41 protein-coding genes and 1 tRNA gene (1 of these 42 only partly in view) are annotated in these 57,671 nt (G+C 66.3%); 20 read left to right on the top strand and 22 right to left on the bottom strand.

The window, feature by feature from the left end:
* The 4 genes from G4L39_RS03650 to G4L39_RS03635 form a co-directional block, all read left to right on the top strand.
* Window positions 1-376, top strand: partial view of a type II secretion system protein gene (locus tag G4L39_RS03650; protein WP_165105994.1) — the 3' end only. 404 nt of this gene lie to the left of the window's left edge; only the last 376 of its 780 coding nucleotides appear in the window; its start codon lies off the left edge, out of view; it ends in the stop codon at window positions 374-376.
* 63 nt (window positions 377-439) lie between these two features.
* Window positions 440-1,684, top strand: a complete 1,245-nt coding sequence (locus G4L39_RS03645; RefSeq protein ID WP_165105992.1) for a carbohydrate-binding module family 20 domain-containing protein — start codon at window positions 440-442, stop codon at window positions 1,682-1,684.
* The gene (locus G4L39_RS03640) at window positions 1,681-3,048 is read left to right on the top strand and encodes a glycosyl hydrolase 53 family protein (RefSeq protein WP_165105991.1); all 1,368 of its coding nucleotides are present in this window, start codon (window positions 1,681-1,683) and stop codon (window positions 3,046-3,048) included. The genes G4L39_RS03645 and G4L39_RS03640 overlap by 4 nt, the downstream gene beginning before the upstream one ends.
* 52 nt (window positions 3,049-3,100) lie before the next feature.
* Window positions 3,101-5,635, top strand: a complete 2,535-nt coding sequence (locus tag G4L39_RS03635; RefSeq protein ID WP_165105989.1) for a glycoside hydrolase family 2 TIM barrel-domain containing protein — start codon at window positions 3,101-3,103, stop codon at window positions 5,633-5,635.
* An 18-nt stretch (window positions 5,636-5,653) separates the two neighbouring features.
* Here the strand turns inward: G4L39_RS03635 and G4L39_RS03630 are convergent, their stop codons facing one another.
* Window positions 5,654-8,107, bottom strand: a complete 2,454-nt coding sequence (locus tag G4L39_RS03630) for a c-type cytochrome domain-containing protein (RefSeq protein ID WP_165105987.1) — start codon at window positions 8,105-8,107, stop codon at window positions 5,654-5,656.
* A 44-nt stretch (window positions 8,108-8,151) separates the two neighbouring features.
* The gene (locus G4L39_RS03625) at window positions 8,152-9,012 is read right to left on the bottom strand and encodes a cytochrome c3 family protein (protein ID WP_205880754.1); all 861 of its coding nucleotides are present in this window, start codon (window positions 9,010-9,012) and stop codon (window positions 8,152-8,154) included.
* Between the two features lie 525 nt (window positions 9,013-9,537).
* Here G4L39_RS03625 and G4L39_RS03620 point away from each other — a divergent pair.
* The 6 genes from G4L39_RS03620 to G4L39_RS03595 all read left to right on the top strand — a co-directional run bounded on the left by G4L39_RS03620 (window position 9,538) and on the right by G4L39_RS03595 (window position 20,088).
* Complete coding sequence (locus G4L39_RS03620) at window positions 9,538-11,676, top strand: hypothetical protein (RefSeq protein WP_205880753.1); 2,139 nt, start codon at window positions 9,538-9,540, stop codon at window positions 11,674-11,676.
* Window positions 11,677-11,812: 136 nt separating this feature from the next.
* Window positions 11,813-14,704: a DNA topoisomerase III gene (locus G4L39_RS03615; RefSeq protein ID WP_165105986.1), complete on the top strand. Its 2,892-nt coding sequence runs from the start codon at window positions 11,813-11,815 to the stop codon at window positions 14,702-14,704.
* A gap of 3 nt (window positions 14,705-14,707) precedes the next feature.
* Entirely contained in the window at window positions 14,708-15,793 is a 1,086-nt protein-coding gene (locus G4L39_RS15710; RefSeq protein WP_165105984.1) for a tyrosine-type recombinase/integrase, read from the top strand.
* A gap of 334 nt (window positions 15,794-16,127) precedes the next feature.
* Entirely contained in the window at window positions 16,128-16,970 is an 843-nt protein-coding gene (locus G4L39_RS03605; RefSeq protein ID WP_165105982.1) for a hypothetical protein, read from the top strand.
* Window positions 16,971-17,175: 205 nt separating this feature from the next.
* A complete protein-coding gene (gene moaA / locus G4L39_RS03600; RefSeq protein ID WP_165105981.1) occupies window positions 17,176-18,147 on the top strand; it encodes a GTP 3',8-cyclase MoaA in 972 nt (323 codons plus the stop codon).
* A gap of 1,320 nt (window positions 18,148-19,467) precedes the next feature.
* Window positions 19,468-20,088, top strand: a complete 621-nt coding sequence (locus G4L39_RS03595; RefSeq protein WP_165105979.1) for an HNH endonuclease — start codon at window positions 19,468-19,470, stop codon at window positions 20,086-20,088.
* A 107-nt stretch (window positions 20,089-20,195) separates the two neighbouring features.
* Here the strand turns inward: G4L39_RS03595 and G4L39_RS03590 are convergent, their stop codons facing one another.
* Entirely contained in the window at window positions 20,196-20,564 is a 369-nt protein-coding gene (locus G4L39_RS03590; RefSeq protein WP_165105977.1) for a type II toxin-antitoxin system RelE family toxin, read from the bottom strand.
* Between the two features lie 16 nt (window positions 20,565-20,580).
* Window positions 20,581-20,656: transfer RNA gene (locus G4L39_RS03585), tRNA-Glu, on the bottom strand.
* Between the two features lie 301 nt (window positions 20,657-20,957).
* Between G4L39_RS03585 and hemL the strand changes: the two genes are divergently transcribed.
* The 4 genes from hemL (at window position 20,958) to G4L39_RS03565 (ending at window position 25,578) form a co-directional block, all read left to right on the top strand.
* Window positions 20,958-22,265: a glutamate-1-semialdehyde 2,1-aminomutase gene (gene hemL / locus G4L39_RS03580; protein WP_165105976.1), complete on the top strand. Its 1,308-nt coding sequence runs from the start codon at window positions 20,958-20,960 to the stop codon at window positions 22,263-22,265.
* 40 nt (window positions 22,266-22,305) lie between these two features.
* Entirely contained in the window at window positions 22,306-23,319 is a 1,014-nt protein-coding gene (locus G4L39_RS03575) for a phosphatase PAP2 family protein (RefSeq protein ID WP_165105974.1), read from the top strand.
* Window positions 23,320-23,424: 105 nt separating this feature from the next.
* Complete coding sequence (locus tag G4L39_RS03570) at window positions 23,425-24,639, top strand: DUF1015 domain-containing protein (RefSeq protein ID WP_165105972.1); 1,215 nt, start codon at window positions 23,425-23,427, stop codon at window positions 24,637-24,639.
* 9 nt (window positions 24,640-24,648) lie between these two features.
* Complete coding sequence (locus G4L39_RS03565; protein ID WP_165105971.1) at window positions 24,649-25,578, top strand: cation diffusion facilitator family transporter; 930 nt, start codon at window positions 24,649-24,651, stop codon at window positions 25,576-25,578.
* A 43-nt stretch (window positions 25,579-25,621) separates the two neighbouring features.
* Here the strand turns inward: G4L39_RS03565 and metG are convergent, their stop codons facing one another.
* The 10 genes from metG to G4L39_RS03515 all read right to left on the bottom strand — a co-directional run bounded on the left by metG (window position 25,622) and on the right by G4L39_RS03515 (window position 39,207).
* Entirely contained in the window at window positions 25,622-27,187 is a 1,566-nt protein-coding gene (gene metG / locus G4L39_RS03560; RefSeq protein ID WP_165105969.1) for a methionine--tRNA ligase, read from the bottom strand.
* A 60-nt stretch (window positions 27,188-27,247) separates the two neighbouring features.
* Window positions 27,248-28,018: an ATP-binding cassette domain-containing protein gene (locus G4L39_RS03555; protein ID WP_165105968.1), complete on the bottom strand. Its 771-nt coding sequence runs from the start codon at window positions 28,016-28,018 to the stop codon at window positions 27,248-27,250.
* Window positions 28,015-28,869 carry an MlaE family ABC transporter permease gene (locus tag G4L39_RS03550; protein WP_165105967.1) on the bottom strand — a complete coding sequence of 285 codons (855 nt, stop codon included), beginning with the start codon at window positions 28,867-28,869 and terminating at the stop codon, window positions 28,015-28,017. Before G4L39_RS03550 ends, G4L39_RS03555 begins: the two co-directional genes overlap by 4 nt.
* A gap of 233 nt (window positions 28,870-29,102) precedes the next feature.
* Window positions 29,103-32,936 carry an autotransporter-associated beta strand repeat-containing protein gene (locus tag G4L39_RS03545; RefSeq protein ID WP_165105965.1) on the bottom strand — a complete coding sequence of 1,278 codons (3,834 nt, stop codon included), beginning with the start codon at window positions 32,934-32,936 and terminating at the stop codon, window positions 29,103-29,105.
* 259 nt (window positions 32,937-33,195) lie between these two features.
* Entirely contained in the window at window positions 33,196-34,155 is a 960-nt protein-coding gene (locus tag G4L39_RS03540) for a sugar phosphate isomerase/epimerase family protein (protein ID WP_165105964.1), read from the bottom strand.
* Window positions 34,156-34,355: 200 nt separating this feature from the next.
* Window positions 34,356-34,757 (bottom strand): PLD nuclease N-terminal domain-containing protein, encoded by a 402-nt coding sequence (locus G4L39_RS03535; RefSeq protein ID WP_165105962.1) that lies wholly within the window; start codon window positions 34,755-34,757, stop codon window positions 34,356-34,358.
* 3 nt (window positions 34,758-34,760) lie between these two features.
* Window positions 34,761-36,320 (bottom strand): flotillin family protein, encoded by a 1,560-nt coding sequence (locus tag G4L39_RS03530; protein WP_165105961.1) that lies wholly within the window; start codon window positions 36,318-36,320, stop codon window positions 34,761-34,763.
* Window positions 36,317-36,886, bottom strand: coding sequence for an NfeD family protein (locus G4L39_RS03525; protein WP_165105959.1), 570 nt, complete (start codon window positions 36,884-36,886; stop codon window positions 36,317-36,319). Before G4L39_RS03525 ends, G4L39_RS03530 begins: the two co-directional genes overlap by 4 nt.
* A 198-nt stretch (window positions 36,887-37,084) precedes the next feature.
* A complete protein-coding gene (locus G4L39_RS03520; RefSeq protein WP_165105958.1) occupies window positions 37,085-38,491 on the bottom strand; it encodes a PQQ-dependent sugar dehydrogenase in 1,407 nt (468 codons plus the stop codon).
* Window positions 38,492-38,925: 434 nt separating this feature from the next.
* A complete protein-coding gene (locus G4L39_RS03515) occupies window positions 38,926-39,207 on the bottom strand; it encodes a hypothetical protein (protein ID WP_165105956.1) in 282 nt (93 codons plus the stop codon).
* A 216-nt stretch (window positions 39,208-39,423) separates the two neighbouring features.
* Between G4L39_RS03515 and G4L39_RS03510 the strand changes: the two genes are divergently transcribed.
* On the top strand, window positions 39,424-40,518 hold the full coding sequence (locus G4L39_RS03510) for an enolase C-terminal domain-like protein (protein WP_165105955.1): 1,095 nt from the start codon (window positions 39,424-39,426) through the stop codon (window positions 40,516-40,518).
* Between the two features lie 850 nt (window positions 40,519-41,368).
* Here G4L39_RS03510 and purQ read toward each other — a convergent pair.
* Entirely contained in the window at window positions 41,369-42,091 is a 723-nt protein-coding gene (gene purQ / locus G4L39_RS03505; protein ID WP_165105954.1) for a phosphoribosylformylglycinamidine synthase subunit PurQ, read from the bottom strand.
* A 19-nt stretch (window positions 42,092-42,110) separates the two neighbouring features.
* Entirely contained in the window at window positions 42,111-42,362 is a 252-nt protein-coding gene (purS, locus tag G4L39_RS03500; RefSeq protein ID WP_165105952.1) for a phosphoribosylformylglycinamidine synthase subunit PurS, read from the bottom strand.
* A 442-nt stretch (window positions 42,363-42,804) separates the two neighbouring features.
* Here purS and trpA point away from each other — a divergent pair, with 442 nt between their 5' ends.
* Window positions 42,805-43,605 (top strand): tryptophan synthase subunit alpha, encoded by an 801-nt coding sequence (trpA, locus tag G4L39_RS03495; RefSeq protein WP_165105951.1) that lies wholly within the window; start codon window positions 42,805-42,807, stop codon window positions 43,603-43,605.
* A 55-nt stretch (window positions 43,606-43,660) separates the two neighbouring features.
* Here trpA and G4L39_RS03490 read toward each other — a convergent pair whose 3' ends face one another.
* Complete coding sequence (locus tag G4L39_RS03490; RefSeq protein ID WP_165105950.1) at window positions 43,661-44,959, bottom strand: bifunctional folylpolyglutamate synthase/dihydrofolate synthase; 1,299 nt, start codon at window positions 44,957-44,959, stop codon at window positions 43,661-43,663.
* Window positions 44,960-45,478: 519 nt separating this feature from the next.
* On the opposite strand from G4L39_RS03490, the gene G4L39_RS03485 reads away from it, so the two are divergent.
* Window positions 45,479-46,702, top strand: coding sequence for an efflux RND transporter periplasmic adaptor subunit (locus tag G4L39_RS03485; RefSeq protein WP_165105948.1), 1,224 nt, complete (start codon window positions 45,479-45,481; stop codon window positions 46,700-46,702).
* On the opposite strand, the gene G4L39_RS03480 is transcribed toward G4L39_RS03485, so the two are convergent.
* The 3 genes from G4L39_RS03480 to G4L39_RS03470 form a co-directional block, all read right to left on the bottom strand.
* Window positions 46,692-47,396, bottom strand: a complete 705-nt coding sequence (locus tag G4L39_RS03480) for a phosphorylase family protein (RefSeq protein WP_165105947.1) — start codon at window positions 47,394-47,396, stop codon at window positions 46,692-46,694. The two genes, G4L39_RS03485 and G4L39_RS03480, sit on opposite strands and share 11 nt — an antisense overlap.
* A 91-nt stretch (window positions 47,397-47,487) precedes the next feature.
* Window positions 47,488-48,204 (bottom strand): ribonuclease H-like domain-containing protein, encoded by a 717-nt coding sequence (locus tag G4L39_RS03475; RefSeq protein WP_165105945.1) that lies wholly within the window; start codon window positions 48,202-48,204, stop codon window positions 47,488-47,490.
* Between the two features lie 412 nt (window positions 48,205-48,616).
* Complete coding sequence (locus G4L39_RS03470; RefSeq protein WP_165105944.1) at window positions 48,617-49,840, bottom strand: 2,3-bisphosphoglycerate-independent phosphoglycerate mutase; 1,224 nt, start codon at window positions 49,838-49,840, stop codon at window positions 48,617-48,619.
* Window positions 49,841-50,097: 257 nt separating this feature from the next.
* Here G4L39_RS03470 and G4L39_RS03465 point away from each other — a divergent pair, with 257 nt between their 5' ends.
* The gene (locus G4L39_RS03465; RefSeq protein WP_165105942.1) at window positions 50,098-50,991 is read left to right on the top strand and encodes a sugar phosphate isomerase/epimerase family protein; all 894 of its coding nucleotides are present in this window, start codon (window positions 50,098-50,100) and stop codon (window positions 50,989-50,991) included.
* Window positions 50,992-51,123: 132 nt separating this feature from the next.
* Here G4L39_RS03465 and G4L39_RS15330 read toward each other — a convergent pair whose 3' ends face one another.
* Window positions 51,124-53,370 carry a GreA/GreB family elongation factor gene (locus G4L39_RS15330; protein WP_165105941.1) on the bottom strand — a complete coding sequence of 749 codons (2,247 nt, stop codon included), beginning with the start codon at window positions 53,368-53,370 and terminating at the stop codon, window positions 51,124-51,126.
* A 61-nt stretch (window positions 53,371-53,431) separates the two neighbouring features.
* Between G4L39_RS15330 and rsmB the strand changes: the two genes are divergently transcribed.
* Window positions 53,432-54,736 carry a 16S rRNA (cytosine(967)-C(5))-methyltransferase RsmB gene (rsmB, locus tag G4L39_RS03455; RefSeq protein ID WP_165105940.1) on the top strand — a complete coding sequence of 435 codons (1,305 nt, stop codon included), beginning with the start codon at window positions 53,432-53,434 and terminating at the stop codon, window positions 54,734-54,736.
* 41 nt (window positions 54,737-54,777) lie between these two features.
* On the opposite strand, the gene aspS is transcribed toward rsmB, so the two are convergent.
* Window positions 54,778-56,580, bottom strand: coding sequence for an aspartate--tRNA ligase (aspS, locus tag G4L39_RS03450; RefSeq protein ID WP_165105938.1), 1,803 nt, complete (start codon window positions 56,578-56,580; stop codon window positions 54,778-54,780).
* 152 nt (window positions 56,581-56,732) lie between these two features.
* On the opposite strand from aspS, the gene G4L39_RS03445 reads away from it, so the two are divergent.
* The coding region (locus G4L39_RS03445) for a hypothetical protein (protein WP_165105937.1) at window positions 56,733-57,671 on the top strand (939 nt) is incomplete at its 3' end.

The following is a 57,671-nucleotide window of genomic DNA, read 5'->3' as shown; positions in this document are numbered from 1 at the left end:
GCCGGAGGACCTGAACCTTTACGCCGGAATGCTGTACAACGGCACCTTTGCCGTCCTGCGGCATGCATGGTGGGTGCCACGCCCGCTGGCCAGTGCGCCCTCGGTGAAGTTTCCTTCACCGGACCCGGGTCGAAGCCGGGAACCCATCGGCTGGCCGGTCAAGCCCGATGATCCGGTGGCCCGAACCCAGCCGGTGATCAGTGATTACTGTTTCACGCCGGGCAGCCTGCGGGACGTCAACCGGGCCGGAGCAGGTCATTCGGCCAACGGGCGGCTGCGCTCGGTCAATCTCGGGTTTGCCGACGGACACGTGGAGACGCGGCCGCGGCAACAGATCCAGTGGCAGTACACCGGCGTGGACACGGCGTTTTACTGAAAAGTGAAGACCCCGAGGGGCCCGAAGGGGCCCCGGCATCCACAAGGACAAGGAGCCAAGACCATGAAACGACAAACCCTGATGCTCTGGACCCTGATGATCCTGGGGGGCACGGCCGGGTGGGCACCGGCCGTACAGGTCACCTTCCGGGTGAACATGAGCGTGCAAATGGCCATGGGCCGGTTCAACCCGGACACCGACCTGGTGTATCTGGCCGGCACGTTCAACAACTGGAGCACCACGCAGGATCTGATGGTACGCAATCCGTCGAACCCGGACGTGTGGGAGATCACACTGGATTTGCCGGCCGGCACCTGGCCGAATTACAAGTTTGTAATGTTGCGCGCCGGCACCGGCTTTGCCTGGGAAACCCGCGACAACCGCTGGTTTCAGGTCCCGTCCTCCGACACGGTGTTGGACGTCGTGTACTTCGATGACATCACGGAGGTGGTGACCAACCGCCAGCCGGTCACGTTTCAGGTGGACATGAGCGTGCAGATCGCCAATGGCGTATTTGACCCGGCCGTGGGCAGGCTGGCCGTGTCCGGCGATGCCATAGACGACTGGGCCAACCAGGGGACGCACCTGTTGACTCCCACACCCACCAACGAGGCGTTGTGGGCCGGCACGTTCGAAATCACAGCCCGCGTGGGTGCCACGGTGAATTACAAGTTCATCATGGACGGCATGTGGGAGAGCCGACCGAACCGGACCTTCGTGATGACCAACGAACCGATCGTGCTGCCCGTGGTGTACTTCAACGACGTGACCAATCCCGCCGTGCCCATTCCGGTGACATTCTCGGTGCACATGGGAGTGGCGGTGGCGCGGGGTTGGTTTAATCCGGAAACGGACTTCGTGGAGGCCCGGGGGTCGTTCCTGACCACGCCCGGAGGCGCCTGGGTGGGCGGCTTCCAACTGACCAACAGTCCCGCCAACCCCTACGTCTACACCGGCACCTTCCTGACCACCAACCAGGCACCGGGCAGCGTGATGCTGTATCAGTTCGTAATCAACGGCGCCACATGGGAAACCACAGGGGACCGCACCTGGACCTTCGCCAACACCAACGCCGTGTCACTGCCGTTGGCCTATCTAAACAACGTGACATCGCTGGGCCCGGTCTCCCTGCAGGTCCGGGACAGCGGGAGGGTGGAGCTGCAATGGGAAGCCGGGCCGCGGGTGCGGCTGCAAACAGCGCCCGCGCTGGAGGGACCATGGACGGACGTGCCGGAGACGGAAGGCGCCGGTTCGTGGTCGGGCCCTCCGGGGGGCGCAATGCGGTTTTATCGCTTGATCGGACCGTGAAGGGCAGTGCGACAACGGCGAAGGGTCGCGCCGCTCCGGCGGGGCCGGTGCGGAGGGCGTGGATCGCGGGTCTGGCATGGATCGGGACCGCCTGCAGCGGCGCGACCGGTTCGTTCACAAACCAGGCGGAGTCCCTGCCGTTTCTGGCCGGTGCCGACATGTCGCATCTGCGGTTCTTCGAAGACCGCGGCGCAGTGTACCGCAGGGAGGGCACGGCCACCGACGCGTTGCTGATTCTGCGCGAGCTGGGCATCAACTGCATTCGGTTGCGCCTGTTCACCAGCAGCGCCGAGCAGGCCGCGGCCGATCCCTACAACGCCATCAACAACCTCGAGTACACCCTCCCCCTGGCAGCCCGCGCCCGGGCCGCCGGACACCGCATCCTGCTGGACCTGCATTTCTCGGATTCCTGGGCCGACCCGGGCAAGCAACGGATGCCCTCGGCGTGGACCAACCTGAGTTTCGAGGAACTGGTGCTGACGGTTCGCCGGTACACCAGCAACGTCATCACGGCGTTTCGTCAGGCGGGGGCTGCGCCGGAGTACGTTCAGGTGGGCAACGAGATCACCCAGGGCATGTTGTGGCCCTACGGCCATGTGGGCGGCACCAACGACACGCCGGCGCAGTGGGCGCGGCTGGGCCAGTTGTTGCGCTCGGCCATCCAGGGCATCCGGGACGTACAACCCACCGGCGGGCCGGCCATCATGATCCACATTGACCGCGGCGGCGATTGGTCGGGCACGCAATGGTTCTTTGACCGGTTGCGAGCGCAGAACGTCTCGTACGACCTGATCGGGCTCAGTTACTACCCGTTCTGGCACGGGAGCCTGGAGGACCTGCGCCGGACGTTGCACGGTGCGGCAGCCCGATACGGCAAACCGGTGGTGGTGGTGGAGACGGCCTTTCCGTTTGCCGGAGGTCCGGACGTGGTGGGGATCCCCGCCACCACCAATGGACAGGTGCAATACGTGCGTGCTCTGGCAGAGGTGGTCAAGGGTGTGCCGGGCGGTCTGGGCCGTGGCATTTTCTGGTGGGGCGCCGAGTACCAGTCGGTGCCGGGCTATCGACTGGCGGGGTTTGACCGGCGTTCGTTGTTCGGCCCGGGGGGTGAGGTCCTGCCCGCGGCAGCGGCATTGGGGCGGTTGACCGCGCCGGTGCGATTGGAGACCCGGCGGGCACCGGATGCCCTGGAGCTGGAATGGCCCCTGAGCGGCGCGGGCATGAGCCTGGTCAGCACCACCAGCCTGGCGCCGCACAGTATCTGGCAGCCGGTTTCGCTCCCGATATGGGAGGAAGGTCTCGGCTACCGAACACGGCTGCCGCTGGAGGGGCCGGCAGCGTTTTACCGTTTGCAGGCAAACTGATCACCCCGGCGGGTTGAAAGGGGAGGCAATGTTCCCACAAGACTGGAGAAACATGGCACGGAGACTTGTTGTTGCCGGATTCGTCGCCGCGCTGGGCTGCCTGTGGGCCGTGGTGCCACTGGAAGCCGCACCGTTCAACGACGGTTGGAGGTTTTTCCGGGGCGATGTCGCGGGCGCGGAACGCATGGATTTCGACGATGCGGCGTGGGAGCGGGTGACCCTGCCACACACGCCCCGGGTGGAAGCGTTGGTGTGCGGAAACCAGGCGCCCCAGTGGCAGGGGATTTGTTGGTATCGAAAATCGTTCCTCGTTCCGCCCGCGGCCTCCAATCGCGTGGCCATCCTGCGATTTGAAGGCGCCATGAACGAAGCCCGAATCTGGATCAATGGACAGGAAGCCGGCCGGTTCCTGGGCGGCTACCTGCCGTACGTGCTGGACGCGAGCCGGTTCCTGCAGCCGGGTCGGACCAACCTGGTGGCGGTGCGCCTGGACAACCGGGACAACCCCATCACCGGTCCCAAACCGCTGCGGGACCTCGATTTCAACCTTTACGGCGGGCTGTATCGGCCGGTCACGTTGACCTTCAAGGATCCGCTGCACATCACGGATCCGATCCTGGCGGACCGACCTGCGGGCGGGGGCGTGTTCGTCACCTACCCGCACGTCAGCGAGACCTCGGCTGTGGTCCGCGTGCAGACTCACGTGCGCAACACCAGCCCCGTGGCCCGATCGTTTCGCGTGCGGACGCAGTTGCGCGATCCCGAGGGCTGGTTGGTGGCCCGGGCGGAGCAACCGGCAGAGCTCGACAGCGGTTGCGACAAAACCTTCGTGCAGGAACTGGTGGTGACGCAACCGGCCCTGTGGTCGCCCACCACCCCGCACCTGTACCGGCTCCGAACCGAGTTGGTGGAGGGCGACCGCGTCGTGGATGCCCACGAGGAACGGATCGGCATCCGTCACATCCGGATCACCGCCGACGGCTTCTGGTTGAACGGCCGGAAGATGTTCCTGCGGGGGGTGAACCGGCACCAGGAATATCCCTGGATCGGCTACGCCGTGCCCGACGCCGCCCAGTGGCGGGACGCCCGCAAGATCAAGGAGGCCGGATTCGATTACGTGCGGCTTTCGCATTATCCGCAGTCACCGGCCTTTCTGGACGCTTGTGACGAGTTGGGCCTCCTGGTGATGAACTGTCTGATGGGCTGGCAGTATTTCAATCCCGATCCCGCCTTCGTGGAGCAAAAACTGCGCGAAATCCGGGAGATGATCCGCCGGGACCGCAACCATCCCAGCGTCGTGCTCTGGGAGGTCTCCCTGAACGAAAGTCATCAGCCCCGGTGGTTCATCGAGCGGGCCCATGCCATCGCGCATGAGGAGTACCCGGGCGACGGCATGTACACCGCAGGCTGGCAACCGGGGTTCGACGTGTTCCTGCAGGCGCGGCAACACGGCGGGTGCAAGGGGATCACCAACGTGCCGTGCGTGATCAGCGAATACGGAGACTGGGAATACTACGCCCAGAACGCCGGGCTGGAACAGCACCTGTGGAAGGACCTGAAACCCGAGGAACGCAACAGCCGGCAACGGCGCGGCGATGGCGAGGTCCGTCTGCTCCAGCAGGCTCTCAACTTCCAGGAGGCCCACAATGACAACCTCCAAACCACGGCCTTCGCCGACGGTCTCTGGGTGATGTTCGATTACAACCGGGGTTACGCACCCGACATCGAAGCCTCCGGCTGCATGGACATTTTCCGGCTGCCAAAGTTCGGCTACTGGTTTTACCGGAGCCAGCGGGACCCCGACGAGCCCGTTTTGGGTCGGCCCGTGGGCCCGCTGGTGTTCATCGCCACGTATCATCGGCCGGACTCGCCACGCCGGGTGCGGGTGTACAGCAACTGCGAGGAGGTGGAACTTTGGGTCAACGGCGTGTCACTGGGCCGGCGCGGGCCGGATCACGACCGCGTCAGCACGCATCTGCGGCATCCACCGTTCACTTTCGAGCTGACGGAGTTTGTGCCGGGCACACTGCGGGCGGTGGGGTACCGCGGGGGTCGGGCGGCCGCAACGCACGAGGTTCGTACGCCGGGGCCGCCGGCCCGGTTGGACGTCTGGTTCGACCTGGCAGGGGTTCCGTTCGGGTCCGGCGGCAAGGACGCCGTTTTTGTCCATGCCGAGCTGCGGGATGCGCAGGGCACGTTGGTACCCACCAACGGCCAGCCGGTTGCATGGGGCCTGCAGGGACCGGCCCTACTGGTGGGTGAAGCCGACCTGCCCACCGAGGCGGGCGTGGCCTCGCGACTGCTGCTCACAGAGACAGCAAGCCCGGCGGTGGTGGTGTTTGCCCTGACAGCCGTTGCCGGCGACGACGGGGTGCGCGTGCTAACCGGTGCGGCGTCCCCGACGGGCACACGCATACCGCGCGCACGGGTGCGGTACACCCGGGACGGCACGCCGCCCCGGGCGAATTCGCCCGTGTACCGACAACCGTTGCCGCTGGAACACGCACAACAGCTCCGGCTGGGGCTGTTCGTGGGTGACCGGTGTGTGGCAGAGTACCCGCCCCGGGCTGCGTCCGCCGGGCCCTGAAATCCGGCCCCCTGCCGTTCAGGGCCATCGCAACCCCAAGCTCATCCAGGCCAGGTGCGCAAAAACATCGTTGGCGCCGCCGGAGCCGGGTTCGTCGTACCTCCAGATCCCGTAGCGCAAAGCCACGGTGAGGCGGTCGGTAAAGCGTCGCCGCATACCCACAGCGATCAAATGCTCCCGCCAGAACAATCCCGTGGGCAGGACGGTCGCCGCGGTGTCACGGTGGAAATCGCTCATGCCCCACTCGTACTGAAGTTCGGCATCGGTCCGATCGTCAACGGACCATCGGCCAAGCCACCGCATCCGGCAGGTGCGTCCGGCCCACGCCGGCAGCGTAGCTTCGTCATCCAGAGCACTTCGCAGGTGGTGATCCTCCATCGTGCCCTGCCAATGAAACGACCAACGCCGCGCCGGGCGCCAGGCCAGTTGCAACGTCCAGGCATGCACGTCCGCTTCTGCGCCCAGGATCCGTGAGCCCGGTGTGTAATAGCCCGGTACCGGTTCGAAAGTGACGGGATCAAAACCGTCCAGGGCGTCCGTGGCCGTCTCTGACCGGCTGGTGAGATGGCGGTACAGAAATGCGGTCCGCCACGGGAGGGCGGGCTGCCAGGTCAGGCGCACCTCGACCTGGTCCGTGCGGGAGCGCCGCTCGCGGATGAAGGCGGAGTAGCCGGGGTTGGGGAAGTCACCAAACTCGGTGGGGATGAGGTCCGCGCGATGTTCGAAGTCGGTGTGTCGAAGACGCCAGCGGTAGGAAGCACCGAAGCTGAATCGGTTCAAGAGGGTGGTTTCCAGGCCCAGCCGCGCGTCCCAGGCGCGGCCATCGGCGGCGGTGTCGCGTCGGAACGGGCCGTCACCGCCCGGCTGGTCCTCGAAAAGCTCCGTGGTATTCTGTTCAGCCGCGCCCTCGGCATAAAGGATGGTGCGGGGCAGGCGATCCCACTGGAGACGGACGCGTTCGCCGAGGACGAAACGATCCCGCGCGCTCTCCTGGAGAGTCGGCTGAACAAACCAATCCTCCGGGGCCAGTTCGTAGTCAAACGACGCGCGGCCCAGCCCCTGATGTCGCGTCCATTCGGTCTGCACACCCGTGACAACCGTCCAACCCGCTTGAGGGCCCGCCACCAGGTTGACGTTGCCCACATGGGCCGAGTGCTCCAGCGTGATGGAAGGGCTGCGCCACCGCCGCGCAACGGCCGGGGCCGGATTCAGCGGTGCCTCATCCAGGGCAACCGCGGCATCGCCATCGTACCGGCTGTAGAGATATCCACCCGTGGCCCGCAGCCAGGGACGGATGGGGCGGTCGAATCGAAAGGCGTTGGCGGCCTGGAAATCTCGTTGGGACTTCTGCACCCGGGTGAGGAAACGGGCCCCGGATTCGGGCGGATTGAACAACGCGTTCGTCCGCAGGGCCTGACGGTCGGTCCACCGAAGCCGGATTTCGTCTTCAAGCCACCATTCTCCTACCTGATGCTGCACACGAAACTGCAGGGTGTGACTCTCCTCGTCCAACGCTGCATACGACGGCCAGAGGAGGCGCCCGGAGGAGCCGTCGGGTGCCGCTGACCCTCCGTCAAGGGCCCGCGTGCCGTCGCGGTATTCATGTTCGTAACCGAGCCGCAGAAGCGGCCACCGGGGACGGTCCAGGTCGAAGATCACCCAGGCCCGGCCGATGTCCATCTGCGGTGCGGTGTCGAGCAGACCCACCCCCACTCCGGGGCCCACGGGCCAGTGGCCCCGATCCAAACCATACCACCGATACTCACTGGCGCCGAACTGGGCCCGGCCCCAGTCCGGCAACAACCAGTCCATTTGCAGCAGCGTCTCCTCCCGAAGTGCACGCGCCCACAGGGTGAAACGCGGACCTTGAGAGGGCTCATGCGTCCAAACCAGCTCCTCAACACCGCCGTTCCAACCGTCGGGTTGTTGCCAGCGCGCGCGAAAGACACTGCCCGGACCGGAGCCGCCATTCCAACCGAAGCCCAGAGTGACCTCGACCCGGTCCGCAGAGGCCAAAGGACCGCCCGACCCGGGTAACCCCTGATCAATCCATGCCCGCAAAAGACCAACTTCCTCCGGCGTCAGGGCCGGGGCCCGGCCCTCCGGAGGCATCCACAGGTCCTCGGAAATTTCGGGCGAGCGAGCCACGGCGTGGATCAGGCGGCTGGCCGCACTGTTGCTGAGGACCACAACAGGGCCACCGTCGCCGCCGGCCAGAATCCCATCGCGCGTGTCCAGCCGCAGGCCACCCTTGGGCCGCTCTGGCCCGTGGCACCGCAGGCACGACCGGTCCAGGATGGGTCGGATATCGGTCTGGAAATCCACCGGGCGGGAGGCCGGGGGCGGCAGCATGCTGCCCTGCCCCGGCGCCGGGCCGGGTTCGCCCGCATCTGCCAGATACGCGACACCCACGAGCAGGACCGTGGCCACCACCGTGCAGTGGGCCGGGGCGAAATCGACTCCGCGGACCATGACGTCACCGCGAGAGCAAGGTTCAGAGGCCGCGCAATGCATCGTCAGTACAACAGTCGTGGGTGGACATCGGAGCCGTGCACGGCCGTGTGGCACCCGGCACTCCAGCAGGTACCCATCCGCAGGCGATCGGTGTGGTCCACCTGCCCGATGAAAATGCGTCCGGAACTCACACCGGGTCCCGGGGTTTGAACGTGGCACTGCAGACAAAGGTGATTCCCCCGCTCGGTTAACAGGGCTGCATGCGGAGATCCGTGAGGTTCATGGCAGACAAGGCACCCCTCCCGAAGGGCCTCGTGCTCAAAAACAAAGGGACGCACCTGTTTGCCGTGGCAACCGGCGCAGGCTTCATTGAGCCGGGCCCAACCCGGGCCGCCGGCCGGCCGGGTGATGTCCATACCGTGGGGATCGTGACAGGCGCTGCAACTCATTCGGCCCTCGAGGACCGGATGCCGGGACGGTTGGCGGAATTCACCCTCCGTATCCAGATGACAGTCCAGGCAGATGTTCGGGTCGCGGCCGGGGTTGAGAATGAATCGCCCCCGACCGCCTCCGGCCGCCACATGAAGACTGCCCGGACCGTGGCAGAGTTCGCAGCCGGCCGGTTCCTGTGTGCCCGGCACCCGGAGGGGGACCCGCGCGTGGACATTGGCCGCGAACATGCGCACCAGGTTGGTATGGCACTCGTAACAGGCGGTGTTGCCCACCAGATTCGCCCCTTCGATCCGTGGCGGCTGCACCACGGCCGTGTCCAGGGAGGAACAGCCAGCCCAGGTGAGGAGGACCGCGCCGGCACAGGCAGCCGTCCCGATCAACCGGCGTCCGTGAAAACCGAAGAGCGCGATTCGTGAAAGCCGGAAAGGGAACCGACCCACGGGGCGCCGAGACCGGTGGCCGTCATTCATGCGCTGCATCATAAGTATTAGCGCGAATGGCGGCAATGGTCCGGAGGCAACCCCGGACCGGGGGCCGGTACGAGCCGCCGGCGGCTCTTGCACCGGGCAGGCCCTGCACCATGGAGGTCCGCGGATCCCTGTGTGGCCCGGGCGAGATCACAATCCCCGCCGCGGGTCGGTGCCGGAGCTTCCGAACCGTTCAGGCGGCGGAGGAGTGTTGGCCCGGCCTGTCAGCGCCGTGGCGGGGAGTGCCGCAGAGCCGATGGAGGCGGGGCGTGTCCGCGTCGGAATCCGTCCGAAAGGGTGCAATTCTCACGCCGTCGGCATGGAGACCAGCCGCCAGTGTGCGCAAACCTTCCAGCGCCGGCGCGGGGTGGCGCCTGCAGGACCGGGCGTCGCCGGCAGCCACGGAAGTCCGGCAGGCCGGGGCCACTTCGGCCCCACCGCGGAAAAAGCGGACACGACCCAATCCTGCCGCGCGTGAGGCGCATTCGGCTGGACGGAAGTGCCTGCGAGGGCATCCTGTGGTCTGTCATGAGCCGCTTGAGCCGACGCGAGTTTCTCCGGGATGTGACCGCGGTGACGGCGGGGGTTTGGATTCTGCCGAAATGGCGCGCGTGGTCGGGTGAACTGGATCGCCGGGCCATCGTTCGGCGACACGAACCAAGGTTCACCCGGTTTGATCCGTTCGGTGCGTTGACGGTGGGCAACGGCCGATTTGCGTTCACGGCAGATGTCACGGGCCTTCAGACGCTGGCGGAAGCGTGCGAGAAGGAGTTCCCCCTGTGCACCACGGCCGACTGGGCCTGGCACACCATCCCCGCGCCGTCGGGGTTGGACCCGGAAAAGTTCCAGTACGAGGACTTCGACACCTACGGACGAAAGGTTGGATACGCGACCCGGGCCGAGGGCCAGGAGGAGCTGTTCCGGTGGTTGCGGGAGAATCCACATCGGTTCCATCTGGGACGGCTTGCGTTTGCGGCGGGGCAACCGGAGTTGCGACATCCTGCGCCGGAGGAGATTCGCGCCGTGGAGCAGCACCTGAACCTGTGGGAGGGTTTGCTGACGAGCCGGTTTGAGTGGCGCGGGCGCACGGTGCAGGTGCGCACCGGTTGTCATCCGGAGCTGGATTTGCTGGCGGTGGAGATCGAGTCGGGTGCACTGGCGGACGGGAGTCTGGTGGTGGTGCTGCGGTTTCCGTACGGGTCGCCGTCGGTCGCCATGGCGGACTGGTCGGTTCCGGACCGCCACACCACCCGGGTGGAACAACAGTGGTCGGGCGGGTTGCGGCTCGAACGGGTGCTGGATGAGACGAGGTATCACGTGGTGTGGCGGTGGGAGGACCGGGCGGAGGCGCAGCCGGCAGGGCCGCACGAGTGGGTGTTGAGGAGCCGGGGACCCGTGCTGCGGTTTGTGTTGGGGTTCAGTCCGGAGGCGTTCCCGCGGCGGCTGCCGCGCGTGGCGGAGGTGTGGTCGGCTGCTGCGCGGTTCTGGAACCGGTTCTGGACCGAGGGCGGTGCGGTGGATTTCGATGGGAGCACGGATCCGCGGGCGGAGGAGCTCGAGCGGCGGGTGGTGCTGTCCCAGTACAACACCGCGTTGCATTGCGCGGGACGGTTGCCGCCGGCGGAAACCGGCCTTCTGTTCAACAGTTGGTACGGGAAGTTTCACCTGGAGATGCACTGGTGGCATGCGGTCCATTTTGTGGTGTGGAACCGCTCGGAGCTCTTCAGGCGCGCCCTGCCGTTTTACCGGCGCATTCTGCCGGAGGCGCGTGCGCTGGCACGTCGGCAGGGGTACCGGGGGGCCCGCTGGCCGAAGATGGTGGGGCCGGAGGGACGGGATTCACCCTCGGCGGTGGGGCCGCTGTTGATCTGGCAGCAACCGCATCCGATTTACTACGCGGAGTTGTGCTGGCGGGAGCGGCCAACGCGGGCGACCCTGGAAGAGTGGCGCGAGGTGGTGATGGAGACGGCGGAGTTCATGGCATCGTTTGCGCATCGGGATCGGGGGACGGGACGGTATGTCCTGGGACCGCCGCTGAAGACGGTGTCGGAAAACACGGATCCCCGTCTGACGCGGAATCCCACCTTCGAACTGACCTACTGGCGCTGGGGCCTGGCCACGGCCCAGGCGTGGCGGCGGCGGTTGGGTCTGGCGCCCGACCCTCGATGGGAGGCGGTGCTGCAGGGTCTGGCGCCGTTGCCCGTGGCCGACGGCCTTTACCTCATGCAGGAGGGCATGACCGACACCTACACCCGTTGGAACTGGGAGCATCCGGCCCTGCTGGGTGCACTCGGCATGTTGCCGGGCCCGGGCGTGGACCGCGAAACCATGCGACGGAGCGTGCGCCGGGTGATGGAGGTATGGCAATGGGACCGTTGCTGGGGATGGGACTTTCCCCTGACGGCGATGGCGGCGGCCCGGTGCGGGGAACCGGAACTGGCCGTGGAAGCGTTGCTGCTACCGGCCGCCAAGAACCGGTACCACCCCAACGGCCACAACTATCAGCGACCCGGTCTGACCGCCTACCTGCCGGGCAACGGCGGCTTGCTGGCCGCCGTGGCCATGATGACCGCGGGATGGACCGGCGCACCGCCGCAGTCCCAGCCCGGGTTCCCGAAAAACGGACGGTGGAAGGTCCGCGGGGAAAACCTGCGCCCGTGGTTGTGAGGCTCCGGTCGGCGGTTGCATCGGGCCGGCTCCGGTGCACCTTGAGGCGATCCGGCCCGGGGGCACAGCGGAAGTTGGCATTGCCACGGCCGGCGGATTGGCGTTAAAAGCGAGCCAATTGTTGCCACGGGATGTTATGGGCAAAGCCCTTGTGATTGCGGAAAAACCGTCGGTGGCTGCGGACATTGCGCGGGCGCTGGGCGGTTGCAAGAAGGTGGAGGACCACTACGAGAATGACCGGTACGTCATTGCCTCGGCGGTGGGCCACCTGCTGGAATTGACGCCCCCGGAGGGGGTCGAACCGGCACGCGGCAAGTGGAGTTTCAACCACCTGCCGGTCCTGCCGGATCACTTCGACCTGGTGCCCATCGAAAAGAACCAGGCCCGGCTCAAGCAGTTGGTGCGGCTGATCCGGCGTCCGGACATTGACGAAATCATCAACGCCTGCGACGCCGGGCGCGAAGGGGAATTGATCTTTCGCAACATCATCCGCTACGCCGGAACGCAGAAACCGATCCGACGGCTCTGGCTCCAGTCCATGACGCCGGCGGCCATCCGCGAGGGGTTCGAACATTTGCGGTCCGACGAGGAGATGCAACCGCTGGCCGACGCGGCGCTGAGCCGGGCGGAGGCGGACTGGCTGGTGGGCATCAACGGCACGCGGGCCATGACCGCCTTCAACTCCCGCTCGGGCGGCTTCTTCAAAACCACCGTGGGCCGCGTGCAAACCCCCACCCTGGCCATCGTGGTGGAGCGGGAACAACGCATCCGGCGCTTCGTCCCCCGACCCTACTGGGAACTCATCGCCACGTTCGAATGCGCCGCCGGCACCTACACCGGCCGATGGTTCAACGAATCCTTCGTCAAATCCGAGGGACGCGACGCCGACCCGGACCAGAAACCGGAACGGATCTGGGAGCCGGACCGGGCCGAGGCCCTCCGCCAACGTTGCCTGGGGCAGCCGGGCGAGGTCACCGAGGAAAGCAAACCCACCACGCAGGCCCCCCCGCTGTTGTTCGATCTGACCAGCCTGCAGCGCGAGGCCAATGCGCGATTCGGCTTCAGCGCGAATCGCACCCTCCAGATCGCACAAACACTGTACGAACGGCACAAGGTCATCACCTACCCGCGCACGGATTCGCGCGCACTGCCGGAGGATTACCTCGGAACCGTGCGCGCCACACTCGAAAGTCTCACCCGCACCGCCTACGCACCCTGGGCCGGGGAAATCCTTCGGCAGGACTGGGTCCGCCCCAACAAGCGCATCTTCAACAATGCGCGTGTCTCGGATCACTTCGCCATCATCCCCACCACCCAGACACCCCGCGGATTGAACGAGGCGGAACAAAAGATCTACGACCTGGTCACCCGCCGTTTCCTGGCCGTGTTTTATCCGCCGGCCGAATACCTCGAGATCACGCGCATTACGCGGGTCGCCGGCGAACCGTTCAAAAGCGTGGGCCGCACCCTGCTGAAGGCCGGTTGGTTGACCGTGTACGGGCGCGAGATCGAGTCGGAGGACGAAACCCAGCCGTTGCCGCCGGTCCAACCCGGCGAACAGGTCCATACGCGCGAAATCGAGATCCGGGCCAACCAGACCAAACCGCCCCCGCGCTTCACGGAAGCCACCCTGCTGACCGCCATGGAGGGCGCGGGCAAACTGGTGGAGGACGATGAACTGCGCGAGGCCATGCGCGATAAGGGGCTCGGCACGCCCGCCACCCGCGCCGCCATCATCGAGGGATTGATCGAGGAAAAATACCTCGTCCGGCAGGGCCGCGAACTGGTGCCCACGGCCAAGGCCTTTGCCCTCATGGAATTGCTGCACGGACTGGGCATACCCGAGTTGACCCGGCCCGAGCTGACCGGCGATTGGGAATACCAGCTCCGGCAGGTCCAACGCCGGCAAAAAACCCGGGAGGAATTCATGCAGGGCATCCGCGAGATGACCCGGCGCATCGTTGAACGGGCCCGGCAATACCAATTCGACACCATCCCCGGCGACTTCGGCGCCCTGAAGGTGCCCTGCCCCAAATGTGGCGGCGAGGTCCACGAAAAGTACAAGGCCTGGCAATGCGTGCAGCCGGGCTGCGACTTCGCCGTCCCGAAAATCCTGGGCGGTCGAATGTTTGAACCCGAGGAGGTCGAGACCCTGCTGCGCCAACGACAGGTGGGCCCGTTGCAAGGATTCCGGAGCAAGAACGGCCGGCCGTTCAGCGCCATCCTCCGGCTCAACGACGCCGGCCGCGTGGAGTTCGATTTCGGTCAGGGCACCGCAACCGAGGCCGGGTCGGATGCCGGCGAAACGTCCGGTCCACCGGACTTCACGGGACGCGAACCGGTGGGCCCCTGCCCCCGTTGCGGGGCCCGCGTGTTCGAGGCCGGCATGCATTACGTGTGCGAAAAGGCGGTCGGCCCGGACAAGAGCTGCAGCTTCCGCGTGGGCCGCGTCATCCTCCAGCAGCCGGTCGAACCGGCCCAGATGCGCAAAATCCTCACCGAGGGCAAAAGCGACCTCCTGAGCGGATTCGTATCCAACCGCAACCATCGCAGGTTCGAGGCCCACCTGGTACTCAGGGACGGCGACGTGAAATTCGAGTTCGCACCCCGCACGGCGGAAAAGGCCGGCCGCCGCTCAAAAACCACCGCCCGAAAGGCACCCGACCCGGTGGACCTGGCCAACTGCACGGTCCTGGGCACCTGCCCGCGCTGCAAACGGCGCGTGTTTGAAACCGCGTCCGACTACCGCTGCGAGGGCGTCCAGGACAGCGCAAAGCCGTGCACGTTCCTCCTGCCCAGGGTCCTCCACCAACAACCGCTGGAACCTGCCCAGGTGCAAAAACTGCTGAAGGAACGTCGCACGGACCTGCTGCGCGGGTTCGTCTCGGCCAAGACCGGCAGGCCCTTTGCCGCCTACTTGGTGCTGGGCCCCCGCGGCAAGCTGCAGTACGAATTCCCCGACCGCAGTGAACTGGAGGAATCGGCCACACGGGATTCCCGGACCGGATCCGCAACTTCCGGGACCTGAGCCGTGAACCAGAGCCCCAACCAACGCGCCGGTCCCCACCCGGCTCAGCAGACCGAGGCCGCAGCCACCGGCCGCACAACAACACCACAACAGGAGCCGCAGGCCGATCCCTGCGTGGACTCGTTCCTCCAACACCTGGCCCACGAACGAGGTGCCTCACCCCACACCTGCCGCAATTACCGACTCGCCCTCGAGCGGTTTGTCCAGTGGTACCGGGCCCGGCAGGGCGAGCCACCCGGCTGGGATCATTTGGAACGGGACGATTTCCGCGCCTTTCTGCGGCATCTGGCCCAGCAACAACTTGGGCGCGTCACCATCCGCCTCACCTTTAGCGCCTTGCGCAGCTTCTACCGGTTCCTGATCCGGCGCGGGCTGGCCCGGTCCTCGCCCGTGCACGACCTGGACCTTCCCAAACTGCCCCGGCGGCTGCCACGGCATCTTTCCGTGGAGCAGTTGCTGCAACTGTTGCAAGCCCCTCTGCAGGCACTGCAAAGGGCGGAGCAAACCGAGAGCCGCACCCGGCGGGGCCGCCCCCCACTGCGCGAGGCCTTTTACCGGGACTATGCCATCCTGGAGACCATCTACTCGTGCGGGCTCCGCATCAGCGAACTGTGCCAGCTCCGCGCCGGCGACCTGCACTGGCAGGAAGCGCTGGTGCGCGTTCGGGGCAAGGGCCGAAAAGAGCGGCTGGTACCGATCGGTCGGCCCGCCTTGGAGGCCATCCGGGCCTATTGGACCCTCCTGCCGCAACCTCCGACGCCGGACCAGCCCGTGTTCCAATCGCACGCGCCCCGTGCAGGCCGGCCACCGGCCCAAGCACGGCCCGCCAATCCCGGGCCGCGCCCCATCACCCCGGGCCTGATCCAACGCCGACTCAAGCACTACTTGGTCCTGGCCGGCCTGGACCCGGAGATCACCCCGCACCAGCTGCGCCACAGTTACGCCACCCACCTGTTGGAGGCCGGAGCCGACCTGCGCAGTGTACAGGAACTCCTGGGACACGCCCACCTCGTCACCACACAGGTCTATACCCACGTCACCACGGAACGCTTGAAACGCGTCTACGATACCGCCCATCCCAGGGCTTGAGCCTCCGGCACCACCGCCCCCGCCGCCACGTTCCCCTCAACGCCCGGTAACCCGGGTTGAACAACCCACCGTACCCCACGAGAACGAGTTCCCGGCCCCCTCCGGCCACCAACCCCCTGTGGGCCCGCAAAAAGCCGGGGGGTGTGCATCCAAACGCACAGTTGTCGGGTTCGGGAACGGGGTTACAGTGGACCTGGTTTGAAGCGATCGGCGCGCCTGGCGATCCGCCCGACTGAACTTGTGGACGAACTGGCAGGCTGATGAGTGGTGAGGCGGGCAGTCGGCGGATGGCCAGGCGCTATGAAACCCCGGATTTATGGGCACAGTCCCGGCCATGTCAGGTCCCACCCGCGAAGCGCGGCGACAGGCACGCCGCCGCATGGAATGGCTGGAGACCGTCATCCACACGGGGCCCGGCTTGCAACCGGCGGAACTCCACAAATTCGAGCAGTTCCTGCGCGAGGCCGGTTTTCCACCCTCCAGCGAGTATTTCCAACGGCTCGCCCGGCTCCAAGAGGTGCTGCGCTCCCGCCCCAGCCCGCCGGACGCGGCCAAGCGCGACTACGCCGGATTCGCCGCAGGTTGCTGGATGCAGGTCCAGTCCGTCTACGACCATTGCCTGATTTCGGTCTGTTACGACGGACAATTCAACCGCCAACCCGGCCGGATCAAAATCACCCACCGTTTCAACCGGGCCGGGCGCGTCGACTTTGTCGAAGCCAAGCTGCTCCGGTCCCTCGACCCCATCCTGCACGGTGCCCTGCGCAAATTGATCACCATCCGCGAGTATCCGCATCGGGAACCGGATTGGTGGGCCGCCCCGGCGTTCGCCCTGCGCGTCCTACCCCGGGAACTGCTGTTCCTTCATCCGGACATCTTTCGCCACCCCCGTCCGCGGCTGCTGGCGTGGCTGATCAACATCGGCCATCACACCGTGGCCGATCTGGTGCGCGAACTGGCACAGGCCGAACCCTCCCCGCGCCGTCCGGAAGGTCGGCACCAGTATCCCCTGGACTGGCTGCCGGCCGACCCGGTGGCCTGGCCCATCCTGCAACAGGCCGCCCTCTTGGAAGCCGTTGTCGAGCCCGGCGATGCCCCCGACGTCCACCAGGTCCGCTACCTGCGGCGGTCACCCGTGCCCGCTGAAACCGAGCAGGCAGCGGCGGCGACCCTCTGACCCTCCGGTCGCTCAACGACTCCTCCGTCCACGTCGGTCACCGTCGCCGGGCTCGCCATTCCCACCGCTTTTCATGGTCATCAACCCGACTTGAACGACGCCACCGGACCGGCTAGCTTCGCACACGAGAACGGGCCGGCCTCGTCCCGGGGACACAGTCGCACGAGCATCAGCTCCGGCCCCGGCCGCGAAAGGGGACCTCGACATGGACAGTTTCGGGCGCACCATTGATTATCTGCGCATTTCGGTCACGGACCGCTGCAACGAGCGGTGTCTCTACTGCCGGCCCCACCAATACAAGGGATGGATTGCCCCGGGAGAAAACCTCTCGGACGACGACCTGGTGCGAATCGTCCGCGTCGCGGCCGGGCTGGGCTTCCGCAAATTCCGACTCACAGGGGGTGAACCCCTGTTGCGCCCCGGACTGGTGGAGCTGGTGCGCCGCATGGCGTCCATCCCCGGCGTGGAATGCATCGGCCTGTCCACCAACGGGGTCAAACTGGCCCCCCTGGCCGCCGACCTGCGCCGGGCCGGCCTCCGCACCGTCAACGTCAGCCTGGACGCTCTCGATCCCGCCCTCTACCACCGCATCACCGGCGGCCGGCTCGGACCGGTCTTGGAGGGAATTCAAGCCGCCGTCCGGGCCGGGTTCGAGCGCGTGAAGCTCAACACCGTCCTCATGCGCCACGTCAATGAGAGCGAAATCTGGCCGCTGATCCGATTCAGCGCCGAGCACCAGCTGCCGCTCCGGCTCATCGAGTTGATGCCATTGACGTCCCGCGATGTGCTCACACCCGACAATTTTCTCTCCGTCGAAGAGGTGATGGAGCGACTGCGCCGGGAGGACGAACTGGTCCCCGCACCCGAACTCCGGCTGGGCCACGGCCCGGCCCGGTACTACCGACTGGTCCGGACCGGCGCCCTCGTGGGGTTCATCGGCGCCATGACCCAAACCCACTTCTGCGACAACTGCAACAAAATGCGCCTGACCGCCGACGGACGGCTCCGGCCCTGCCTCGGTCATCACGACGAAATCAACCTCCACGAAGCCCTGCGCGCCTCCGATGACGAATCCTTGCGCCGGCTCTTCTTCCACGCCCTGGCCATCAAACCCCGCGAACACGAGTTTCGCAGTTGCTATCAACCCGGCCGGCCCATGACCGCCATCGGCGGCTGACGCGAAAGCGGCAGGTCATCGCCTCCCGCGTCGCAGGGCCCGGTGGCACCCACTCGCATCCACCCGGTGCCCTTCTTCCACAGGATCCCCCACCGGACCACGCAATTCAGGACCACTCCGGTAAAGGCAACCTCCCAGGTGCCCGCCGTCTCTTCGGACCGCGACGACGCGGTGCCTACCCCTGCCGGTTTTCGCTCGGCGCCCTTCAACCACGCGGCAGCCCGGGAGGGGCCCGGTCCTCCGTGCCGCTCAATTCACCACAGAGACGCAGACGGAACCACACCACAGAGACACACTCTCAGCATTGTTGGGGCTGCGGTGGATGTCGTGGCGTCGGGGCTGGCCGCGGCGGTCGATCGCTGAATGGTGCCGAGGCCCGTTCCTGGCCGCTGGCACCTGCGCCGAGGCCGTGCCGTCGTCGCGGATGAAGCCCTTCAGAGCCGACACGGGATTCGATCCACGTCCCGTCGGGAACGAAGGGATCGTAACGGGGGCAATTGAACGTCGAGTGTCCCGAAAGATGCACCCTTGAAGGGCCGTTCCATGCGTACGCGTGACGGCGCGGTGCGGCGGAATGAAGGATGAAGGCCGGGCGTGTGAGTGAGCGGATGCTTTGCGCAGAGGGGTGAACGGGCTGGATGCGGGCGGGAGGCGCAAGGGATGGAGGAACGGACTCCAGGTTGGTTCGGCGGAAGTGGAGGGGGCCGGGGCCTGCCGGTTTCAGAAGTTGCTGGGCACGCAGCCGGGCAGGGCGGCGTTCGATCTGCCCGCCAGGGGCCCGGTGGCGTCGTGGTGTGCGTTGCGCAGGCCGGCCGTTCATGGCCCGCCCCGTCGGGAGTTCCGGCAGGGCCAGGGCCGGGAAGGACAGGGCCGACTGTGTTGGGCCCGGCCGTCGCGCCGCGCACGGTGCCGCGGGCTCCGCAGGGCTGGAACCGTGTGAAGGACGCATGGGTTTGCCGCAGGTCCTTCGCGCCGTGACATGGACGGGCGGGGCGGCATGGCGCGAAGAATCGGGACCTCCCGGCTTCCACGGTTGGCTTGGGGAGGCATCTCAGTTTTTTGCAGCCTTGGAACGGCCGCGGGATTGCATCCCGGCGGCGTCAATCCCCCGGAGCAACCGGTTCAAGGGTTCTTGGACCCGAACCTGAAGAACATGCCGGCGCGGTCCCGGACGTGACGGCAGTGGGCACCGCCCAACCAGCCGCGTCCAAACCCGAAACGCGGCCGGTTGCCGGCGGCCCGAGAGGCTCCCCGTGGACGTGCGGCTCATTGACCGTGTGTGGAGGTGTGTGCTACTCTGCCGCACTGTGAGGCCGGCTTATGGCTTCTTTGTTGAACCAGCCCGTGTTGGTCTTGAACCGCCTGTGGCAGGCTGTGAATGTTTGCTCGGCGCGGCGGGCCCTCACCTTGCTCTTCCGAGGTCATGCACAGGCGGTGTTGTGCCGGCCGGACGGAACCTACCAGACCTTCAATTTCCGGGAGTGGAGTGATTTTTCCCGGGCCGAGCCGGATCCGGAGAGTATTACGACGGTGAGTTTTCGGATCCGGATTCCGCGGATCATTTTGGTGCTGTTTTTTGACCGGGTACCGAAGAAGGAGGTGACCTTCACCCGGCACAACATCTTCGAGCGGGACCAGAACACGTGTCAGTATTGTGGGCGCGTGTTTGATCGGAAGGATTTGAACCTGGACCACGTGATTCCGAAGGACCGGGGCGGGCCGACAACCTGGGAGAACATTGTCTGTTCCTGCATCGAGTGCAACACGCGCAAGGGCAATCGCACCCCGCAGGAGGCGGGGATGAAGTTGATCCGGAAACCGAAGAAGCCCCGCTGGCGGCCGTTCATGCACATCACGCTGGGGTTCCAGCAACACGAGAGCTGGAAACATTTCATCGATCTGGCGTACTGGAACGTGGAGCTGGGCGAGGACAAGGTGTGACGGGGACAGCCGGGCGCGCGGTTGGATCGGTGCGCATGCGTCGGGGAGCCAATGCCGGAGGCCGGGCAGGGTGACATCCGCGGGCAGAAGCCCGGTGAGGACGATGTTCAGGAGCGGGTGGAGGAGCGGGCGGCCTCGATCATTTCCCAGAACCGCGGGTTCTCCTGCAGGGCTTCGTCCTCGGGGACCTTCAGTCCCGAACGGAACAGAAAATCCTTGAGGGTATGTCGGTTGAGGATGCGGTGGACGAGCACGCCCAGCTCATGCCGCTCGAAGTAGACGCGGTAGTCGCCGAGGCGATACCTGTGGAGGATGCGTCCGTCGCGTTCCAGTTTGCCGAACGCGTCCAGTTCGGTTCCGATCACCTGCCGTGGCAGACCCCGGAACTCGCCCAGGATCTGTAGTTGCAGGTCGCGGGGCATCCGCGACAGGTCCGCGGCGGCAGCCGGCGTGAAGATGATCTGAAAGGGGACCATCGGGCCCAAAAAGGATTGGCGGCGCGTACGGGAATCGAACCCGTCTTTCGGCCTTGAGAGGGCCGCGTCCTAAACCGATAGACGAACGCGCCGGCCTTCGATCTGCAAGGCATCGTAGCGGAATCGGACCGAATGTCAACGGCATGGGCGCCGGTGCGGAGGAATTTTTCCGGTTTCCCCACCAGGGGCGTCCCGGGACCGGTCGGAGGCACGGGCACAGCTTTTTTGCCTGTGCCGGCCCGAGGGCGAGGCCGGGCGTCGCCGGCGGATGAACAGTGCGGCGGGCCGCGGCCGGGGCGTGGCTACGGGGCGGCGGATGGGCGGCAGGTTTTTCCCGGCGCGGGGTTTCGACGTGGCGTTTGGCAGGTGGGCTGGCTACTTTGCGGATCGGTTATGAAACCGCGGACGAAGTCGGAGGAATGGTTTGCCACTGCACAACGGTATTTGGTGGGCGGGGTGAATTCGCCCGTGCGGGCCTTTCGTGCCGTTGGGGGGACGCCGTTTTTCGTGGAGCGGGCCGGTGGCTGTCGGGTGTGGGACGTGGACGGCAACGAGTACATTGACTATGTGCTGACGTGGGGGCCCGCGATTCTGGGACATGCGCATCCGCGGGTGGTGCGGGAGGTCCGGGAAGCGGCCGATCGCGGGACCAGTTTCGGAATCCCACATCCGGGCGAGGTGCGGCTGGCGGAGCTGATTTGTCGGAGTGTGCCCTCGATCGAGAAGGTGCGGCTTTGTAATTCCGGGACCGAGGCGTGCATGACCGCGGTGCGGTTGGCGCGGGGGTTCACCGGCCGGGACAAGATCATCAAGTTTGCCGGCTGTTATCACGGGCACGTGGATTCGCTGCTGGTCAAGGCCGGCAGCGGCGCGTTGACCTTCGGGCATCCGGACAGTGCCGGGATTCCGCAGGATTTCGCGCGGCACACGATCGTGTTGCCGTACAATGAGACCGAGCCGGTGCGGGCGGCCTTTGCGGGGCATCCGGGCGGGATCGCGGCGGTGATTTTGGAGCCGGTGGCCGGCAATGCGGGCTTGTTTGTACCGAGACCCGGTTGGTTGGAGTTTTTGCGCGAGATCACGGCCCGGGAAGGTGCGCTGCTGATCTTTGATGAGGTGATGACGGGATTCCGCGTGGCGCCGGGTGGGGCACAGCAGCGGTACGGGATCCGGCCGGACCTGACCACGCTGGGCAAGGTGATCGGGGGCGGATTACCCGTGGGCGCCATTGGCGGGCGCAGGGAGATCATGGACTGTCTGGCGCCGGTGGGGCCGGTTTATCAGGCGGGCACGTTGAGTGGCAATCCGCTGGCGACGGCGGCGGGGCTGGCTACGTTGAAGGAGCTGGGAGTTGCCACGCATCCGCCGGACGGCAATCCGGTGTACCGGCGGCTGGAGGAGCTCGGACAACGGCTGGAGGAGGGGTTGCGAGAAGCGGCTCGAGCGGCGGGCGTGCCCCTGACGATCAACCGGTGCGGTTCGATGTTCGGGTTGTATTTCACCGACCGGCCGGTTTGGAACCTGGACGACGCGCTGCAGAGCGACCGGGAACGGTTTCGGCGTTTCTTTCACGGGATGTTGGAGGCGGGGGTGTACCTGGCGCCGTCACCGTTCGAGGCCGGGTTTCTGTCCACGGCGCATACGGAGGCCGAAGTGGAGGCGACGGTGCGGGCTGCGGCCGAGGTGTTGCGACGTGTCTGACCGCCGAAGTCCAGGTCCGACCTCGAGCGGGGCGACGGCCGTGTCTGCGGGCGGGTCGGCTCCGGCCGCCCGGCTGTCCGGCGAGTACGAGCGGCTATCCGTCGGGGGTTGCCCCGACGACGCCCGGATTTTGCGGGGCTGGCGCGGTGTATTGCCGCACGAGTGGTTGTTTGGGGCGTTTTTGGGGCAACTGGCGTTGCGGTTGACGCTGCATGGGGGCCCGGCAGCGGCGTGGTCCCTGGTGTTCTGGGCGTGTCTTCTGGGCAGTGCGGCGGTAATTGTCTGGGCGCGGCGTCGGCCCACACGGTTTCGCTGGTACATCCGGTTGTTGTACTACCCGGCGGTGATGGGGATCAGCTTTTACGCCATGGAACCGGCGGTGCCGTTGCTGGGGCCGAAGCAGGATGCGCTGCTGCTGGCGTGGGATCGGAAGCTCCTGGGAGAGACACCCGCGGTGAGCTGGGCGGTCTGGGACTGGCCATGGCTGGAGGATCTGGCCATGGCCGGGTACCTGTTTTTCTTCTACTACCTTGTGGCGTCGCCCGCGTGGTATGCGGTGAAGGATCTGGCGCGCTTCCGCCAGTGCATTGTCGGGCTGTTCACTCTGTATGCGCTGGGTTTCCTGGGCTACACGGTATTGCCGGCGGGGGGTCCGCACAGGTTTTTGGAATTCGACCGGCCGTTGCGGGGGGTGTGGTTGTTGCCGCTGACGCTGTCCACGGTGAACGAGGGCAGCAATTGCGTGGACGTGTTTCCGAGCATCCATTTTGCGGCGACATTGTACCTGTTGTGGTTCGACCTGCGTTATCATCGGCGGCACTTTTGGGTGGCGGTGTTGCCGTGCGGGGTGCTGTGGTTTTCGACGTTGTACCTGCGGTTTCATTATTTCGTGGACCTGTTGGCGGGGTTGGTGGTGGCGTGCATCGGTTGTTGGGCGGCGGCCCGTTACGGTCGGTCGCGGCTGGAAGCGGCGTTGCAGAGGGAGACGGCCCGGGTGCAGGGCCATGATCAACCGGGCCCGGTTTGTGAAAACGCTGCCGGTGGCGGTCACTGAGCGGGGCCGTTGTGGCGCCGGTGCGTTTGAGTGGGTGACGGAGGGCGGACCGGAGTTTGTGCGTGCGCAATCGGGGGTGGGTTTTTAAGCTCGGGTGGCATTCGCATGGGAGATTCCTGGATTCAATCTTTTGCCGCGGTGCGTCCGCGGCCGGAGTTGGCGTCGCGGATTTGCGTGCCGCCGTACGATGTGGTGACCACTGAAGAAGCCCGGCGCATGGCGGCGGACAATCCGCTGAGCTTTTTCTGGGTGAGCCGGCCGGAGATTGCATTCCCGCCGGGGTGGGATCCCCATGCGCCGGTGGTGTACGAGCGGGGCCGGGCCCGGTTTGAAGAGCTTTTGCGTTCGGGCGCGCTGTACGAGGAGGAGCGCCCGGCGTTTTATGTGTACCGGCTGCGGACCGGATCGCATCAGCAGCTGGGGTTGGTTGGCGTGGCGGATTGCGAGGCGTATTTGCGGGGTGACATTCGGCGGCACGAGCTGACCCGGCCGGACAAGGAGGACGATCGGACACGGCACATTGAGGTTCTGAATGCGCAGACGGGTCCGGCCTACCTGGTGTATCGGGCGATGGCGGATTTGGACGGGTACCTGGCCGAGCGGGCTGCGGGGGAGCCGGAGGTGGATTTTGAGGCGGAGGACGGGGTGCGTCATTCGGTTTGGACGGTGGCGGATCCGGACGGGATGAAACGGATTGCAGCGGCCTGTGCGCAGCTGCCGAGACTGTACATTGCGGATGGTCATCATCGGACGGCAGCGGCTGCACGGGTGTATCAGAAACGGCGCGGGGCGGGCCGGAGCAGGTATTTTCTGGCCGTCATGTTTCCGCATGATCAGTTGCGGATTCTGCCGTATCACCGGCTGGTGCGCGACTGGGGCGGGTTGAACGAAACGGAGTTTTTGGGGCGGCTGGTCCAGGTGGGAGAGCTCGGGCCGGGGAACGGCCGGCCGGGGCGGCATGAGGTGGACGTGTTTGTTGGGGGGCGATGGCATCGTGTCCGGTTTCGGAACGTGCCGGATGCGGCGGTGGATGCGGTGGGGGCGCTGGATGTGAGTCTGTTGCAGAATCGGGTTCTGGGGCCGTTGTTGGGGATTGAGGATCCGCGGACGAGTCCGCGCCTGGAGTTCGCCGGGGGTGCGGTGGGGCCGGAGGGTTTGGAGGCGGCGGTGCGATCGGGTCGGGCGGTGTGTGCGTTTGCGATGCATGCGACGGAAATGGAGGATCTGCTGGCGATTGCGGATCGCGGGGCGATCATGCCGCCGAAGAGCACGTGGTTTGAGCCGAAGCTGCGGGACGGGCTCTTCAGTCACCGGTTGTAGGGGAGGGATGTGAGGCGGTTTCCCTTGACACGGTACGCCTGGCTGTCGGTGGGGGCGGCGGTGGCCACCATTGGTCTGAAGGTGGTGGCGGCATGGGTCACCGGGTCGGTGGGGTTGTTCTCCGACGCCGTGGAGTCGGCGGTGAATCTGGTTGGGGCGTTGATGGCGCTGGCGATGTTGACGGTGGCGTCGCGTCCGGCGGATGAGGATCACACGTACGGGCATCACAAGGCGGAGTATTTTTCGAGCGGGCTGGAGGGTGGGTTGATTCTGCTGGCGGGTTTGGGCATTGCGGTGGCGGCGGTGCAGCGGTTGTTGGCGCCGCGGCCGTTGGAGGCGGTGGGGGAGGGTTTGGTGCTGGCGGCGGTGGCCAGCGGGGTGAACCTGGTGACGGCCTGGGTGTTGCTTCGGGCCGGGCGCCGCCATCACAGCATCACGTTGGAAGCCAACGCGCATCATCTGCTGACGGACGTGTGGACCTCGGCGGCGGTGATCGTGGGGGTGGGGCTGGTGAGCTGGACAGGTTTGGGCTGGTTGGATCCGGTGGTGGCGTTGGCAGTGGGCGGGAACATACTGCGGACGGGTTACGGGATTGTGCGGCGTTCGGTGATGGGTTTGATGGATGCGGCGTTGGTGGAGAGCGAGGTGGGCGCGGTGCGGTCGGTGCTGGAACGGTACCGGGCCGAGGAGGGCATTGATTATCACGCGCTGCGCACGCGTCAGGCCGGGGCACGGAAGTTTGTGTCGGTCCACGTGTTGGTGCCGGGCCACTGGACGGTCAACCAGGGACATGCCCTGCTGGAACGGCTTGAGGCTGATATCCGGCGGGTGCTGCCCGAGAGCACCGTGTTCACGCATTTGGAATCCCTGGACGATCCGCGGTCCTGGGAGGACCAGGAGCTGGACCGCCCGCATCCAAGGCCGACCGACGGCCATTGAAGCGGAGGCGGATTGCCCCCGCGGGGGAGGAGGGGGCGGTGGCTCAACCCTCCTTGCGCGGGAAGAGCACCTCGGGGGTTTGGACGGTGTGACCCGCGGGTAACCGACCCCAGGCCGCTTCGGTCCACCGGTTGGGTTCGCCCTGCAAACCCAGTTGGGCGTGGATGCGGGTGGCGGTGGTGGGCAGGAAGGGCCAGAGCAATACCGCCACCACGCGCACGGTTTCCACAAGGTTGTAGAGGATCTGGTCCAGGCGCGCGGCCTGTGCCGGGTCTTTGGCCAGTTTGAACGGGGTGGTGTGGTCGATGTACTGGTTGGCCCGGGTGATGAGGGACCAAATGCTGATGAGTGCGTCCTGGAGACGGTTTTGTTCGAGGCAGGACCGGACCTCGGCAGCGACGCGGGCGGCATCCGGTTCGAGTTCGTTATGGGGCGGCGGGACGACGCCCTTGCGGTAACGATGGAGCATGGAGAGGGTGCGATGGACGAGGTTGCCGAGGGCATTGGCAAGCTCGGCGGAGTACCGGGCCTTGAAGCCGGCATCGGTCCAATTGCCGTCGGGTCCGATGTCAAGTTCGCGCAGCACGTAATAGCGGAAGGCGTCCACACCCCATTCGTCAATGACGGCGACGGGGTCCACGACGTTGCCCGTGGTTTTGCTCATTTTCTGGCCATCCTTCTGCCACCAGCCGTGGACGAGGACCTGCCGGGGTGGTTCGATCCCGGCGGCATGGAGCATGATGGGCCAGTAGATGGCGTGGAACCGGACGATGTCCTTGCCGATGACGTGGATATCGGCGGGCCAGAGTTCCAGTCTCGCGAGGTTGCCGTCCGGGGGTTCGTAGTAGCCTTTCAGGGCGGCCAGGGCGGCCGGATCGCCCTGGGCGGCCGGAACACTGAAGTAATTGGTGAGGGCATCGAACCAGACATAGTTGACGTAGTCGGGGTCGAAGGGGATGGGGATGCCCCAACTGAGCCGGCTGGCAGGGCGGCTGATGCAGAGGTCTTCCAGGGGCCGCGAACGGAGGAAACTGAGCACTTCGTTCCGCCGGGTCGGGGGATGGACGAAGTCCGGATGGGCCTCGATGTATTCGATCAGCCACGACTGGTAACGGGACATGCGGAAGAACCAGTTGTCCTCCACCAGTTCGGTGACCTCGCCCCACATGGGATCGAAGGTGCCGTCGGGCCGGCGGTCTTTGTCGGTGAGAAAGGTTTCCTCTTTCCAGGAGTACCAACCGCGGTAAGGGGCCTTGTAGAGGTCGCCCCGGTCATGGAGTTTGCGGAGCAGGGCCTGGACGACGGCTTTGTGCCGGGGCTGAGTGGTGCGGATGAAATCGTCGTTGGAGATGCCGAGTTTCCGGACGAACTGGAGCCAGACCTCGGCCAGTTCATCGCAGTAGACCTGGGCGGGTTTGCCCTCGGCCTGGGCGGAGCGCTGGACCTTTTGGCCGTGTTCGTCCAGGCCGGTGAGGAAGAAGACCTCCTGACCAAGGCTGCGCCGGCCGCGGGCGATTACGTCGGCGACGATTTTTTCATAGGCATGGCCCAGGTGGGGCTGGCCGTTGACGTAATCGATGGCCGTGGTGATGTAGAATCGTTTGCTCATCCCGCCGCGCAGTGTGTCGCACCGCGCTGTTGTTGGCAACGATGGGGCGGGGGGCCGGGGTCACCGGGCGTTCTCGCCAGTGGCTTCGGGACCGGAGCGGGCTCTGGTGGTTTCGGGCATGGCGAGCACCCGGAACGCGCCCGATTCCAGCCATGCTTCGCCCCGGTTCGGCACCAGCCATGCAGGCGGGTCCTCCGTTGTCAGGATCAGCGTAAGCGGATGCGGCACGGCGGGGAAGGTGCCGGCGTGGAGGGCCAGCAGGGTCCGGTGCCACCATTCAGCATGGTGACGGTCCAGTCCGCGCAGCGGGCAGTCCAGCAGGAGCAATCGGGGTTGCAACATGAGGGCGCGGGCCAGGAGGGCGCGTCGCTGCCATGCCACCGGGAGGGATGCCGGTCGGGCCTGCGCCCACGGGCTCAGGTGGGTGGCTTCGAGCATCTGCTTGACGCGGGTTTCGGCCGGAACATTGCGGTCCAGGCCGTGGTATTCGTACGGGAGGGCCAGGTTTTCGGCCAGGGTCAGGTCGGAAAACAAATGCCCCTGTTCAAACACGAACCCGATCTTGCGGCGGAGGGCCTGCCGACCGTTTTCGGTTTGGGGCGGAGGTTGTCCGAACCAGCGGATGCGGCCGGCACGAGGGGGTAACAGTCCGGCGGCGGTGAGCAGGAAATCGGTGCGCCCGCTGCCGTGCGGTCCGCTGAGGATCCAGAACTCGCCGGAGTTCACCCGCCAGTTCACGTCCCGCAACATGACACGGTTGGGGGCATGGAAACTGGCCACGGCGACATCTTCCATTTCCAGCACGGCGGGGGATGGCTCGGAGGGCGTCATGATCCCACCAGATAGACCAGCAGAAACAGCGCGTCCAACAGGATACAGGCCACCAGGCCCTGACCCACGGTCCGCATCGTGGCCGGGGCCACGCCGTCCAGGCGCAAGGGCCGGGCCAACCCGTGGAAACAGGTAACCGCAGCCAAAACGGCGCCAAATCCGAGCGTTTTGAGGGTGAGGACGGCGAAATCCACCCAGCTCAGCGCGCCGGCAAGTTGTCGAAGATATTCCCCGGGGGTGAGGGGCACGTCTTGAAGGAAGGCCCAGAGGTAGCCGGCCGCGATGGAGCCGAGGATCAGGTAGACCGTCAGGGCCAGCACCGCCAGCGACAGCCCCACCACCCGCGGCACCACCATGTAATGGACCGGATCAATCCCCAGGGCTTCCAAGGCCTCGACTTCGCCCAGGGCGCGGGCGGTGCCCAGTTCCACCACCATGGGCGTGCACACACGCGCCAGCAAGACAAGCGCCGTCAACAGGGGACCCAGTTCCCGGACGATGACCAGCACCATGACGGGGCCGAGGTATTCCATCGCACCCACGCGACTGAGCCAGGAGACGGTCTGTCCAATGACCAGAAATCCGAGGGCCACGGAAAGAAACAGGAACAACGGCATGAGTAGCACGCCGGCGCGGACGATTTGGTGTCCGACCTGGCGCCGGATCCATGCGGGTGCGCGGGTGCCCTTGGTCCACAACACGCCCAACGTGATCAACACAAAGGCGATCAATTCCCGGGCGGCCCACAGGGTCCGGACCACGGGCCGGCCCAGGGCCCCGGCCCATCCGGCATGGGAGCCGGCGGAGCACTGGCTGAGGGGCGCCGCTTCGTTGCCCGTTGCGGAAGTCATGCCACCGGGGCCCAGCCTAGGAGAGTTACAGGCCCCCGCAAGTGGATTGCACGACGCGCGGCGGGTACCGGTCCCTGGGGCAGGGCTCGCAAGCCGGGTGTCGAGCGGCGGAACCGAAGGCCGGGACCGGGCTCGTGTCCGGCCGGGCCTCCGGCGCGAGCCGTTTGGGCTTCACCGGCCCATCGCCCCTGCCGGCCACCCACAACGGGGCGCGCTCGGCCGAGGTGCTGCCGTCAGGGCTTCACCAAACGGAAGAACACCGCCGGTGCCGCGGGATCCAGTGGGACCCAAACGCTACCCGAAGGCGTGCCCGGGTAATCCACCCAGTTGGTGCCGAGCCCAACCTGCAGCGAGTTGGTCTGGACCTGCAGACGATAATCGCCGGTCCAGGTCAACTGAAGTCCACCCGGTTGACGAATCCATTGGATCTGCGGTTGTGCCTCGCCGGGGACGACGCCCAGGGTTCCGTCCACGGTCAACTGCGACGTGTCCCAGGCGAGTCCGGGCCCGGGCGTAGATGGTTCGATGGCGTCGAACGCGCCGTAGTACGTGCCGGGCGCATCGAACAGTTTGAACCGTTGTCCGGCGGTGAAGGTCCCCTGGGTCTTGACGATGCGCAGTGTCCCGCCGAAGGTCACGGCCCAGAGGCCGACGATCTGGTCACTGGCACCGGTTGCGGCGTCCACCTCCAGCTCCGTCACGCTGCCGGGCCAGAGCCCCAACACGTTGGCGATGGTGAGGGTGGCAATGCCGGGTCCGGGCGCCAGAGTGCCGCCGCCCTGCACGTCCACCGAACCGTTCAGCAGACCCGAGCCCGCAAGGGTACCTCCGGTGACCGTCACCGCCGTGGGCCCGAGGGATCCATCCACCTGCAGCGTCCCGGATTCAATGATCGTGGGCCCGGAATAGGTGTTGTTGCCGGTGAGCCGGAGTGTGCCCGAACCGACCTTGGTGAGTGCGGCCACGCGCGACGCTGTGGCGTCGGCGATGGTGCCTTCAAAGGTCGAATCCGGCTCGCGGCTGCTGGATCCGATGACCCAGGTGAGTGTGCCGCTGCCACTGCCCTGGCCCAGCACCTGGGTGGAAGGTCCGCCGCGCAGGGCGCCGACGAACATGGTACCGGCGTTGCGCGCCTGCAGGATGGCGGTGCCGGTACCGAGGTCAATGGTGGCGTTGGGGCAACCGAGTGTGGTGTTGCCCCCGCCGCTGTTGAAGCGGAACGTACCGGCGCTGTCACCCAGGTGGAACGTGCCGGTGAAGTTGGTGAGGTCGCCATTGAACGTGAGCACGGTGCCCGCAGGGATGCTGACGTTCAGTGTGTGTTCGCCGCTGACGGCGCCGTTGATGCGGTTGTTGAGGGTACCGCTGCGCAGCTGACTGGGTGCGGCCACATGAATGGGGTTGAGCAGGTCGTTGTCGCTGGGCAGGGTCAACCACAACGTGCCGCCGGCCAGTTCAATTCGGTTGGTCCCGGCGGCGCCCGGCACGGTCAAACGCAGCGTACCCCCGGCCACGATAACGGGGCCGGCCAGGCTGTTGGCGACGGGTAACGTGAGCGTGCCCGGGCCGGTCTTGGTGAGGGAACCCGGACCGGTCCAGAGCCCTGACAGGGTCAGGACGGTGTCCGGCAGGGCGACGTCCAGCCCGCCGCCCGGTTCCTCCAGGGTGGCGCCCCGGTCCAGGGTGACGGACGACCCGGTGTAGCGCAGCGTGCCGCCGGAGAACCTGAGATTGGCAGGATCGGCCGTGGCGGCGCCAATGCCGCTGGGCATGCCTCCAGGGGCCAGCAGCGGCGTTTCCAACACACCCCCGGCAATCCGCGTGATGCCGGTGTAGGTGTTGGTGGTTTCCAGGGTCAACCGGCCTGAATTGGATTTCACCAGATCGGTCGCACCGGCAATCCCGCCAGGGCCGGTCAGCCGATAGTCTTGAGTGGCATTCACCAGGACCTTCGCCGGTTGTACCCAGTCCGGTAACTGCACTGCGGCGGCAGCCACCCCGCGGTCGTCGAACCAGACCACGTCACCCGGGACAAACTGGTCCGGTTGCTGCGTCGTGAGGTTCAGCCAGTTGGTGCGGCCGAGGGTGTCCCAAACGTTGTCCTGCGGATGCCCGATCCATGCCAGCTCCGTGGGGGCGCGAACGGCCTGGGTGATGACAAGGTACAGGCCCCTGGCCGTGGTGACGTTGTTGCTGAGCATGCCCATCAGGCCACTGAGCTGGATGAGGGATGTGTCCCCGACGAGGTTGCCGGTGTAGCGGATCAACGGGTGCACACTGCCCGGACCACCTCCGCCGGACAGGAAAAGGGTCACCGGCCCGGAAAGGGTCAGGTCGCCCTCCACCTCCAGGCGGTCGGCCTCGGCGGCGGCCGGGTCGGCCGGCAAATCGATCTGACAAATGGCGTTTTCGCCGAGGATGAGTCCGCCCCGGATCCGTAGCGGGCCGCCCTGATTGGCCAGGCCCGGCGCCAGCACGCCGCCCTGTTGCACGGTCAGGGTGCCCTGAACGGCCCCGAGCCCGGTGATGCTACGGGGACCGCTCCAGATGAAACCGGTCGATGCCGTCAGGTCCAGCTCCGCTCCTGCGGCGAGTTCGATCGAGGGCGTGTTGGCGAGCGCGTCGGGATGGACCGGCTTCAGGCTGCCTGCGCGGATGTACGTGCGCCCCGTGTAGGTGGCCGGCCCGTTCAAGACCAGGGTGCCGGCACCGGTTTTGACCAGGGAACCGCCTCCCACAATGGCGCCCGACACCGTTACGGTGTGGGGTTGTCCCGCCGGGTCCGCAGTGGCAAAGGTCGCGTTTTCACCCACGAGGCTGACATCGGCGTTGATGTCGTGGTCGGCCAGGGCACCCAGGGTGCCGCCGGCGAACCATACCCGGTAGGAGGTGTTGGCCACACCCACGTTGGCCTGCAGGCCGCCACTGCCCAGCCAGAGTACACCGTTGTTGGACAGGGCCAGGGTGGCATGCGCGTTCTCCAGCGTGGTGTCGCGGATCAGGGTCAGCTTTTCGGCGAACAGCTGGCCCCCGGCCAGTTCCAGCCCCGCGCCAATGACACTGTCCCCGGCGACGCCGGCGTTGGATTGGTTGGCGATGACGATTCCGTCCGGGTACGTGCTGACCACGAGACCGCCGTACATGCGAAAACGGATGCGACGATCGCCACTGGTGGCGCCGTTGGTGCGGTCGCCGATGGTGAACACGCCGGTGTTGGTCAGTGTGCCTCCGTACACGGTGGCGTAGGCGCGCGAGTTGTACGTGCCCACCCGCAGGCTGGTGACGGTGACGACCCCGTTGCTGAGGACGAGGCCGCCGCCGGGCGTGGTGCGGGAGATGCCGAAGTCGCCCAGGAACGCCTCTCCGCCGGCAATGAGCCAGGGCCGTTCCTGGTCATTGGACCCCTCAAAGATGCCGCCGCCGGCGCGCAGCTCCAGGATCCCGTCCTGCTGAATGAAGCGGCTGTACCGGCCGCGCAGGCGCACCGGTAACTCGGCCACGAACCGGCCGCCGCGGTTGGTGATGCCGACACCGTTGTTGTTGCCGTTGACGCCGGCGTTGAGCACTGCCACCTCCGGCAGATGATTGGTCAGGATCAGGGCGCCGTTCTCCAGACTGAGGGCGCTGTCGGTGTTGAAGTTGAGGGTGCCGGCGTTGGTCACCACCACCACGCCCCCGGCCTGGATTTGGAGCAGGCCGCCCGCGTCCAGAGCCAGGCCGGCCGTAGCCAAACCGTCAATCCACAGCCCGGGTGAGGCAATGGTGAGCAGGCCCCCCAGGTTGAGAGGGCCAATCAGGTCCGCACCCGACGCGCGACTGTACAGCACGGCCGCGCCCGGTCCGATCACCACATTGGTGCCAGGGCCGGGCAGATCGGGCAGGCCGGTAATGTCGAGGATCCAGTTGGCGGGTTCGTGCCAGAGATTGTTGCCTGCGGCACCGGTCCAGGTGGCGGTTTGGGCACCGGCCGGTTGCCCGGTGCCCAGCACGAGGGCGGCGACGGAAGCCACCATGAAGGACCAGGAGATCTGATGGAAACAGATCGTTCGAGAGCCGGAGCGGGTCATCACGCATCCTCCCATATTCTTCCGGGTTCAAGGGACCTCGGGGTCGGGACCGGGTCCGGACGCGCCGGCCGGGTGTTGGCTGGCACGCGCCGCCGACCCGATCTTAATACACGAACCATCATCGCACCCGGGCCCGCGGCGGTCCATGGGAAAATCTGCCAGTGCCCTTGAGAAACCTGCTACAACGGCGGGCCTTTGGCTGCGGTGCGGGATCGGTTCGTCGCCGCAACCAGCCCGTGTTCGAGCGTTCCGGCTCCGCTCAGATGCGGAAGGCTTTGCGCAACAGGGCTAGGCTCTTGGGCACGGCAGTTTCCGGGTCTTCCCTGCCTTCCATCTCCAGGGAGATGTAGCCGGTGTAACCTGCCTCTTCGAGGATGCGTGCAATGCGTGAGTAGTCCAGGTCCAGCGTGTACCATTCGCCGCCGCCGGGGTAGGTCTTGGCCTGGACGAACACGGTCAACGGGGCGATCTGCGCGAGTTGTTCGTAGGTGCGTTCGAGGAAGTTGCCGGTGTCCATGAGCACACCCAGCCAGGGAGAGGGCAGGGCACGGACGATGCGGAGCAACCCCTCGGCCGTGCGGGCCAGACCCCAGTGGTTTTCCAGGGCGAGGATCACGCCGCACTGCTCGGCCTTGTCGAGACACCGTTGAATACCGTCAATGCACCAGCGGAAACCGTCCTCCTCGGTGTACCCGGGCAACACGGGCTCAACGCCCCGATTGGCCATGAGTTCGTCAAAACTGCGGATGGTTCCCCACCGACCGGTGTTGATGCGAATGCACGGGATGCCCAGTTCGTAGGCGATCTCAATGCATTTATGCGTGTGCTCCACATTGCGGGTGACGACCGCGGGATCGGGACTGACGAATGTCTGATGGGTCGAAAGACAGATCAGGTCCACGCCGTTGCGGAAGGCGTGACGTTTGAGCCGGCGCAGGTAGGCCCGGGCCTCCGCGTCCAGCGGCGCCTGCTCCGGAATGTCCATCTGACGGTGCAGAATATCCACGCCGCCGACCCCCAGGTCCGCCGCTTTCTCGATCACCGTCTCGATGGGCACGCGTTCGGACCGGAAGTGCCAGTAGGAGTAGGTTGAGATCCCCAGTCGGATGCGGCGGCGGGGATCGGGCGCATGTTTGGGCAAACCCGGCGACGCCAGAAGGGGCGCGGTGGTGGCGGCGAGGGCACTGCTGGTGAGGAACCGGCGTCGAGTCATTTGCATGGCCTTCATTCCACGCCGGGGGACTCCCGCGCTCAATGCCAAAATGTCGGAGGGCGCGCTGCCAGTTACTGGTACGCGAACCGGGCGCGGGGCGTCAGCAGTGCGGATCCCCGGTACACCGCGGCCTCCGGGTTTCAGGGGCATGGGCGGGAGGCGGATGCTGGCAGGGGATGCCCACGGGCACGGGTTGCATCGGGTGACTACGGAGAGGTCGGGTGGGACGGGGGTGCTGCGGGTCCGGCGGATGGAGGCGGTGCGGTGAAGGGGCTGGGGATCGGCGGCGGGGCCACGGGAGCGGGCGGGCGCACCGGTTGCAGTCCGGATGCGGAACCCGGACCTGCGCCTGCCGCACCGTGCGGTGTCGCGGCCTTGGGCCGGCCGAGGAAGAAGTACAAAATCGCCCCGAGCAGGTGCGTCAGGCAAAGCACCACCGTCCACGAAATCCGTTCGCCGTCGTTCAGGCCCGGATTTCGCAGTGCGTGGATCAGCATCCACAACCAGAAGGCAAAGACACAGAGGGCGACCCCCAGCCCCGCCACCATGAGCCAGGTGAGTAGCGTTGCGGTCAGAACAGCCAGTTCAGGTCCGGAAATGGCAAGCATGGTTCAGGTGGTGGGCGGCGTCGGGGGTTCGGCAGGGGAAGGGGACGTTTGCGCCTGCCGGAGGGCAGGCACCTGTTGGATGAGTTTCTCCAGGTTGACCCCGGTGAGACTCTCCACGACGGGCGGCAACTGACTGAGGATCTGGGTGACGTCGCTGGTGAGTTTGCTGGCGCCACCGCCGGGGCCGGGCCCGGCGTTGATGATGACGATTTTCTCGGTTTTGCTGAGTGGTTCACTGATCCGGGCGGCCAGTTCGGGCAGTCCCTTCATGATCAGTTCGATCACTGCCGCCTGATTGTAGAGCTTGAAGGCCTCGGCCTTGAGGCGCATGGCTTCGGCCTGGGCCCGGCCCTGGGCCTCGATGACCTCCGCCTCGGCCAGGCCCCGGGCCTTTTGGGCCTCCGCTTCCGCCCGGCCGGTGGCCTGGATCACTTCTGCCTGGGCCAGACCGGTGGCTTTGGTGGCGGCGGCCTGGCCGGCGGCCTCGGCTTCCAACTGATATTTGCGGGCGTTGGCCAGCGTCTCGACCCGGTAGCGTTCGGCGTCGGCCGGGCGCTGGACGGTGGCTTCGAGCTCGCGTTGTTTGCGTTTGATTTCCTGTTCCTGGAGTTCGATCTGCTTTTGTTTTTCGACGATTTGGACCTGGACCTCCTCGGCCTTGACCAGCTGTCCGGTCTTGAACTTTTGGAGGTCATAGGCCAGGTCGGCCTCGGCGCGTTTACGGTTCACGTCGGCCTGGAACTCGGCCACGCGCATTTGGTAATCGCGCTGGGCCTCGGCGATCTTGGTTTCGGCGGCGAAACGGGCCTCCTGACCGGCCTGTTGGGCCTGGGCGCTGCGGATGGTGGCGTCCCGATCCGCCTCGGCCTGGGCGATGATGGCGTCCCGCTTGACCTGGGCGATCCGGGGTTTGCCCAGGGCATCCAGGTATCCCTGGCTGTCGCGGATGTCGCGGATGGTGAAGCTGACAATGGTCAGGCCCATGTTGGCCATGTCGGATGCAGCCACCTCCTGCACCTTGGCGGCAAAGGCATCGCGGTTCTGGTAGATGTCCTCCACGGTCATGGTGCCCAAGATGGCGCGCAGATGGCCTTCCAGGGTCTGGGTGGCGATGTTCTTGATCTCATCCACCCCCTTGCTGAGGAACTGCTCGGCCGCCGTGGCAATGGAGATGTCGTCGCCCTTGACCTTGATTTGCGCCACGCCGTCGACGCGGACCGGCACGCCCTTGACCGTGTAGACCTCGGGTGTGACCACGTCGATGGTCATCAGCTCGAGTTTGAGCACGTCCACTTTTTCCAGGACGGGCCAGACGAACACGCCGCCGCCCTTGACGATGCGGTAGCCGACCTCGCGCACCGTGCCGTCGGGGTCCACCACCTTGCGTTTGCGGCCGGAGATGATGAGCACCTCGTTGGGGCCCACCTTGGTGTAGCGGCGCGCCCAGATGGCCAGGAACAGGAAGAACACGATCAGCACGGCGCCCACCCCGAGAATTACCGGGGACCAGCTGAAGTCCGCAGCCATCCAGAAGGGTGTCCGGGCCAAAAGCAGTGGGTTCATGGAGAGGACTCCGGTTTGATGGGTTCGACGTAAAAGACCCCGCCCACCATGCGTTTGATGGTCACGGTGCGGCCGGCGGGGATGGGGACACCGCCCTCGGACCGCGCCGGGGCCGAATAGCGGGTGTTGGCCACCACGTAGGCGATCTCGCCCACGCCATCGGCGGGGATGGGGGTGATGACCGAGGCGGTGAGGCCGATGGTTTGTGCGACGCGGGCCTCGCTGGAGGCCTGCGTTTTGCGGAACATGGTGTTGAAAAACCAGAAGGTCAGCGCGGCGATGACGCCGCCGGAAGCCGCTGCGAGCGGAGCGCTGATCCAGACGCTGCGGGTGGCTTCGATGCGTGAAAAAATCAGACCGGCTGCACCGAATGCGGTGACGAACGCCGCCATCACCGTGGGACTGAAGAACGAAACCCCGGGCAGGCCACTGTCCGCCATGCCGGCTTCGGCATGACCACCCGTGCCGATTTCCCCGTCGCCGCCGAAGACATGCCCCAGAATCGCGCTGAACAGCGAGAACAGCAACCCGAGGGCAAGGCAAATCCCGTAGATCCAGGTGTCCATAGTCGGGTCGTGGTTCTCAGTCCGGTGCCAGTTAACGTCCCGAGTCGAATCTTGGCAAGCGGGAAACCCGGTTGGGACTCGGGTCCCGGTGCCGGGCCGTTCCGGCGGCCGGGTCGCTTCCGGTGACACCTCGAGCACGCAGGTTCCGCGGCCCGAAAAGGTGAGGTTCATCGCCCCGGGCAGCAGCCGGGCCCCGGATCAATCCCCGGCCGGTTCCAACCGGACGATACGGTCCGGCCTGTTCAAGGCCACGTAAAGGAACCCGTCCGGCCCGGTCGCAACGTGGCGCACCCGGCCAATGCCCTTGAAGAGGATCTCCTGGTCCACCACTGCGTGGTCGCGAATCTCCAGCCGGCGCAGTTCCTGCGAGGCCAGCCCGGTCACAAACAGGTGATGACGCCAGCGCGGGAAGCGGTCGCCCCGATAGAAGTCCATACCGCACACGGCGATGGACGGGGTCCAGTGCACCACGGGCTGTTCCATCCCGTCCGCGGCGGTTCGGGCGGTGATGGGCGTGCCGTCATAGTTCATCCCATACGTGATCACCGGCCAGCCGTAATTGCGGCCCTTGAAGATGACGTTGAGCTCGTCACCGCCGCGCGGGCCGTGTTCCGTCTCCCAGAGTTCGCCGGTCTCGGGATGAAAGGCCAGGCCCTGCGGATTGCGATGGCCGTAAGTCCAGATGGAGGGAAAAGCGTCCGTCCGGCCCACGAACGGGTTATCGGGCGGGATCCGGCCGTCGTCGTAAATGCGGTGGATTTTGCCGTTGGGCCGGCGCAGGTCCTGGGCGTCCTGTCCCTGGCCGCGTTCCCCGTGAGAAAAATACAGGCAGCCGTCCGGACCAAACGCGATGCGGCAGCCGAAATGGATGTTGCCGGGACGAAAACTCCACAAGGGCGCACGCCAGATCACTTCCGAATCCGTCCAGCGCAGGCCGCGCAGGCGCCCGCGAATGATGGTGGTCATGCTGACGTCCCGGCCCTGCTCATCGCGGCCGGGTTCACTGTACGCCAGGTAGATCCAGCCGTTGGTTGCGCAACCGGGATGCAATGCCACTTCCATCAAACCGCCCTGGCCGCGGTAACGAACCGGGGGCAAACCTTCCACGGCCCCGGGTAACAATCGGCCGTCCCGCACCAGGCGCAATCGGCCCGGCAGTTCCGTCACCAGCAGGGTGCCGTCCGGCAACCATGCCAGGGACCACGGCGTGGCCAAGCCATCGGCCACGAGCCGGAGCCGGAACCGGTGCAACCGACTGTCTGCCACCTGATCAGGTCGGGGTTGTGCGTAGCGGGTGGCCGCGTGACGGGCCTCGGCGGCCTTTTCCCGGATGAAGATCACGAGGGCACGGATTTCTTCATCGCTCAGTGCGTTTTTCCACGCGGGCATGCCGTTGAGTTCGTCGCCGTCGCGGATGACCGCAAACAAGGTGGCATCGTCGCCGCTGCCATGGACCCAGTCCTCGTCCAACAGACTGCGCGCCTGACCACCTCGAAGGTCGGCCCCGTGACAGTTGGCGCAGAGTTCCTGGTAGAGCCGACCGACGTCGCGCCGGGTCCCCTGCGCGGCTGCGGAGATGGCAACCCCCAGCCACAATACCAACATCGCACCCGCCCGGAGCATCCCTCCCGGTGGGACTCTTCGCCCGCGATTCCCTGGCCTTATAACACGCATTCGCGGGCCGGAAAGTGGCCCCGACCCAGGCCGGCTGTCAAATGCCCGCGCGTGATTCTGATCCCGCGAGCCGTGCTCCCTGAGCCATGCCGGGGTGGTTTCTACCGCGTCTGAGTGCGCGACAAGGCCCGGACCAGGGCATCCTGAAGCGCGGGCTTCGGGGCGCCGGTGGTCAGGGATGGAAAAACGACCGCGCCACCATGGCCCCGGGCGACCTTGTACGGACAGGGCCGGATTGGGTCGCGCCGATGCTCCCGACCCGGCGCAGGCACAGGACCGAACCGGCGAACGGGGTTCCGTCGCCTGTCCGAGAGGGCCAAGGGGATGGAAACGGCTGCGACCGGGAAAGCTCGTCCCGCGCCGCGTCAGCCGTTGGCCTGACGGATTTTTTCTTTTTGGGCCTCGAGTTCTTCCTGGAGTTTGCGGCGTTCGGCCGCCAGTTCCTGCTCCAGCTCGGCCGCACGGGCCCAGTCTCCGCCGGCGCGAGCCTCGGCGATGCGCTGTTGCAGGGTGATTTCGCGTTCGGCAATGCGCGCCTTGTAACGCGATTCCAGCTCGGCAATGGCCCGTTTCTGTTCCTCGGTCAACGGCTTCAACGGGGCCGATTTGTTGAGCCGTTCCATCGCGATTTCGTAAGCCGTTTTCATGGTTCCATCCTCCGTCGCATTGGCGGGGAGCGGTCCCGCCGGTTGTGAGCGTTGTCCCGGGCGCTACCCGGCCGGACGTTAACCCCCACAACGCGGCCCTGCAAGCATCCGCACCCGCGGGATTGGGCGGAGGGGATTGCCGGTGACCTTCAGGTTCCGGCCGGCCATGAGCAAGATGCCATTGCCCGGTGACGGCCGGGCGGTTTTCCTGAAGGCGTGCAACTGAGGTTCAAGCCGATTGAACTGGCCCTGGTGGATCCCTGGGAAATCGCCAATGCGCCGCTGACCCGAACGCAAACCGTGGTGGTCCTGTGCCTGCGCGACCGTGACGGGGTCGTGGGATGGGGCGAGGCGGCACCGTCCGTCCGGTACAGCGAGGATGTGCCGGCTGTGCTGGAGTTTCTGTCACGGGTGGACCCGCAACGGCTCTCGTTTACGGACCTGGAGGGGAGCCGACGGTACCTGGACAGCCTGGGGCCGGCACCGAGTTCGGCCCGGTGCGCCCTGGATGTGGCACTTTGGGACGGGGCGGCCCGGCGCGCCGGTCGGGCGCTGTACGACTTCTGGGGACTGGGATTCCAGGAGGGTCGCCATGTAAGCTCCTTCACCCTGGGCATGGACCGGCCGGAGGTGATGCGGACGAAGGCACGCGCTGCGGCGGGTTGGCCGATCTTGAAGGTCAAGCTCGGGGGCCCGAATGACCGCGCCATCCTTGCGGCGGTGCGGGCCGAGGCGCCGCAAGCGCGGATCCGCGTGGATGCGAACGAGGGTTGGCGTTCCAAGGAACAGGCCCTGCGGGAGCTGGAATGGCTGGCGGCGGATCCGGGCATCGAGTTCGTCGAACAACCGATGCCCGCGGGACTGCCCATGGCGGATTGGATGTGGTTGAAGGAACGGTCGCCGCTGCCGATCTTTGCGGATGAATCCTGTCAGACGGTTGCGGACGTGCCCCGTTGCGCCGAGTCCTTTCACGGGGTGAATGTGAAGCTGGTCAAGGCCGGGGGCTTGACCGGTGCGCGGTCGGTGTTGGAGGCGGCACGGCGGCACGGGCTGCGCACGATGTTGGGTTGCATGATTGAGACCAGCGTGCTGATCAGCGCCGGCGCACACCTGGCCGCGTTGTGCGATTTCTTGGACCTGGACGGGAACCTGCTGATCCGTGACGACCCGTTTGTGGGCGTGACGCAGGAGGCGGGTTGGCTGAGTTTTGCGCACAGTCCGGAACAGGTGGGTTTGCGGGTGCGTCCCCGGCCGGGCACGACCTTTGCCGAATGGATCAATGGCAGTCCGACCCTCCGCGTGACCGCGTAAACGACGCCCGGGTCATTCCGGCGTCAAAAACCCGGCGCCGCTATGTGCCGGCTGAAAGTCCGTTTTCCCCGGGGACAAGTCCACCGACCCCTCCTGCGCCCGGGCTGGTTTCCGCGGATTCCTGGCCGGGTTGGCCGACACGGCATTTTGCACCGGATCCGATCCATTGGCCGTGACCGGGGCTGAACCATTCATGCCGGGTCTGGAACCTCCATGGGCCCGGTATCCCAGACCGGCCGGCGGCCGGCTGCGGCAGTTCGCAGAGAAGGTGTCGCGCGCGGAGCCTGATCGCGGCGTGCTCGGGCGCGTTCGGGTCCGGGAGGTGTGCCACAGTTGATACCCGGTTCTCGGACCTGCTTGTTCCGTGCGGTCTTCTTCAGGTGCAGTCTCTTCAGGTTCACCACCTCGTGATCGAGCCGGATACGGCAAAGCGTACTGCGAGGCGACCCAACCGCGCTGAAGGGTCCACCACGGACCCGCAAGATCGCCCGGTTTACGGCCCCAGGGTGTTCCGACGGGCAAGGGAAGAACAGTACTTTCAGTTGCACGTGCATTCCAAAGCTGGAAAACACACGGGCTCGCGCCCAGCGGGCCTCCCGGACAGGTTGTCGCCGGGCGAATTCGACCTGACCTCTGCCCGATCCAAACGCGCAGGCGGGTCCGGGATCAACCCGCTGGAGGCCCGGCAGGTGAGTGTACGAATGGGGTTGTTGACGAAGCCGCGGCCCTGCTACGGCAGCCCCTCTTGTCGGCCGGGGCTGACCTGAGTATCGAACGCCATCCCGCGAGGGCCGGCAACTCGTCGCGAGGACCGACTCGCGGGTGAGTGCCACTTCTGCGCGGCAGCGGATCAGGCCGCGGCGGAGGTGCGGGCGCCTGCGGCCTGTTGTTCCAGCCAGCCCAACATGCTCTCCAGGATGAAACGTCCGTCGGTGCTGCCGAGGATGGCCTCGCAGGCGCGCTCGGGATGTGGCATCAGGCCCGCCACGTTGCCCCGCTCGTTGCAAACCCCGGCGATGTTGCGGAGCGAACCGTTGGGGTTGGCGTCGTCCGTGCATTCACCCGCGGCATTGCAGTAGCGCCAGAGCACCTGGCCGCGCGCCTCCATCGTGTTCAGGGTGTCCTCGTCGGCGTAATAACAGCCCTCGCCGTGGGCAATCGGGATCTGCAGCGGCCGGGCCGGGTCGGCCCGCCAGGTGAATGGCGATCTCGTGTGTTCCACGCGCAGGAACACATGTTCGCACCGGAACTGCAGGGACCGGTTTCGGACCAGGGCACCCGGCAGCAGGCCGGCTTCGGTGAGGACCTGGAACCCGTTGCAGATGCCCAGCACCAGTCCGCCCTGATCGGCAAAGGCCCGGACCGCCTGCATGATGGGGCTGAACCGTGCGATGGCGCCGCACCGCAGATAATCTCCGTAACTGAAGCCGCCCGGGATGATCACCGCGTCGGCCGGTCCGAGCGAGGTGTCCCGGTGCCATGCCAACCATGCCGAGTGGCCCAGCACGCGGATGGCATGCACGGCGTCCTGGTCACAATTACTGGCCGGAAACTGGATGACTGCCACATTCATGGTTTGCTCCGAGCCGGGGCTACGAGTCGTCGACGATCTCCAGGTGATAGTCCTCGATGATGGGATTGCTCAGAAACTTCCGGCAGGCATCGTCCAGCGCACGTTGCGCGGCTGCGCGGTCGGTGCCGGGTTCCAGCTCAATTTCAATGTACTTACCCACGTGCACGGCGCGCACCCCGGTGTAACCGAGGTGTGCCAGCGCGTTCTGCACGGTCTTGCCCTGCGGATCCACCACCGCCTTTTTGGGTGTCACAATGATGCGTGCCTTCATGCCGATCGCTCCCCGAGAGCCCGGGTGTCGAAAACCGGTGCAGCATCTTGCCGGGGCAGGGGCCAGTGGGCCAGAAAATTCCCGGGGTCGACCGTGGATGGGGCGCGTACGTGTATCCGGCGCCCGGCCATGTGTTCGGGTTGGGACGCGGCGGGTTTGGTCCGGGCAGCCGTCCTGACCTCGGGAACCGTCCCAACGGTGTTCTTCAGGTTTGGGCGCATCAGCGGTTGCAGCCGCTGCTCCGGAGAGGGTTTTGGCGTGACCGGGGGCGGAAATCCACGACCAATCCGGGGCTGCAAAAACCGAGCTTCGCCGGCGGGTTCAGGACGCTGGATCGGTTGCTGGTGAGCGAAACGGACCCGGCAACCGGCGGGTGGGGAGCATGACCGGGCACGGTCTCCGGCGTTGATGGGAGGGCTGCGTCCGGTATCCTGCCGCGGGCATGAATCGAATCGAACAACGTTTCGCCGCGTTGCGCCGGGAGGGGAAGAAGGGCCTCATTGTGTACATTGGCGCCGGCGACCCGGACCTGGCAGCGACACGTGAACTGGCCCTGGCCTTTGATCGGGCCGGGGTGGACATCCTGGAGTTGGGCGTGCCTTTCAGCGATCCGCTGGCGGACGGCCTGGTGAATCAGTTGGCAGCCCAGCGCGGGTTGGCTTCGGGCACCACGCCGCTGGGCGTGTTGGAAACCGTGGCGGAGCTGCGCCGGGAATCGGAGATTCCGGTGGTGTTGTACCTCTACTACAACCTGATGCATCGCATGGGGTTGGAACGGTTCATCGAACGCGCGCGGGCAGCGGGTGTGGACGGGCTGCTTGTGCTGGACCTGCCCCCGGACGAGGACGAGGGTTACGAGGCGGCCATGCGCGGGGCGGGTTTGTGTCCCATTTATCTGGTGGCGCCCACGACACCGGACGAACGGATCGCCACCATCGCCCGGCGGGCCTCCGGGTTCATTTATTACATCTCGCGGGAAGGCGTCACGGGGATGCGCGATCAGTTGGCCGACAACATCGGCACCATGACGGCGCGCATCCGGGCGCACACGAACCTGCCGGTGGCCATCGGTTTTGGCATTTCCACTCCTGAACAGGCGCGCGCCGTGGCGGCCGTTGGCGATGCGGTGGTGGTGGGCAGCGCCGTTGTGCACCGCATCGGTCAATTGGGACGCAGTCCCGCGCTGGTGCCGGAGGTGACCCGGTTTGTCCGCAGCCTTGTGGAAGCGGTCAAATCGGTCTGAGGCCCGGTGGCCGGTCGCGGGGTGCGCCGGGGGTAACAGCTTCCGGATCAGCCGTTCACCCCCCTGCAGCCATCGCAGGGGCTGTCCATGTGTTGAGGGCCTTTTCGTCCCGGCCCGGCGAGCCATGGACACCCAGCGTCTCCAAGGCCTGACCCACGAGGTAGAGGGATCCGGTGATGACCACCAGGGGTTCGTCGCGCACCTCGTCCAACGCGGCGGGCAGGTTTGGATGCACGGTCACACGGAGCCCGGGCGCCGCCTGACGGCAACTCTCTGCCAATTGCGCCGGATCGGCACTTCGTTCGCTGGGGACCGGCACGCACAACACCCGACCAGCGCGGCCCGCCACCAGTCGCGCGATGCCCGCCAGGTCCTTGTCCGCCATCACACCCAGGATCACGGCGGGGGCCCGGCCGGGATAATGCTCGGTCAATGTGGCGCACAGGGCGGCCATGGCGCCGACGTTGTGGGCGCCGTCCAACACCAGCTCGGTGCCTCCGGGCAGGCGTAGTCGCTGAAACCGGCCGGGCCAGTGTGTCCGCTGCAGCCCCTCCTCCAGTGCGGTCCGGAGGACGGGCAGTTCCTGTTGCAGGACCCGGACGGTCTCGGCCGCCAACGCCGCGTTGCGCCGCTGATGTTCGCCCGGCAGGGGGAGCTGCAGCCGGGCGAGCCATTCCGCCCGGGCGTCCTCGGGGTCAACAACCCGTAACGGGCACCCGAGCCGCAGGGCCGTGGCGCGGATGACCTCAAGTGCTTCCGGTTCATCCGCCGCCGTGAGCGCGGGCCGGCCCGGCTTGAGGATCCCGGCCTTTTCGGCGGCGATTTCCCGCAGGGTGGATCCGAGCCAGCGCTGGTGATCGTAGTGGACGTTGGTGATCACCGCGGCCAGGGGCGTCACGATGTTGGTGGCGTCGAGCCGGCCACCCATGCCCGTCTCCCAGATTACCACGTCGCAGTTCTGCTCGGCGAAGTGGATCAGGGCCATCACCGTGACGACCTCGAAAAACGTCGGGTGATGATCCGGGGGGAACTGGCGGAGCCAGGGTTGCATCCGCTCCACCAGCCGCGCCACCACGGACTCCGCAATCCACTGGCGATTCACCTGAATTCGCTCGCCGAACCGGACCAGGTGCGGTGACGTGTACAGTCCCACCCGGTAACCGGCGTGGCGGTAAATGCTTTCCAAAAACGCGCAAACCGAGCCCTTGCCGTTGGTCCCGGCCACATGGATGAACCGCAGGCGTCGTTCCGGATGCCCGGCAAGGGCGGCCAGACGCCGCGGGTTTTCCAAACCCAGTTTGGCCCCGAACCAACGGAGCCCATACAGGAACTCGATGGCTTCCTCGTACGTCATGGTCGGTTTCGCACCGGTGGACAGCCCGTGTGCCCGGACCTGGTCCTGAATCCCGGCTCACCGGCCGTTCGATGCGGCCTGTTTCACGGCGCCAACACTCGCGGACTTCGCACGGGGCCCCGGCATATGCGGGTGCGCACCGGTGAGCCCCGTCAAAGCCGGGCGGAACATTGGGCCAGTCCAGCCGGCCGCGCAAGCTCCATACCCGAACCCCGACCCGCGCCCAGCCGTCGCCGCTACCGGGGCCCGGGCCCGAAGATCCCGTGCCACGCACATCCCTTGCGGCCGCACCTGTTGGGGCAAATACAGCAAGTAACCACGATTTCGCCGGGATCCGGGCCCAAGCGCGCCATGCATCGCGCGATGCCGGTTGGTGAAGGGTTCTTTTCCCCGGCGGATCCCGGGTCATCGTGCTCTTGCGGTTCTTCGTCCCCGTCGTCGGGGTCCTGACTTTTCCACGCGCCGCCCTCTCCGTACTTTGGACCTCCGGTTTGCCGTCGGACGGCAGCCGCGTGGGCAATGACGGAGACCCGACCATCATCCGAGGAACGGACACGAGGCCCGGTTTGGCGCCGGTGGCGGCGCTGGGCGTTTGGGCTGGTCGTTGCGGGGATCCTGGCGACCTTGCTGGGGATCGGATTGCGGCCGGCAGCCGAGCCGGTGGAGATCGGCACCGTCAGCCGGGGCGCCATGGAAGCCACCCTTCGCGAGGAAGGCAAAACCCGGATCAAAGAACGCTATGTCATCAGCGCCCCGGTTGCGGGAAACCTTCGGCGGATCCCACTGAAGGCCGGTGACCCCGTCCGCGCGGGTGAAACGGTGCTTGCCACGCTGGATCCGCTTCCGGCGGCCCTGTTGGATGCCCGGGCGCGGGCCATGGCCGAGGCCCGGCGCGATGCTGCGCGGGCGGAATTGGAACGGGCCCGGGCGGCCCTGGATTGGGCCCGGGCGGAAGCACGACGGGTCCGGGCACTGTTTGAATCGGGGTCGGCCACACCGCAGGAACGCGATGCAGCCTTGTGGCGCGAGACCGACGCCGCCCAGCAGGCGGCGGCTGCGGAACATCAATTGCGCATGGCGGAGGCGGAGTTGAGGCTTTTCACCGATGCAGCGGACGCTTCCCCCACGAACTCCGGGCCGGTGCAATTGCGGTCCCCGGTGGACGGGCGGGTTCTGCGCGTGTTTGAGACCAGCGCCCGGGTCGTCAGCCCCGGCACGCCGCTTCTGGAGGTGGGCGACCCCACCGATCTGGAGGTGGTCATCGAGGTGCTTTCGCGCGAGGCGGTCACGTTGCAGCCGGGTTTGCCGGTGCGGTTGGAACAGTGGGGCGGGGAAACACCGCTGGAAGCCCGCATTCGCCGCGTGGAACCGTCCGCGTTCACCAAGGTCTCGGCCCTCGGAGTGGAGGAACAGCGGGTGCGGGTCATTGCCGATTTGATCACCCCGCCGGAACGACGGCCCGGACTGGGCGATCAATTCCGCGTGGACGCCGTTGTGATCCTGTGGTCCGCCGACGATGTGCTGAAGGTGCCCGTGGGGGCGCTGTTCCGACGGGGATCGGACTGGGCGGTGTTTGTGCTGGACCGGGGCCGGGCGCGGTTGCGTCCGGTGGCGGTGGGTCATCGGAACGAGCGGGAGGCCGAGATTCGAGACGGTTTGCACGAGGGCGAGACGGTGCTGTTGTATCCCGGCGAGCGTGTCCGCGACGGTCAACGCGTGCGTCCCGTGACGATCAATCCCTGACCGGGTCTGAGACCCCGCGCCCCTCGTCTTGTGGAAGACCGGCCAACGCACGGTCCAACACTGCAGCCAACTGACGGGCGGCCCGTCGGGCGTTGCGGCCCAACCGCAGGAACCGGGCCCACCGGTGGGGCCTCAGTCCAATGGCAAGGAACAGCCGCCCCGCGGCCCAGGAACCGTCCGACCTGACAAACCGGCTGAAGTCCAGGGGCAAATCCTGCCCCGAGGGATCGGAGACGGCCCGCACCACCGCCACCGGAATGGCTGCCGCCCGGCAGACCGCCACGATGGCTGCCGATTCCATGTCCACGGCATCCGCGCCGGTGGCACGCCACAGAGCCGCCTTTTCCATGGCGGTCTGGAGCACCCGGCCCGAGGTGGTAAACCGGCCCGGCAGGGCGCCGGCGGCCCGGAGGCGGCGTTCCCAATGGGGATCGTCCGTTGCAAACAGCACCGTGCCGGCTCCATGGACGGGATTCAGTCCGCCGGCAAACCCGCAGTTCAGGACCGCCACTGGCCGCTCCCGTTCCAGCCAGTGCGCCAGGGTGCGCCGGGCGCAATCCGGTCCCATGCCGGTGACGCGGAACCGGACGCCGTGTGGGTTCGACAAACGCCCCTGTAACAGCCGGACCTCTTGCGGCAGGGCACAACAGACCCACAACCGGGGTGGGTTTGCGTCGTTGCAGCACCCGTTCATGGAATCCGACGCGGGGGATTTCGGTCCGGGCCGCAGCCCTGTGGGCCGAATCCCGGCTTTCCCGCCGGTGCGCCCTTCGGGACGACCGGGTTCATTTGATCCCGGCCAATCGCTCCCGCCACAGCCGGTAGAGCGCCGCCGTGGCCCGGACGTCGCGGAGACAGTACTCCGCCAACTCACGATACCGGCCGGCGGCCAGTAAAGCGCCCACGTCGCGGCCGGTCACGCCCTGGGCTTTGGGGGATTCGATCCCGAAGGCCTTGCAGTAAAAATCAAGGTTGAACCGACGGGCCGCACCCTCCCGACCGCTCACGCCGTAAAAGGTCAGTTGCTCGGCAAGGTCGCAATGCGGCGTGGTGGCAAACCGGTAGCCCAACCAGTCCTTGCGGCTGATGGGCACGTTCAACATCGCCGAGCGCAGGTACAGGAACGGCACGTCAAAACTCCGGCCGTTGAAGGTCACCACCTCCTCGTAATGTCGCGCCACGTCCCAGAAAGCCGTCAGCAATTCCACCTCATCCATGCAGGGCACAAACTCGACGGGGCCGGCCTCGGCGTCCTCCTCGTAGTCGTCGGCCAGGAAAAGGACCTGCCCCCGCAACGTGTCGGCGTTGAGCATGGCGATACACACCACACGCGCCGTCAGCGGCCAGAGACTCATCTGCTGCTGGATTTCCTCCCGCCGCTGGGCGCGTGCGTCCTCATCCGGCAGGCGCTCGGCGTCCCGAAACAGGAACTCCCGCTGCGCCTCGTCGAATTCCTCCATCGGCAGAGCCGCCGTCTCGATGTCGAACACCAAACAAGCCATGCCAGGAATCTCCGCACCCGGGGTCGCCAAAAGAAAACCAGGATGGAAGAGCGGCACCCGAGGGGTCGACCCGGTCTTCCATCCTGGTATTCGTCAGCCCTTATTTCTTCTTCGCGGCTTTCTTCTTTGCGGCTTTCTTCTTGGTTGCCATCTCGGTTCTCACCTCCATTCCAACCAGGGTTGATGGTTCCACGGTTTGAGGACGGGAAATCCGGCAGCAGGGAGAAGAGGAGGCGTGGCGGTGAAGGTTGCAACCCGCTTGCAGTTGCGAGTGATGTGCGCCGTTGCCATCGCTGTCCAAGCGAGCTTCTACACAAGCACGCCTCCGTTTGGCAACAATTTTTTGACGGGCGCACAAAAAAAGCGCCGTCGCACATGGCGACGGCGCCCCTCCGAGCCGGCCGCGAACGGTTCACGCGCCGAATTTGTCAAACATCCGCGCGTTGGCCTGCATCAACCGGATCAAAAACCGCGCCTCAAAGATGCCCAGCGATCCCCGGTTCGCCTCGGCCTCCGTGAACCGTTGCGCGCCGTCGGTGCCACTGTAGCGCGAATGCAACAGCACCGGTTGCGGATGCCACGAGTGCCCCCGCATCGCACACGGCGTGGAGTGATCGCCCGTGATTGCCAGCACGTCCGGCTTCTTTTGCAGCAGCACCGGCAGGGCGGCGTCCACCTCCTCGATGGCCCGTTTCTTGGCCTCGAAATTCCCGTCTTCGCCCGCCTTGTCGGTGGCCTTGTGATGGATGAAGAAGAAGTCGAAGTTGTCGTACTCGGCCAGGTACCGTTCGAACTGTTCCCGGACGTTTTGCGGCCCTTCCAGCTTGGTCATGCCCACCAACTGGGCCAGGCCCTTGTACATCGGGTACACCGCAAGGGCCGCCGCGCGGAGCTGGTATCGGTCCTGGAACAACGGGATGTGCGGCTGATGCGCAATGCCGCGCATCAGAAAGCCGTTGGCCGGTTTCTCGCCCGCCAACACGGGCAGAGCCGCCTGATAAAAGGCCCGAATCAGCCGCGCCATCTTCTGCTGGCGGGGATTGGCGGGATCCCGCGGCGCAGCCTCCGGAATGGGCAGCCCTTCGCGGTTGGGATCGGCATCCGTGAGCGGCCCTTCCAAACCGGGACCGCGGAACACCACCACAAACCGGTGTTCCTTCCCCGGTCGGATGATCACCCGGGTGTCCTCCAGTTGGTGGATCCGCTCCTGCAAGCGGGCGCAGAGCCGTTCGCAAACCTCGGTGGGGATCCGGCCGGCGCGGCGGTCCGTCACAATTCCATTCGCATCCAGTGTGGCAAAGTTGGCCCGCGCACAAACATCGCCGGGCTGAAGGTCCACCCCCAGACCCAGCGCTTCAATCACACCCCGGCCCACCTGGTACTCCACGGGATCGTAACCAAACAGGGCCAGATGGCCCGGCCCGCTCCCGGGCGTGATCCCCGGAGCCACCGGAATCATCCGGCCCAGGGCCGATTCACGTGCGAGCCGGTCCAGGTTCGGCGTCTGCGCCGCTTCCAAGGGCGTACGCCCGCCCTGGTCCGGCGTGGCCACGTCGCCCAACCCATCCAACACCAGCAACACCAGCTTGGCGCCGGTCCGAATCGTCAGTTCCGAGTAAAGATCGTCCAGTTTCATTGCCACCGTCGTTCTTCCCGGCGGGGGAGAACCGCGCCCCTTGCGAACCGTGCCTGCGCGGGCCGGCCCGCCGATCCCGCGCATCTTGACCGCGCCTGCGAAACCGGGTCAAACCCAATTGCTATCGACCCGGCCCCGCACGCCATCCCGGCAGGTCCCTCGACGGCCCCTGCCAACCTCACCGCTACACACCTGACGTTCCCGCACGAAAATCTTGAAGTTCCCACCGGGTTTCGATCGTCTATGCCATGGGACCTATGAAAACGTCGCGACGTCGATTCCTCACCCTGACCGCACTGGGCATGGCAGCCGGGACGGCCCCGGTCACTCTCCCTGCCCAGAACCTGCCCCGACCCCCGCAACCGGCCCGGTTGCGACTCTCCTGCCAGGAGGGTGTGGCCCCGGGCAAAACGCTCACCGAAAAACTTGATTTCCTCGAAGCCCACGGATTCGAGGGAATCGAGCCCTGGGGCGGCGGCCTGCAGGGTCGCGTGGAGGAATTTCAAAAGGCCCTCCAGGGCCGGAAAATCCGGGTCAGCGCCGTCTGCGCCGGATTCGACGGCGTCCTGATCAGCGAAAACGAGGAGGTCCGGCAAAAAGCCATGCGTTCCATCCGGGAAATCCTCACCGCCGCCGGCGCGCTGGGGGCTGTGGGGATGATTGTGGTCCCTGCCTTCAACGGACAGACCAAGCTGGGGCATGTTGAAGCGCGGGAGCTGCTGGTTCGCCTCCTGCCCGAGCTCGGCGAACATGCCCACAAGGCCGGCACGAAAATCCTCCTGGAACCGTTGAACCGGCGCGAAGCCTGGTTCCTGCGTCAGCTGGCCGACGCTGCGGCCATTTGCCGGGACGTCAACCACCCGGGTGTGGCCCTGATGGGCGATTTCTGGCACATGACCTGGGAGGAGCCCAGCGACTTCGCCGCCTTTGTCGCCGCCGGCAAGTACCTCCAGCACGTCCACATCGCCAGTCGCAAGGAACGTAAAATGCCCGGTGAAGATCCGGGCGACAATTACGTGGACGGCTTCCGCGGGCTCAAATTCATCGGCTACCAGAACTTCATCAGCTTCGAGTGCGGGAGCAAAGGGGATCCGCGCCAGAGCATCCCGGCCGCGGTTCGACTCCTGCGGGAACAGTGGGAGGCTGCTTGATCCCTGCCACGAACGGTCCCCGGTCCGTAATGCTCGAGCCTCCGGGAATTGCGCGCCCAAAAGCACGGAGCCCGGGCTCCGGTCCGCGGTTGACAGCCGGCACGCCCGGTTTCAGTCCCGCTCCGGACCCTCTCAACCCACCGATCCCGCGCTGCCGAAGGGCGGTTTGGACTCCGGTTCCCCCGGCTCGGCAGATGCGGCAGATTGAGTCGGGGTAACCTCAGGGGCTGCCACGCCCGCGCCCGGCCCCTCGGCCACCGGTTCACCCGGGTGGTTTGCGTCGGCGGACGCTGCCACCGCGAGGGGTTCGCTCACACCCGGCTGCCCGGCCGAGTGAGGCATCGGCTCCGGCGGGACCGGCTCCGTTGAGGGACCGGAATCCGTGCGTGCCGAACCGGCCGGGGACAGTCCCGACTCGGGAGCCTGCAGAGCGGGTTGGGCCGAGGCTTCCGGCCCGGCCCCGGGGCTTTCGGCCGTTCCACCGGTGTCCCCTCCAACCGGCGCGCCGGCGGTGAGATCCGACCGTGTCCCGCCCGATTCCCCGGCCGGCGCCGCCCCTTGGGCGCGCCGGTAGGGTCGAATGGCCTCAATGCGGTGCCGATGCACCGTGCCTTGAACCTCGAACTCCACCTCCTCTCCCGGTTTATGCCCCATCAGAGCCTGCGCCACGGGCGAGAGATAACTGATGATCCCGCGGTCCGGATCCGAGTCCCAGGCACCCAGCACGGTCAACGTCTCGCGCTGGCCCGTGGTCAGGTCGATCAAATCCACCACCGTACCCGGTCCCACGGCGTCGGCCGGGAAATTGGAAAAATCCGTGCCGCGGGCGCGTACCAACTGCGCTTCCAGCTCCTCCTTGCGACGGAGGAGGATCTTCTGCATCTCCTTGGCCGCCTTGTACTCGTGGTTCTCGCTGAGGTCGCCGTAGCTCCGGGCGATGGCAATCTCGCGCGAGTTGGCCGGGATGCGTTTGTGCACCAGTTCATCGTACTCCGCGCGGCGCCGTTCCAGGCTTTCCCAGGAAACCCAGAAACCCGTGTCCTGTCGGCTCTGTTCGCCCACAATGAGCGATTGAATGGCCGGGTGACTCTTGACCAGGCGGGCCAGCAACGACCGCTTGTCCATGTCGTCAAACACCGGGGAAAATTGCAGCGCCCGCGTCAGGTCCTTGACCACCTCAATATCGGCCGCAGCCGTCAGATCGGCGATCAGTTGCGCGTCCTCCAGAATGAAATCCTGCAGCCGGCTGGTGCGCTTTTCGTTGAACTGATCCCGTTCCAGCGCCGTCAGCATGGCGCGGAACACCTCCGGCCCCAGCACATCCGCAAAGGTGTCGCTCCGTTCCCTGGCCAGCCAGAGCAACAGTTCGCTGCTGGCAGTGTGGTGGCTGATATGCCGTGCCAGCACGTCCTTCACCGCCTCGAGATGCCCTTCCCGCACCAGCAGGTCCACCAGCTCCCGACACACCCGGGCCGAAACCTCGTTGAGCGAGTTGAGCAGAATTTGCACCCACCGGTCCGGCCACGCCTCCCGGAACGCCTCCAGAGCCCGGCGGTGCTTGGCCGCCGGCAGGGCCTCCAACACCGCGCCCGGTTGTTCCAGCGTCCGCCACAACTCCACCGCCGTCAGTTCGCCCTCCGCAGGAGCCAGCCCCACCTGGGACCGCAGATCGTCCCGGACAAAAATCGCCTCCAGCGCCAGCGCCGGTTGGGTCCGCTGATGCGACGCGATGTCCTCGTTCAACGCCTCAATCAACTGCCGCAGCAATCCCTCCCGGTCCTGCAGATCCCCCAGGCTCTTCACCACCTCGGCCACCACCCCCAACCGCGCCTTCAAACCCCTGGCCGCACGAAACGTCTCCAGCAACTGCTCGTCCAGCGTCCGCTCGGTCTCCTCATACACCACCGGCTCGGTCTTCTTCAGCGGCACCTTGAAATGGCCGTCCTTTTTCATTTGACGCCGGACCTGGTCCCACCAAGCCTTCCAGTCCGAGGGAATCACGTCCGGCACCAGCACCTGCTGAATCTGCTCCACCGTCGCCTGCCCCCCATAGCTCTGGAGCACGATGCGGATCAACTCCAGCGGTTGCGTGGCCGCCAACTGACGCAGCCCTTCCAGATCCAGCGCCTTCCGCGCCAGGATATGCGTGGCCGGGATGGGCTTGAGCGCCTCCGAAGCAAACGCCAGATCCATCGTGTGGCCCGGTCGCCCCGCAAAATCGATCGTAAACCGGGCAAACACCGGGTCCATGGACCGAATCCGGCCGAATCCCCAGCTCCGGTGCCAGCAAAAACCGCACGTGGCCAACCGCACCAGGGGCTCGATGTGCCGGGGTTCGATCTTGCCCGCCAGGGCCAGTTTCTCGAATTCTTCTCGCATAGAACGGGTTTGACTCGCTGTCACCGCCAACGCAGGGACAGCACGACCCATAATAAACGAAGTGAGCGCTCAAAGACCAAGAGAAATTGCCGTACGCATCCTGACCCAGCACGCGCGGACGGGGCTCTTCCTCGACACCCTCCTGGAACGCGAGCTGGCCGAACAACCCCTGTCCGCCGCCGACCGCCGCCTCTGCCAGGAACTCGTCTACGGCGTGGTCCGCTGGCGCGCCACCCTCGACTGGCTCATCGCCCGCAAAACCGACAACCCGCCCCAGCCCCAAAAACTCCAGGACATCCTCCGTATCGGCCTCTACCAGATCTTCTGGCTGGACCGCATCCCCGATCACGCCGCCGTCCACGAAACGGTCGAACTCGCCAAACGCCTCGGCCTGACCGCCCAGGCCGGCTTCGTCAACGCCATCCTGCGCAGCTACCTCCGCGAAGCCCCCGCCACCCGCCAGCTCCTCCAGGACCTCCAAATCACAGCACCCCACCTCGGCTGGTCCCACCCCGAATGGCTCGTGCGCCGCTGGCTCGACCGCTGGGGACCGGACCGCACCCGCCAGCTCCTCCACTGGAACAACACACCCGCCCGCAACTACGGCCGCGTCAACCACCTCAAAACCACCACGGCCGACATCCTCCGGCGCTGGCGCTCCGAGGAAAACGTCGAGTGCGACGTCTTCCGCCGTGACTGGTTCGACGACGAGCTGGTGTACGAACTCCGCCGGCACCCGCCCCTGGCCAAAATGCCCTCCTTCCAGGACGGCTGGTTCTACGTCCAGGACCCCAGCACACTTCTGGCCGTCTGGTCCCTCCAGGTCCGGCCCGGCCAGCGCATCCTCGACACCTGCGCCGCACCCGGCGGTAAAACCACCTACATCGCACAGCTCCTCCGCAACCAGGGCCGCATCCTGGCCCGCGACAACGACCCCGAACGCCTCGAAATGCTCCGCGAAAACTGCCAGCGCCTCGGCGTCACCTGCGCCGAAATCCAACCCACCGACGCCTCGCTCCCCGACTGGGCCCGCGCCGGCTTCGATCGCGTCCTGGTGGACGCCCCCTGCTCCAACACCGGCGTACTGCGCCGCCGTGTGGACCTCCGCTGGCGCCTGCAGGGCGACGACCTCCAGCGCATGCCCGCCACCCAGCTCCAGCTCCTTCGCCAGACCGCACCGCACGTCCGCCTCGGCGGCCTCCTCGTCTACAGCACCTGCAGCCTCGAACCCGAGGAAAACGAACAGGTCGTACGCGCCTTCCTCCAAACCGTCCCCGGCTTCGCCCTCGAACACGAGCGCATCCTGCTCCCCTTCGTGGACGGCGTGGACGGCGCCTACGTGGCCCGCCTCCGCCGCAAGGCCTGAACCCCCGTCCGCCGCACGTTCCAAAACGACCCCGGCCCCTCTCAGCCCTTCCCCGCCGGTACCCGCAACTCCAGGTGCAACTCCCGCAATTGCCGCGGGTCCACCGGCCCGGGTGAATCCGTCATCAAACACGTGCCCTTGGCAGTCTTCGGAAACGCAATCACGTCCCGGATGCTGGAAGTCCCGCACAACAGGGCCACCAACCGATCAAACCCCAGCGCAATCCCGCCATGCGGCGGCGCACCATACCGGAACGCCTCCAGCATGTAACCGAATCGCGCCCGCACCAGATCCGGCGGTAACTGCAACACATCCTCAAACACCGTCTTCTGCACCTCCGGTTGATGGATCCGGATCGAGCCACCCCCCAGCTCCACCCCGTTGACCACCACGTCATAGTGCTGGCCGCGCACCCGACGCGGATCGGTCTTCAACAACGGAATGTCCTCCGGCACCGGCGCCGTAAAGGGATGATGCGTCGAGTACCACCGGTTGTTCTCCTTGTCGAAGCTCAACAGCGGGAAGTCCTCCACCCACAGGAAATCAAACCGCAAGGGGTCCACCGACAACCGACCCTCCCGCTGCAACCATTCAATCACCTGCAACCGCAGCCGCCCCAGAATCTCACACGCCACCTGCCACTCGTCCGCCGCAAACAGGATCAGATCCCCCTCCTCCACCCCCAGCCGCGTCCGCAGCGCATCCTTCTCCGCCGTACTGAAGAACTTCACAATCGGCGATTTCCATTCGCCGCCCTCCACCTTGATGTACGCCAGGCCCTTGGCACCAAACTCGCGCGCCAGCTGCGTCAGTTGTTCCATCTGCCCCTGCGTCACGCCGGCCATCCCCCTGGCATTCAGCGCCTTCACCACCCCGCCGGCCGCCACCGCCTGCTGGAACACCTTGAACGCGCTCCCCCGAAACACATCACTCAGATCCACCAGCTCCAAACCCCACCGCGTGTCCGGCTTGTCCGTCCCAAACCGGTCCATCGCATCCCGAAACCGCAACCGCGGAAACGGCCGGCGCAATTCCACCCCCAGCGCCACCCGCCAAATCCGCGCCAACAACCCCTCCACCAGCTCGTAAATGTCCTCCCGCTCCACAAAACTCATCTCAATGTCGATCTGGGTAAACTCCGGCTGGCGGTCCGCCCGCAAATCCTCGTCCCGATAACACCGCGCCAGCTGAAAATACCGTTCCACGCCCGCCACCATCAGGATCTGTTTGAACTGCTGCGGCGACTGCGGCAGCGCGTAAAACAAACCCGGATGATTCCGGCACGGCACCAGAAACTCCCGCGCACCCTCCGGCGTGGACTTGAACAACGTGGGCGTCTCCACCTCCAGAAAACCCTGCTCCTCCAAATACGCCCGCGTCGCCATCGCCACCTTCGAACGCAATTTCAAATTCCGCAGCATCTCCGGCCGGCGCAAATCCAGGTACCGATACCGCAACCGCAACTCCTCGTTCACCCGGGCCGCCTGCTCCGGATCATCCACCGGAAACGGCAACACGTCCGCCCGGTTCAACACCTCCAGCGACCGCACCAACACCTCCACCTCCCCGGTCGCAATCTTCGGATTGGCCGTCCCCTCCGGCCGGCGCCGCACCACGCCCGTCACCCGCACCACGCTCTCCGGCCGCAACGAAGACGCCTGCTCAAACAGCTCCGCCGGCACCTCCGACGGATCAAACACCGTCTGGGTCCGACCCTCCCGATCCCGAATGTCCAGAAAGATCACTCCCCCGAGGTCGCGACGGGAATGCACCCACCCGACCAACGTCACCGTCTGCCCCACATGCTCCGGACGCAGCTCATTGCAATGATGCGTACGCTTCATCGTCCCCCAGCTTTGGGCAAAATCCGCCCCCGAATCCAGAGCAAACCTGTGACCGATCCGCCGCACCAGCCCCCATGCCCGCCCCCCCACCGCCAAACCCCCAAACCCATTTGCCCCTTGTCACCCCGCCCCTCCGGGCTAAAGTGAGCCGCGTGGACCGCCCACTCATGGCCCACAGCAGCCTCGTCAACCCTGCCGGCGCCCGACGCCTCACCGGACCGGCCGGAGCGCCGCTGCGTTGTGCCCGGGCAACCCCGTGGACCGTGGCCCTCCGCCTGTGCACATGGATCGCACTGGCCCTCCTCCTCCCCCACCGGCTCCACGCCCAGCTCACCGTTGAGGTGGAACTGAGCCAGCAACAATTCCTCCCCGGCGAACCCATGCCCGTCGCCGTCCGCATCGTCAACCTCTCCGGCCAAACCCTCCACCTCGGCCAGGACAACGACTGGCTCCAGTTCTCCATCGAGGGGGAAAACAACCGCGTGGTCCGCCAGCTCGGCCAGCCCTCCGTCCGGGAACCGTTCACCCTGGAGTCCTCGCGCCGCGCCACGGTGCGACTGGACCTCGCACCCTACTTCGAACTGACCCGGCCCGGCCGCTACGAATTGCGCGCCACCGTCCACATCCCCGCCTGGGACCGCGAGTTCTCCAGCCCCCCCGCCCAATTCTACATCATCACCGGCGCCCGCCTGTGGGAACGTGAATTCGGCCTGCCCACCACCGACCCCGGCACCCCGCCGGTCATGCGCAAGTACATCCTCCAGGAGGCCAACTACCTCAAGCGCAACCTCCGACTCTACCTGCGCATCACCGACCCCGCCGAAACCCAAACCTACAAGGTCGTACCCCTCGGCCCCATCGTCTCCTTCGCCAACCCGCAGCCCCAGCTCGACAGCGCCAGCAACCTCCACCTCCTCTTCCAAAACGGCCGCGTCACCTGCGCCTATTACGTCCTCAACCCCGAAGGCGACATTCTCGTCCGCCAAACCTGGCTCATCGCCGGATCGCGACCCCGGTTAAGCGCCGATGCAGACGGCCGGATCATCGTCGTCGGCGGCCAGCGCCGTTACAGCCCCGATGACATCCCGCCC

The organism is Limisphaera ngatamarikiensis, assembly GCF_011044775.1.
Taxonomy (GTDB): Bacteria; Verrucomicrobiota; Verrucomicrobiia; order Limisphaerales; family Limisphaeraceae; genus Limisphaera; species Limisphaera ngatamarikiensis.
This window is presented reverse-complemented; position numbering and strand designations above follow the sequence as displayed.

Coding starts and splice junctions, on each gene's coding strand:
- G4L39_RS03645 (WP_165105992.1), top strand. CDS start 440: ATGAAACGACAAACCCTGATGCTCTGGACCCTGATGATCCTGGGGGGC.
- G4L39_RS03635 (WP_165105989.1), top strand. CDS start 3,101: ATGGCACGGAGACTTGTTGTTGCCGGATTCGTCGCCGCGCTGGGCTGC.
- G4L39_RS03630 (WP_165105987.1), bottom strand. CDS start 8,107: ATGGTCCGCGGAGTCGATTTCGCCCCGGCCCACTGCACGGTGGTGGCC.
- G4L39_RS03625 (WP_205880754.1), bottom strand. CDS start 9,012: ATGAATGACGGCCACCGGTCTCGGCGCCCCGTGGGTCGGTTCCCTTTC.
- G4L39_RS03620 (WP_205880753.1), top strand. CDS start 9,538: ATGAGCCGCTTGAGCCGACGCGAGTTTCTCCGGGATGTGACCGCGGTG.
- G4L39_RS03615 (WP_165105986.1), top strand. CDS start 11,813: ATGGGCAAAGCCCTTGTGATTGCGGAAAAACCGTCGGTGGCTGCGGAC.
- G4L39_RS03605 (WP_165105982.1), top strand. CDS start 16,128: ATGTCAGGTCCCACCCGCGAAGCGCGGCGACAGGCACGCCGCCGCATG.
- moaA (WP_165105981.1), top strand. CDS start 17,176: ATGGACAGTTTCGGGCGCACCATTGATTATCTGCGCATTTCGGTCACG.
- G4L39_RS03595 (WP_165105979.1), top strand. CDS start 19,468: ATGGCTTCTTTGTTGAACCAGCCCGTGTTGGTCTTGAACCGCCTGTGG.
- G4L39_RS03590 (WP_165105977.1), bottom strand. CDS start 20,564: ATGGTCCCCTTTCAGATCATCTTCACGCCGGCTGCCGCCGCGGACCTG.
- hemL (WP_165105976.1), top strand. CDS start 20,958: ATGAAACCGCGGACGAAGTCGGAGGAATGGTTTGCCACTGCACAACGG.
- G4L39_RS03570 (WP_165105972.1), top strand. CDS start 23,425: ATGGGAGATTCCTGGATTCAATCTTTTGCCGCGGTGCGTCCGCGGCCG.
- metG (WP_165105969.1), bottom strand. CDS start 27,187: ATGAGCAAACGATTCTACATCACCACGGCCATCGATTACGTCAACGGC.
- G4L39_RS03555 (WP_165105968.1), bottom strand. CDS start 28,018: ATGACGCCCTCCGAGCCATCCCCCGCCGTGCTGGAAATGGAAGATGTC.
- G4L39_RS03550 (WP_165105967.1), bottom strand. CDS start 28,869: ATGACTTCCGCAACGGGCAACGAAGCGGCGCCCCTCAGCCAGTGCTCC.
- G4L39_RS03545 (WP_165105965.1), bottom strand. CDS start 32,936: ATGACCCGCTCCGGCTCTCGAACGATCTGTTTCCATCAGATCTCCTGG.
- G4L39_RS03540 (WP_165105964.1), bottom strand. CDS start 34,155: ATGCAAATGACTCGACGCCGGTTCCTCACCAGCAGTGCCCTCGCCGCC.
- G4L39_RS03535 (WP_165105962.1), bottom strand. CDS start 34,757: ATGCTTGCCATTTCCGGACCTGAACTGGCTGTTCTGACCGCAACGCTA.
- G4L39_RS03530 (WP_165105961.1), bottom strand. CDS start 36,320: ATGAACCCACTGCTTTTGGCCCGGACACCCTTCTGGATGGCTGCGGAC.
- G4L39_RS03525 (WP_165105959.1), bottom strand. CDS start 36,886: ATGGACACCTGGATCTACGGGATTTGCCTTGCCCTCGGGTTGCTGTTC.
- G4L39_RS03520 (WP_165105958.1), bottom strand. CDS start 38,491: ATGTTGGTATTGTGGCTGGGGGTTGCCATCTCCGCAGCCGCGCAGGGG.
- G4L39_RS03515 (WP_165105956.1), bottom strand. CDS start 39,207: ATGAAAACGGCTTACGAAATCGCGATGGAACGGCTCAACAAATCGGCC.
- purQ (WP_165105954.1), bottom strand. CDS start 42,091: ATGAATGTGGCAGTCATCCAGTTTCCGGCCAGTAATTGTGACCAGGAC.
- purS (WP_165105952.1), bottom strand. CDS start 42,362: ATGAAGGCACGCATCATTGTGACACCCAAAAAGGCGGTGGTGGATCCG.
- trpA (WP_165105951.1), top strand. CDS start 42,805: ATGAATCGAATCGAACAACGTTTCGCCGCGTTGCGCCGGGAGGGGAAG.
- G4L39_RS03490 (WP_165105950.1), bottom strand. CDS start 44,959: ATGACGTACGAGGAAGCCATCGAGTTCCTGTATGGGCTCCGTTGGTTC.
- G4L39_RS03485 (WP_165105948.1), top strand. CDS start 45,479: ATGACGGAGACCCGACCATCATCCGAGGAACGGACACGAGGCCCGGTT.
- G4L39_RS03480 (WP_165105947.1), bottom strand. CDS start 47,396: ATGAACGGGTGCTGCAACGACGCAAACCCACCCCGGTTGTGGGTCTGT.
- G4L39_RS03475 (WP_165105945.1), bottom strand. CDS start 48,204: ATGGCTTGTTTGGTGTTCGACATCGAGACGGCGGCTCTGCCGATGGAG.
- G4L39_RS03470 (WP_165105944.1), bottom strand. CDS start 49,840: ATGAAACTGGACGATCTTTACTCGGAACTGACGATTCGGACCGGCGCC.
- G4L39_RS03465 (WP_165105942.1), top strand. CDS start 50,098: ATGAAAACGTCGCGACGTCGATTCCTCACCCTGACCGCACTGGGCATG.
- G4L39_RS15330 (WP_165105941.1), bottom strand. CDS start 53,370: ATGCGAGAAGAATTCGAGAAACTGGCCCTGGCGGGCAAGATCGAACCC.
- aspS (WP_165105938.1), bottom strand. CDS start 56,580: ATGAAGCGTACGCATCATTGCAATGAGCTGCGTCCGGAGCATGTGGGG.